This window comes from Salinicola sp. MH3R3-1, from assembly GCF_001937155.1.
GTDB classification, from domain to species: domain Bacteria; phylum Pseudomonadota; class Gammaproteobacteria; order Pseudomonadales; family Halomonadaceae; genus Salinicola; species Salinicola halophyticus.
Map to the genome: position 1 here is coordinate 113,929 of NZ_MSDP01000011.1, position 57,671 is coordinate 171,599.

General features: G+C 61.4%; 49 protein-coding genes and 4 tRNA genes (1 of these 53 running past the window's edge). 37 read left to right on the plus strand and 16 right to left on the minus strand.

Annotation, left to right across the window (positions count from 1 at the left end):
- Positions 1–1,623 carry the 5' portion of a bifunctional aconitate hydratase 2/2-methylisocitrate dehydratase gene (gene acnB, locus BTW08_RS08245; protein WP_075562039.1) on the minus strand. Its footprint begins 981 nt before the window's first position, so the window shows 1,623 of its 2,604 coding nt (coding positions 1–1,623); it begins with the start codon at positions 1,621–1,623; its stop codon lies off the left edge, out of view.
- Between the two features lie 505 nt (positions 1,624–2,128).
- Between acnB and BTW08_RS08250 the strand changes: the two genes are divergently transcribed.
- Complete coding sequence (locus BTW08_RS08250) at positions 2,129–2,773, plus strand: tRNA-(ms[2]io[6]A)-hydroxylase (RefSeq protein WP_075562040.1); 645 nt, start codon at positions 2,129–2,131, stop codon at positions 2,771–2,773.
- Positions 2,774–2,899: 126 nt separating this feature from the next.
- Positions 2,900–6,799, plus strand: a complete 3,900-nt coding sequence (locus tag BTW08_RS08255; protein ID WP_075562041.1) for an AAA family ATPase — start codon at positions 2,900–2,902, stop codon at positions 6,797–6,799.
- 115 nt (positions 6,800–6,914) lie between these two features.
- Here the strand turns inward: BTW08_RS08255 and BTW08_RS08260 are convergent, their stop codons facing one another.
- The gene (locus BTW08_RS08260; protein WP_075562042.1) at positions 6,915–7,637 is read right to left on the minus strand and encodes a UDP-2,3-diacylglucosamine diphosphatase; all 723 of its coding nucleotides are present in this window, start codon (positions 7,635–7,637) and stop codon (positions 6,915–6,917) included.
- Between the two features lie 46 nt (positions 7,638–7,683).
- Positions 7,684–8,178: a peptidylprolyl isomerase gene (locus BTW08_RS08265; protein WP_075562043.1), complete on the minus strand. Its 495-nt coding sequence runs from the start codon at positions 8,176–8,178 to the stop codon at positions 7,684–7,686.
- A 196-nt stretch (positions 8,179–8,374) separates the two neighbouring features.
- Here BTW08_RS08265 and BTW08_RS08270 point away from each other — a divergent pair, with 196 nt between their 5' ends.
- Together BTW08_RS08270 and cysS are read left to right on the plus strand one after the other, a co-directional pair.
- Positions 8,375–10,117, plus strand: a complete 1,743-nt coding sequence (locus BTW08_RS08270; RefSeq protein ID WP_083627761.1) for a glutamine--tRNA ligase/YqeY domain fusion protein — start codon at positions 8,375–8,377, stop codon at positions 10,115–10,117.
- 21 nt (positions 10,118–10,138) lie between these two features.
- Positions 10,139–11,530: a cysteine--tRNA ligase gene (gene cysS / locus BTW08_RS08275; protein ID WP_210403224.1), complete on the plus strand. Its 1,392-nt coding sequence runs from the start codon at positions 10,139–10,141 to the stop codon at positions 11,528–11,530.
- Positions 11,531–11,607: 77 nt separating this feature from the next.
- Here the strand turns inward: cysS and mtnN are convergent, their stop codons facing one another.
- Positions 11,608–12,312: a 5'-methylthioadenosine/S-adenosylhomocysteine nucleosidase gene (gene mtnN, locus BTW08_RS08280; RefSeq protein WP_075562045.1), complete on the minus strand. Its 705-nt coding sequence runs from the start codon at positions 12,310–12,312 to the stop codon at positions 11,608–11,610.
- Positions 12,313–12,468: 156 nt separating this feature from the next.
- The gene (gene folD, locus BTW08_RS08285) at positions 12,469–13,326 is read right to left on the minus strand and encodes a bifunctional methylenetetrahydrofolate dehydrogenase/methenyltetrahydrofolate cyclohydrolase FolD (protein ID WP_075562046.1); all 858 of its coding nucleotides are present in this window, start codon (positions 13,324–13,326) and stop codon (positions 12,469–12,471) included.
- Positions 13,327–13,571: 245 nt separating this feature from the next.
- On the opposite strand from folD, the gene BTW08_RS08290 reads away from it, so the two are divergent.
- From BTW08_RS08290 to BTW08_RS08340, 11 genes are all read left to right on the plus strand, one after another.
- Positions 13,572–13,648: transfer RNA gene (locus BTW08_RS08290), tRNA-Pro, on the plus strand.
- A gap of 47 nt (positions 13,649–13,695) precedes the next feature.
- Positions 13,696–13,772 (plus strand) — tRNA-Arg (locus BTW08_RS08295).
- A gap of 44 nt (positions 13,773–13,816) precedes the next feature.
- Positions 13,817–13,891 (plus strand) — tRNA-His (locus tag BTW08_RS08300).
- Between the two features lie 24 nt (positions 13,892–13,915).
- Positions 13,916–13,990: transfer RNA gene (locus tag BTW08_RS08305), tRNA-His, on the plus strand.
- Positions 13,991–14,360: 370 nt separating this feature from the next.
- Entirely contained in the window at positions 14,361–15,716 is a 1,356-nt protein-coding gene (tig, locus tag BTW08_RS08310; protein ID WP_075562047.1) for a trigger factor, read from the plus strand.
- A gap of 85 nt (positions 15,717–15,801) precedes the next feature.
- Positions 15,802–16,422 carry an ATP-dependent Clp endopeptidase proteolytic subunit ClpP gene (gene clpP, locus BTW08_RS08315; RefSeq protein WP_075562048.1) on the plus strand — a complete coding sequence of 207 codons (621 nt, stop codon included), beginning with the start codon at positions 15,802–15,804 and terminating at the stop codon, positions 16,420–16,422.
- A gap of 63 nt (positions 16,423–16,485) precedes the next feature.
- A complete protein-coding gene (gene clpX / locus BTW08_RS08320; RefSeq protein ID WP_075562049.1) occupies positions 16,486–17,781 on the plus strand; it encodes an ATP-dependent Clp protease ATP-binding subunit ClpX in 1,296 nt (431 codons plus the stop codon).
- 244 nt (positions 17,782–18,025) lie between these two features.
- On the plus strand, positions 18,026–20,428 hold the full coding sequence (gene lon / locus BTW08_RS08325; RefSeq protein ID WP_075562050.1) for an endopeptidase La: 2,403 nt from the start codon (positions 18,026–18,028) through the stop codon (positions 20,426–20,428).
- A 188-nt stretch (positions 20,429–20,616) separates the two neighbouring features.
- A complete protein-coding gene (gene hupB / locus BTW08_RS08330) occupies positions 20,617–20,889 on the plus strand; it encodes a nucleoid-associated protein HU-beta (RefSeq protein ID WP_075562051.1) in 273 nt (90 codons plus the stop codon).
- 236 nt (positions 20,890–21,125) lie between these two features.
- The gene (locus tag BTW08_RS08335) at positions 21,126–22,949 is read left to right on the plus strand and encodes a SurA N-terminal domain-containing protein (RefSeq protein WP_075562052.1); all 1,824 of its coding nucleotides are present in this window, start codon (positions 21,126–21,128) and stop codon (positions 22,947–22,949) included.
- Positions 22,950–23,049: 100 nt separating this feature from the next.
- Positions 23,050–24,060, plus strand: coding sequence for an NADP-dependent oxidoreductase (locus BTW08_RS08340; protein WP_075562053.1), 1,011 nt, complete (start codon positions 23,050–23,052; stop codon positions 24,058–24,060).
- Between the two features lie 38 nt (positions 24,061–24,098).
- Here the strand turns inward: BTW08_RS08340 and BTW08_RS08345 are convergent, their stop codons facing one another.
- The 7 genes from BTW08_RS08345 to BTW08_RS08375 all read right to left on the minus strand — a co-directional run bounded on the left by BTW08_RS08345 (position 24,099) and on the right by BTW08_RS08375 (position 29,275).
- Positions 24,099–24,350 (minus strand): YkgJ family cysteine cluster protein, encoded by a 252-nt coding sequence (locus BTW08_RS08345; protein WP_075562054.1) that lies wholly within the window; start codon positions 24,348–24,350, stop codon positions 24,099–24,101.
- Between the two features lie 157 nt (positions 24,351–24,507).
- The gene (locus BTW08_RS08350; RefSeq protein WP_075562055.1) at positions 24,508–25,362 is read right to left on the minus strand and encodes a 6-carboxytetrahydropterin synthase; all 855 of its coding nucleotides are present in this window, start codon (positions 25,360–25,362) and stop codon (positions 24,508–24,510) included.
- On the minus strand, positions 25,362–26,015 hold the full coding sequence (gene queE / locus BTW08_RS08355) for a 7-carboxy-7-deazaguanine synthase (RefSeq protein ID WP_075562056.1): 654 nt from the start codon (positions 26,013–26,015) through the stop codon (positions 25,362–25,364). The genes BTW08_RS08350 and queE overlap by 1 nt, the downstream gene beginning before the upstream one ends.
- A gap of 230 nt (positions 26,016–26,245) precedes the next feature.
- Positions 26,246–26,935 carry a 7-cyano-7-deazaguanine synthase QueC gene (gene queC / locus BTW08_RS08360; protein ID WP_075562057.1) on the minus strand — a complete coding sequence of 230 codons (690 nt, stop codon included), beginning with the start codon at positions 26,933–26,935 and terminating at the stop codon, positions 26,246–26,248.
- Between the two features lie 74 nt (positions 26,936–27,009).
- Positions 27,010–28,065, minus strand: coding sequence for an asparaginase (locus tag BTW08_RS08365; protein WP_075562058.1), 1,056 nt, complete (start codon positions 28,063–28,065; stop codon positions 27,010–27,012).
- Between the two features lie 7 nt (positions 28,066–28,072).
- Complete coding sequence (locus BTW08_RS08370; RefSeq protein ID WP_075562059.1) at positions 28,073–28,696, minus strand: CBS domain-containing protein; 624 nt, start codon at positions 28,694–28,696, stop codon at positions 28,073–28,075.
- A 78-nt stretch (positions 28,697–28,774) separates the two neighbouring features.
- Positions 28,775–29,275 carry a hypothetical protein gene (locus tag BTW08_RS08375; RefSeq protein ID WP_075562060.1) on the minus strand — a complete coding sequence of 167 codons (501 nt, stop codon included), beginning with the start codon at positions 29,273–29,275 and terminating at the stop codon, positions 28,775–28,777.
- A 235-nt stretch (positions 29,276–29,510) separates the two neighbouring features.
- Here BTW08_RS08375 and fliD point away from each other — a divergent pair, with 235 nt between their 5' ends.
- From fliD to BTW08_RS08480, 21 genes are all read left to right on the plus strand, one after another.
- Positions 29,511–30,845 carry a flagellar filament capping protein FliD gene (fliD, locus tag BTW08_RS08380; protein WP_075562061.1) on the plus strand — a complete coding sequence of 445 codons (1,335 nt, stop codon included), beginning with the start codon at positions 29,511–29,513 and terminating at the stop codon, positions 30,843–30,845.
- A 15-nt stretch (positions 30,846–30,860) separates the two neighbouring features.
- Positions 30,861–31,271, plus strand: coding sequence for a flagellar export chaperone FliS (gene fliS, locus BTW08_RS08385; protein ID WP_110691706.1), 411 nt, complete (start codon positions 30,861–30,863; stop codon positions 31,269–31,271).
- 4 nt (positions 31,272–31,275) lie between these two features.
- A complete protein-coding gene (locus BTW08_RS08390) occupies positions 31,276–31,656 on the plus strand; it encodes a flagellar protein FliT (RefSeq protein ID WP_075562063.1) in 381 nt (126 codons plus the stop codon).
- A complete protein-coding gene (locus BTW08_RS08395; RefSeq protein ID WP_075562064.1) occupies positions 31,653–32,936 on the plus strand; it encodes a flagellar hook-length control protein FliK in 1,284 nt (427 codons plus the stop codon). The genes BTW08_RS08390 and BTW08_RS08395 overlap by 4 nt, the downstream gene beginning before the upstream one ends.
- Positions 32,926–33,219 (plus strand): EscU/YscU/HrcU family type III secretion system export apparatus switch protein, encoded by a 294-nt coding sequence (locus BTW08_RS08400; RefSeq protein WP_075562065.1) that lies wholly within the window; start codon positions 32,926–32,928, stop codon positions 33,217–33,219. Before BTW08_RS08395 ends, BTW08_RS08400 begins: the two co-directional genes overlap by 11 nt.
- A gap of 325 nt (positions 33,220–33,544) precedes the next feature.
- Positions 33,545–33,877, plus strand: a complete 333-nt coding sequence (gene flhD, locus BTW08_RS08405; protein ID WP_075562066.1) for a flagellar transcriptional regulator FlhD — start codon at positions 33,545–33,547, stop codon at positions 33,875–33,877.
- Between the two features lie 3 nt (positions 33,878–33,880).
- Entirely contained in the window at positions 33,881–34,471 is a 591-nt protein-coding gene (gene flhC / locus BTW08_RS08410) for a flagellar transcriptional regulator FlhC (RefSeq protein WP_075562067.1), read from the plus strand.
- Between the two features lie 188 nt (positions 34,472–34,659).
- Positions 34,660–35,547, plus strand: coding sequence for a flagellar motor stator protein MotA (gene motA / locus BTW08_RS08415; protein WP_075562068.1), 888 nt, complete (start codon positions 34,660–34,662; stop codon positions 35,545–35,547).
- Entirely contained in the window at positions 35,544–36,479 is a 936-nt protein-coding gene (gene motB, locus BTW08_RS08420; RefSeq protein WP_075562069.1) for a flagellar motor protein MotB, read from the plus strand. Before motA ends, motB begins: the two co-directional genes overlap by 4 nt.
- A gap of 48 nt (positions 36,480–36,527) precedes the next feature.
- A complete protein-coding gene (gene cheA, locus BTW08_RS08425; RefSeq protein ID WP_075562070.1) occupies positions 36,528–38,702 on the plus strand; it encodes a chemotaxis protein CheA in 2,175 nt (724 codons plus the stop codon).
- Positions 38,699–39,199 carry a chemotaxis protein CheW gene (locus BTW08_RS08430; RefSeq protein WP_075562071.1) on the plus strand — a complete coding sequence of 167 codons (501 nt, stop codon included), beginning with the start codon at positions 38,699–38,701 and terminating at the stop codon, positions 39,197–39,199. Before cheA ends, BTW08_RS08430 begins: the two co-directional genes overlap by 4 nt.
- Before the next feature lie 238 nt (positions 39,200–39,437).
- Positions 39,438–41,069 (plus strand): methyl-accepting chemotaxis protein, encoded by a 1,632-nt coding sequence (locus BTW08_RS08435; protein WP_246837674.1) that lies wholly within the window; start codon positions 39,438–39,440, stop codon positions 41,067–41,069.
- Between the two features lie 120 nt (positions 41,070–41,189).
- The gene (locus BTW08_RS08440) at positions 41,190–43,358 is read left to right on the plus strand and encodes a PAS domain-containing methyl-accepting chemotaxis protein (protein ID WP_075562072.1); all 2,169 of its coding nucleotides are present in this window, start codon (positions 41,190–41,192) and stop codon (positions 43,356–43,358) included.
- Between the two features lie 59 nt (positions 43,359–43,417).
- A complete protein-coding gene (locus BTW08_RS08445) occupies positions 43,418–44,269 on the plus strand; it encodes a CheR family methyltransferase (RefSeq protein ID WP_246837675.1) in 852 nt (283 codons plus the stop codon).
- Between the two features lie 10 nt (positions 44,270–44,279).
- Positions 44,280–45,350: a chemotaxis response regulator protein-glutamate methylesterase gene (locus BTW08_RS08450; protein WP_075562074.1), complete on the plus strand. Its 1,071-nt coding sequence runs from the start codon at positions 44,280–44,282 to the stop codon at positions 45,348–45,350.
- A gap of 77 nt (positions 45,351–45,427) precedes the next feature.
- Positions 45,428–45,817 (plus strand): chemotaxis response regulator CheY, encoded by a 390-nt coding sequence (cheY, locus tag BTW08_RS08455; protein WP_075562075.1) that lies wholly within the window; start codon positions 45,428–45,430, stop codon positions 45,815–45,817.
- Positions 45,818–45,836: 19 nt separating this feature from the next.
- Complete coding sequence (cheZ, locus tag BTW08_RS08460; protein WP_075562076.1) at positions 45,837–46,505, plus strand: protein phosphatase CheZ; 669 nt, start codon at positions 45,837–45,839, stop codon at positions 46,503–46,505.
- A gap of 175 nt (positions 46,506–46,680) precedes the next feature.
- Positions 46,681–47,844 (plus strand): flagellar biosynthesis protein FlhB, encoded by a 1,164-nt coding sequence (gene flhB, locus BTW08_RS08465; RefSeq protein ID WP_075562077.1) that lies wholly within the window; start codon positions 46,681–46,683, stop codon positions 47,842–47,844.
- Positions 47,841–49,925 carry a flagellar biosynthesis protein FlhA gene (gene flhA, locus BTW08_RS08470; protein ID WP_075562078.1) on the plus strand — a complete coding sequence of 695 codons (2,085 nt, stop codon included), beginning with the start codon at positions 47,841–47,843 and terminating at the stop codon, positions 49,923–49,925. Before flhB ends, flhA begins: the two co-directional genes overlap by 4 nt.
- A 41-nt stretch (positions 49,926–49,966) precedes the next feature.
- A complete protein-coding gene (locus tag BTW08_RS08475) occupies positions 49,967–50,362 on the plus strand; it encodes a flagellar protein FlhE (RefSeq protein WP_075562079.1) in 396 nt (131 codons plus the stop codon).
- A gap of 169 nt (positions 50,363–50,531) precedes the next feature.
- On the plus strand, positions 50,532–51,230 hold the full coding sequence (locus BTW08_RS08480; protein ID WP_075562080.1) for an RNA polymerase sigma factor FliA: 699 nt from the start codon (positions 50,532–50,534) through the stop codon (positions 51,228–51,230).
- 84 nt (positions 51,231–51,314) lie between these two features.
- Here the strand turns inward: BTW08_RS08480 and BTW08_RS08485 are convergent, their stop codons facing one another.
- From BTW08_RS08485 to BTW08_RS08495, 3 genes are read right to left on the minus strand one after another with little or no spacing between them, the layout of a single operon-like run.
- The gene (locus BTW08_RS08485) at positions 51,315–51,983 is read right to left on the minus strand and encodes an ABC-type transport auxiliary lipoprotein family protein (RefSeq protein WP_083627762.1); all 669 of its coding nucleotides are present in this window, start codon (positions 51,981–51,983) and stop codon (positions 51,315–51,317) included.
- Complete coding sequence (gene pqiB / locus BTW08_RS08490) at positions 51,980–53,632, minus strand: intermembrane transport protein PqiB (protein WP_075562081.1); 1,653 nt, start codon at positions 53,630–53,632, stop codon at positions 51,980–51,982. Before pqiB ends, BTW08_RS08485 begins: the two co-directional genes overlap by 4 nt.
- Positions 53,625–54,992, minus strand: a complete 1,368-nt coding sequence (locus BTW08_RS08495; RefSeq protein ID WP_083627763.1) for a paraquat-inducible protein A — start codon at positions 54,990–54,992, stop codon at positions 53,625–53,627. Before BTW08_RS08495 ends, pqiB begins: the two co-directional genes overlap by 8 nt.
- A gap of 373 nt (positions 54,993–55,365) precedes the next feature.
- Here BTW08_RS08495 and BTW08_RS08500 point away from each other — a divergent pair, with 373 nt between their 5' ends.
- Positions 55,366–56,328 (plus strand): calcium/sodium antiporter, encoded by a 963-nt coding sequence (locus BTW08_RS08500; RefSeq protein ID WP_083627764.1) that lies wholly within the window; start codon positions 55,366–55,368, stop codon positions 56,326–56,328.
- Positions 56,329–56,351: 23 nt separating this feature from the next.
- Here the strand turns inward: BTW08_RS08500 and BTW08_RS08505 are convergent, their stop codons facing one another.
- Positions 56,352–57,650, minus strand: a complete 1,299-nt coding sequence (locus tag BTW08_RS08505) for a multidrug effflux MFS transporter (RefSeq protein WP_210403218.1) — start codon at positions 57,648–57,650, stop codon at positions 56,352–56,354.
- Positions 57,651–57,671: the final 21 nt, after the last annotated feature.

Here is a 57,671-nt window from a genome sequence, read left to right on the forward strand (position 1 = left end):
CTGGCGCTCGCCCTTGAAGCGGACCAGCACGGATTCCGGCATGTCCAGCGGCATGACGCCGGTGGCTGCTGCGAAGGCGACCAGACCCGAACCCGCCGGAAACGAGATGCCCATGGGGAAGCGGGTATGGGAGTCACCGCCGGTGCCGACCGTGTCCGGCAGCAGCATGCGGTTGAGCCAGGAGTGGATGATGCCGTCGCCTGGGCGCAGCGAGACGCCACCTCGATTCATGATGAAGTCGGGCAGCGTGTGGTGGGTCTCGACGTCGACCGGCTTGGGGTAGGCGGCGGTGTGGCAGAACGACTGCATCACCAGGTCGGCCTGGAAGCCGAGACACGCCAGATCCTTGAGCTCGTCGCGGGTCATCGGCCCGGTGGTGTCCTGGGAGCCGACCGTGGTCATCTTCGGCTCGCAGTACATGCCGGGGCGCACGCCATTCATGCCGCAGGCCTTACCGACCATCTTCTGAGCCAGAGTAAAGCCTTTGCCGGTATCGACCGGCTGTTCCGGCAGACGGAAGATAGCCGATGCCGGTAGACCGAGTTCGTTGCGCGCTTTTTCGGTGAGACCGCGACCGATGATCAGCGGGATACGGCCGCCGGCGCGCACTTCATCGAGGATGACCTGAGTCTTGAGTTCGAAGGTGGAGACCACTTCGGCACTGTCGTGGCGAGTCACCTTGCCTTCATAGGGGTAAACGTCGATGACGTCGCCCATGTCCAGCTGCTCGACGTCCATCTCGATCGGCAGGGCGCCGGCGTCTTCCATGGTGTTGAAGAAGATCGGGGCGATCTTGCCGCCGAAGCAGAAGCCGCCGGCACGCTTGTTGGGCACGTAGGGAATGTCGTCACCGAAGAACCACAGCACCGAGTTGGTGGCGGACTTGCGCGACGAGCCCGTGCCGACCACGTCACCGACGTAGGCGACCGGAAAGCCCTTGGCCTTGACCGCGTCGATCTGCGTCATGGGGCCCTTGGCGCCGGCGACTTCGGGCTCGATGCCGTCGCGCGGATTCTTGAGCATGGCGTTGGCGTGCAGCGGAATGTCGGGGCGCGACCAGGCATCCGGTGCCGGCGAGAGATCGTCGGTATTGGTTTCGCCCGGCACCTTGAACACCGCGATGCTGATCTTCTCCGGCAGGGCCGGCTTGGCCAGGAACCACTCGGCCTCGGCCCAGGATTCCAGCACGCTCTGCGCCACGGCGTTGCCATTTTTGGCGCGCTCCGCGACATCGTGAAAGGCATCGAACATCAACAGGGTGTGCTTGAGCTGCTCCCCGGCTTCCTGGGCCAACTCATTGTCATCGAGCAGTTCGACCAGCGTGGCGATGTTGTAGCCACCCTGCATGGTGCCCAGCAGCTTGACCGCGTGAATCTTGTCGATCAGCGGGGAATTCGCCTCGCCCTTGACGATGGCGGTAAGGAACCCGGCCTTGACGTAGGCGGCCTCGTCGACGCCCGGCGGCACGCGGTCGGTAATCAGTTCAAGCAGAAATGCTTCTTCGCCGGCCGGGGGCTGCTTCAACAGCTCGATCAGTTGGGCGGCCATTTCGGCATTCAACGGTTTCGGTGGCACGCCTTCCAGGGCGCGCTCCTCGACATGTTGGCGGTAAGCTTCAAGCACGGGGAGATCCTCATCGAGTGTTGGAGCCCGCATGAGCGATACGGTACAGGCGCCGCTACATGGTCACCTGCTGGTCGGCCATCAGTCGGCGGAGACAGTTCGGTTGCCATGAGCGGGTTCGGCTGCCATGGATCGGCTGCGGTGGGCGCCGCGGAGTCTACGACAAACTGTCGACAATGTTAAGAAGCGGCGACTTGGAGCGCTTTATTCCTCCGAGTAAATGACACCAATGTCTTAAAATTGGGTATCGCAGTCTGTCAGGGCAGGCGCTACCATGACGGTGATTCGTCGAGTCCACTGTGATTCAACGCATTGGGCCAGGCATCGGAGCGGCCGAGTCGGCTGCCGTCATGACGCCAGTGGCAGTGTCCTTCTTCACGGTATTTCGCGTTCTCGACGGATCGCTTCCTCGGCGTCAGTCGTAATGACTCTCGACGTCTCTCGTACCCACTTTCCAGTCGATCGACTGCCCGTCGACCGCTGAACGTCAATGACTATCGGACGAATGACTGCCAATACCGAAACCGTGACCGACGACCTGTTGCCTGCCGAACTGCTGGCGTTTTTGCCGTGCGATACACCGCAGCGCTGGATAGAGGCGGCGCTGGAGAATCCTGCGCTGCTGCTGATCGATCACGCGCAGTGTGAGAAGAAGGCCGCGTCGACGGCGATGAGTCTGATGTTTCGTTACGTCGACCGCCCCGAGCTGCTGACCAAGATGTCGCAGCTGGCGCGGGAGGAGCTGCTTCATTTCGAACAGGTGGTCGGGTTGATGCAGGAGCGCGGGATCGACTATTCGCATATTCAGGCCTCGCGTTACGCCGAAGGGCTGCGAGAGCACGTGGCGCGCGAAGAGCCGCAACGCCTGATCGACATCCTGATCGTCGGTGCCTTCATCGAAGCCCGCTCGTGTGAACGTTTCGCCCGTCTGATTCCCCATCTCGACGAGTCGCTGGCCAGATTCTATCGCTCCCTGGTGCGTTCGGAAGGTCGGCACTTCGAAGATTATCTCGGTCTGGCCGAGCGCTATGCCGGCAAAGCCTTCGTGGCGGAACGCGTTGCCCGGTTCGCCGCCCATGAACAGGCGCTGATCCAGGGCGAAGACGCCATGTTTCGCTTCCATAGCGGTGTACCCGCCCTGACGGAATGAGCGTTCGACGCCGATCACTCTGGCCGTTGTGATCGATAGCTGCCGTGATCGAAAAAAGCCGTCGAAACGGGGCGCTTCGTCGATAAGCCACTGGCGATTCCAACTTCCATCGGATAACGGATCACAATGAACCCAAGTCGAGCCACAACAACAATCGCGCTCTTCGGACATTTCAGTTATCAGCGCAACGCGCAGAGCCTGACGCAATTCAGTTACGACAAGGTCAAGGCCTTGCTGGTCTATCTGCTGCTGCAGGAAACCCCTGTCAGTCGTGCCGCGCTGGCGGAAATGCTGTGGCCGGACCAGGGCGTCAAATCGGGACGGACCAATCTTCGCCACGCCTTGCACTGTCTGCGTCACAGTCTCGGTGATCTCGCCGAGGCTTCGTTGTCCGTTACCCGTCAGACGATTACCTTCGAGCTGCCGCTCGCGGTCTCCTGGGATCTGCGGGAGGCCGAGCGGCTATTGCAACGACCGCCCACCGTCGAGACGTTGGAGCAACTGCTCGACCACTACCGCGGCGATCTGCTGGCGGAGCTGCATCTGGGGCAGTGCGTCGCCTTCCAGCAATGGCTGGTACGCACTCGGGGCGAATGGCGTCAGCGCCTGATCGAATACGCCGAGCGTGTGCTCGAGACATCGGCAGCACTGCCGGAGGCGCTGCTGCGCACACTCATTCATCGAATCCCCGACTACGGTCCCTTTCACGAGCGGCTAGTACGACAACTGGCCGAACACGGCCAGTTCGCTGCGGCACGCGAGCAGTTCAACGCCTTTCTTCAGCACCTGGCACTATCCGGGCAGCAGCCCGAGCCCGGCTTTCTGCAACTGGCGCGGTTCTGGTCCGAGGTACCCGCTCGGGGGTTGGGCGGCGACTGGCCGAATCCGGCGAGCGGGTCCACCTCCACAGGTAGCCAGCAGGGCGTCTACGGCTATGCGGCGGATGACATCGACTACCGTCAGGTCACCGTCATGGCGATCGCGCTACGCCCCGAAGAAGCCGGCAACGATCTCGGCCGGGCGCTGGCTTGCCTGAAAGCACAACAGCAGCTGTTTGCCTGGCTGGAAACCCAGTGTCGCCATCTTGGCGGTTTCTGGCAGGCCGCCGTGGGCAGCGGCATTGGGCTCGCCTGCTTTGGCACCCACGGCCCGACCCACCAACTGGCGGAGCTGGTCGCGCTGTTCGAGCACTGTCGTCAAGGGTTGTCGCATGAGCTCGAGAACGTGTGGGACGGTGGCGAACCGCCGCCGCGTTTCACGTTGACGGCCGGGTTGGATAGCGGGCGGGTGATCTGGCTGCCCGAGCGCCAGTCGATCGATCCCTTCGGTGACGTCACGCAGGTGGCGCTGGCGATGATGGCCGCCGCTCAGCGCAGCGAGCTGGTCATCTCGCTCAACGCCAGCCAGCATCTGCCGCCGGCGTTCGATCTTCAGTCCCGGCTGACGCCTCGCCTGATCAGTAGCGACGGCCGGGTTCAGCGTCGCGGACTGGTGCTCACCGCGGGCGGCGCTGGGCGCGACACGCTGCCGCCCAATCTGCTGGGCCGCGAGGGAGAGCTACGCCAGCTGCGCGATGCCCTGGCTCGGGTGTCGCTGGGGCTTCGTCAGAGTGTGCTGGTACTGGGCGATACGGGGATCGGCAAGTCCGCGCTGATGATCCATTTTCGCGAGTACCTGCAGCACGAAGATGCGGCGGTGTTCTGGCGGCCCACCACCCGGCTTTCCAGCCAGACTTCCTACGGACTGATTCAGTCATTGCTGAGGTGGCATCTCGAGCAGGAGCCGAGTCGTGAAGTCCTGGAAACCCTGATCGACCGCACCCGAACGCTCGACAAGATCGGCGGCGAGCGCCGCCAGCTCTTGATCGACGTGCTGGGGCGCGAGCCGCTGGCTCGCGAGGACGCCGACGAGGCGGTGGAGCTGGTCACGCAGCTGATCCAGGCGGTGATTCTCGAGATGACCGCCTCCCGGCGCCCGCTGGTGATCATCGTCGACGATCTGCAGTGGCTCGATGAGCCATCGCTCAAGGTGATACAGAACCTCCAGGCCAGGCTGCCGATTCATACCGCGTCGCTGCTGGTCGCCTCGCATCAGAACCGGGAGGTGCCTTCGGTCAGGTTGAACTGGGATCAACAGGTAGTGCTGGGACGCCTCGATACACGCCAGTCCTCGGACATGCTGGATTACCTGGGCCGAAAACATCGTCTCAAGCTGAATCCTCGCTTACGCCAGCAGCTGATCGAGCGCTGCGAAGGCGTTCCGCTCTACCTGCAGGAGCTCTGCCGGCGACTCGAGATCGATCGGCGCGAAGGACGCCGACTGGACGTCGCCAGTTTGCCCAGCGGCCTGCTGGGGTTGCTGGCGAGCCGGATCGATCAGTTGCAGGGCAGTCGCCAAGTGGCCCACATGGCGGCGACGTTCGGGCGACAGTTCGAGGCCGGCATGCTGCGCGAGTGCCTCGAAACCGATGACACCGCGCTCAAGGTGGCAATCGAGCAGATGCGACGATTGGAGATCATCGAGCCCTGCGAGACCTATCCCTACGATTTCCAGTTCACCCATCCCTTGCTGCAGGAAGCCGCCTATCTCTCCTGTCCGCAGGATGTGCGTATCGTGCTGCATCAGAGGGTCGTCGAGCTGATCGAGTCCCGCTACCCCGCCTGGATCAGCCGTCATCCCGGTGATTTCGCCGAACATCTGCGGCGCAGCGGGGATGCGCCCCGAGCCGCGCGCTACTTCGAGATGGCGGCGAGAGGCGCGCTCAAGGTCAGTGCCAATCGCACCGCCCTGAAGATGGCGGAATCGGGTCTCGACTGTCTGGGAACTGCCGACGGCGCCGAGCGTCAGGTCAGCTTGCTGACGGTGAAAGGGCAGGCCTGCTATGCGCTGGAGGGGCACGGTTCACCGACGGCGCACGAGAGCTTCCTGCAGGCGCAGAAGCTCTGGCAGGGTTCGCCCCTCGACGAAGAGGAGGCAAACGATCAGGCATTTCTGGTGACCTGGGGGCTATGGGTCGGGGCCAGCCAGCGCCACGCCAACCAGGAAGCGGAGTCACTGGCGCTGCAGCTGCGCGACCTGGCGCAGCGCATCGACGACGCCCGGTATCACCGTCTGGCGCTTTACGCTCGCGCCCACGGGGAATACTGGAGCGGCCAGGTCGCGCTCGCCTACGAGCATCTCGATCAGATCGATCCGCTCAATCGGCCGATGGTGCTGGAATGGCTGCCGTACTCCGATCATCCGCAGGTGGCGGCGGCCTGCTATCAGAGCTGGGCCCTGTGTCTGCGCGGCGATTACCGTCGTGCCGAACAGCAGATGGAAGCCGCCATTCGACTCGCTGAATCCGTGCGTCATCCCGGCTCGCTGGCGATGGCGCTGATCTTCGCCGCCTCGCTCTATCGCCAACTGGGTCACGTCCATCTGGCGATAGAACGCGGGCGCCGCGCCCATGAAATGACCTGCACCGCCGATCTCCAGCGCTGGCACTGGGAGGCAGAATGCGTGCTGGGATGGGGTCAGTCGTTGGCAGGGGAGGCGCAGGGCTTTCGGCGAATCGAAGATAGCGTGCGTCAGCTCAGTGAGCTGACCGGTCGCGAGCCCTGTCAGCGCCCCTTCCTCTGGTACGGCGATGCCTGCCTGGCTCTCAACGATGTGGCGCGTGCGGTGGCCTATCTCGAGCCCTGTCTGCGTCAGGCGAGATCGCGGCGTTCCCTGATGATGCCGCAGATATCGCTGCAGATGGCTCGCGCCAAGCATCGCATGGGCGACGAGATTTCAGAGGTGGCCGCGCTGATCGAGGAAGCGAGGAGCTGGGCCATCGATGCCGGCAGCCCTCACATGGAACTGAAAAGTCTCGAGATGTGGCTTTCCCTGGTCGATCCGGCAGATACCGACAAGCGGCATGCGTTGCGCTACCGGCTGGGGGAAGTGGCGCTGTCCGATGCGCCGGTGCTGACCCGCTGGCGGACACTGCTGGACAATGTCAGTGCCGCGGCCCGTCAACCGGACTATCAATTCTCGTCCTGACGTTTGGCATGGCCCCGCTGCAGAAACCGCAGGCTACAGCGCCTGGACACAGGCCGCATTGACAAAAACGCCCGGCTTCGAGCCGGGCGCTTTTTTACCATCGATGTTGCCGCGATCAGATCGCGAACGACTCGAGCGTCAGCGTGTCGTCTTCCACTCTCAGCTGCCAGCCCTGGCCGGGGCGCCAGTCACCCAGCACATAGCGTGTGGCCGGCTCGCCGTCGACGCTGAGATCGTGCACTGCCGGGCGATGGGTGTGGCCGTGAATCATGATCTTCACGTCGTGACGCTGCATGAGCTCGACGACGGCCTCGGGGGTGACATCCATGATGTCTTCGGCCTTGTTGGTATTGGCCTCGCCGGACTGTTCCCGCAACTTGCCGGCCAGCGCCAGCCGCTCCTCGACCGGCATCGCCAGAATCTGTGCCTGCCAGGCCGGGTTGCGGGCCTGTTGGCGAAAGGCCATATAGGCTTCGTCGCGAGTGCACAGACTGTCGCCGTGCAGCAATACAACGCGTTGACCGGCCAATTCGACCACCGCGGGATCTTCCAGCAGAGCGCAGCCGCTGTCGGCGGCAAACGCTTCGCCGATCAGGAAATCCCGGTTGCCATGCATGAACGCCAGGCGGGTGCCCGACGCCGAGCAGGCTTTGAGTTCGGCGATGATCTGCTGCTCGAAATCGCCACGATAATCATCGCCGATCCAGGCCTCGAACAGGTCGCCGAGGATGGTTAGCGATGACGCCTCTCGCGCCGGACCGCGTAGATAGTCGATGAAACCCTTGGCGATATCCGGCTGCGAAGGATGAAGATGGAGATCGGCGATCAGCAGTTGCATACGGCGATTCATTCCTGTCGGTGGTCGGCTGGCGTCAGATGAGCGGTCAGGATTTGACTTCGGCGCGTTCGATGACGACGTCATCCGCAGGAACATCGCTGTGCATGCCGCGACGCCCGGTGGCGACCTGGCGGATATTGTCGACCACGTCCATGCCATCGACGACCCGACCGAAAACGCAGTAACCCCAACCTTGCACGCTCTTGTCGCGGTGGTTGAGGAAATCGTTGTCACCCACGTTGATGAAGAACTGGGCGCTGGCGGAGTGCGGATCCTGCGTCCGGGCCATGGCCACCGTGCCTTTCTGGTTGGTCAGGCCGTTATCGGCTTCGTTGTCGATCGTGGCCCGAGTGGGCTTCTGCTCGAAGTCCGTATCGAAGCCGCCACCCTGAACCATGAAGCCATCGATCACGCGATGGAACAGCGTGCCGTCGTAGTGGCCTTCCTTGACGTACTGTTCGAAGTTGGCAGCGGTCTTGGGAGCCTTGTCGAAATCGAGTTCGAGCGTGATGGCGCCGTGATTGGTATGCAAAACGATCATCGAAAATCCTGAGCGATTCGAGCGAGGGAAAGGTGGCGGCCGGCTTGCCGCCGGCTGCGCGCGTCACGCTATAATAGCGGTTTTGGGGCGGCGGGAGAAACCGCTGTCCGCGCGTGTTAACCTGCCGTTAAAAGGGTGGCGCCTAAAGGGCGCACCGTTGGCTGAACATTCGAATTAAAGAGGTTGCCTGCATTCCATGAGCGTCGAAAGCCACACGAACGCCAAGCGCGACGACGGCGGTGCCGAAAGCCATAACGCCGGTGCAGAGAACCAGCACGAGGCGCCGAACTTCCTGCGTAACCAGATTCGAAGCGAGATCGAATCGGGGCAGGCCACCACGATCGTGACTCGCTTTCCGCCGGAGCCCAACGGGTACCTGCACATTGGTCATGCCAAGTCGATCTGGGTCAATTTCGGTCTGGCGGAGCAATTCGGTGGCCGCTGCCACCTGCGTTTCGACGACACCAACCCGGCCAAGGAAGAGCAGGCGTATATCGATGCCATCCAGGAAGACATTCACTGGCTCGGCTACCAGTGGAGCGGGGCGGTGCGTTTCGCTTCCGACTACTTCGATCAGCTCTACGCTTGGGCTCAGCATCTGGTTCGTGAAGGCAAGGCCTACGTCGATGATCTGTCGCCGGACGAGATCCGCGAGTATCGCGGCACGCTGACCGAGCCGGGTCGGCCCAGCCCCTATCGCGATCGCGGCGTCGACGAGAACCTCGATCTGCTCGAACGCATGCGGCTGGGCGAATTTGGCGAAGGGACCAAGGTGCTGCGCGCCAGGATCGATATGGCGGCGCCCAACATCAATCTGCGCGACCCGATTCTCTATCGTATTCGTCATGCCGAGCACCATCAGACCGGTGACGCCTGGAAGATCTATCCTTCCTATGACTTCACCCACGGCCAGTCCGATGCCATCGAAGGCATCACGCATTCATTGTGCACACTTGAGTTCGAGGATCACCGTCCGCTGTACGAATGGTTCCTGGCCCAGCTGCCGGTGCCGGCCAAGCCTCGCCAGACCGAATTCGCGCGGATGAACGTCAACTATACGGTGACCTCCAAGCGCAAGCTCAAGCTGCTGGTCGATCAGAACGTGGTCGACGGATGGGACGATCCGCGCATGCCGACGATCTCCGGACTGCGTCGCCGGGGTTACACGCCGGCGTCGCTACGCAAGTTCTGCGACATGACCGGCGTCAGCCGGGCCGCGAACGTGGTCGATATCGCGATGCTGCATTTCGCCATCCGCTCGGATCTCGAGGACAACGCCCCGCGAGCGATGTGCGTGCTCAATCCGCTGAAAGTGGTGTTGACCAATGTGACGGCGGATCATCACGAAGTCTTTGAAGTGCCGGGGCATCCGGCGCGCGAGGACATGGGCACCCGCCGGATGCCGCTGACCCGGGAAATCTGGATCGATCGCGACGATTTCATGGAGGAGCCGCCGAAGAAGTTCTTCCGTCTGGCGCCGGGCAAGGAAGTTCGCCTGCGCAACGGTTATGTCATCCGCTGCGATGAGGTGGTCAAGGGCGAGGATGGGGACATCGAGACCCTCTACTGCAGCGTCGACTTCGATACGCTGGGCAAGAACCCGGAAGGGCGCAAGGTCAAGGGCGTCATTCACTGGGTCAGCGCCGAATACGGTGTGCCAGTGGAAGTGCGGCTCTATGACAACCTGTTCCTGGACGAAGCGCCGGATCGCGACAAGGACGCCGATTTCCTCGAGCACCTCAATCCCGAATCCCTGGTGACCGTGGAAGGCATCGCCGAACCCTCTTTGGCAGACGCCGAGCCCGAGGCACGCTACCAGTTCGAGCGCGTGGGCTACTTCTGTGCCGATCGCCACGCCTGTCGTGATGGCAGGCTGGTATTCAACCGCACGGTGGGGCTCAAGGATAGCTGGGCCAAGATTCAGAAGAAGCAGGGCTGAGGTAACGAGAGCATGAGCGCGCTGGAAATCTACAACACGCTGACGCGGCGCAAGTCGACGCTGGAACCGATCGAGCCCGGCAAGGTGCGGATGTACGTCTGCGGGATGACGGTCTACGACTACTGCCATCTGGGGCACGCCCGCGTCATGGTGGCGTTCGACGTGATCACACGCTGGCTGCGTCAGACGGGACTGGACGTGACCTATGTTCGCAATATCACCGATATCGACGACAAGATCCTCAAGCGCGCCGAGGATAATGGCGAATCGATCTCGGCGCTGACCGAGCGCATGATTGCGGCCATGCACGAAGACGAGGCGCGCCTGGGCGTGTTGCGCCCGGATGCGGAGCCACGGGCTACCGGGCATATCGAGGAGATCGTGGCGATGATCGAGCGCCTGATCGACAGCGGCTATGCCTACGCTGCGGCCAACGGCGACGTCTACTACCGTGTCCGCCGGTTTGCCGGCTACGGCAAGCTCAACAATCGTAACCTCGACGACATGCGAGCGGGCGCTCGTGTCGACGTCGACGAGCACAAGGAAGATCCGCTCGACTTTGTGCTATGGAAAGCCGCCAAGCCGGGGGAGGCCAGCTGGTCGTCACCCTGGGGCGAAGGGCGCCCCGGCTGGCACATCGAGTGCTCGGCGATGTCGACCTGCTGTCTCGGCGACACCTTCGACATTCATGGTGGCGGGCCGGATCTGACCTTTCCCCACCACGAAAACGAGATCGCCCAGAGCGAGGCGGCGACCGGCAAGCCCTACGTCAACGTCTGGATGCACGCCGGTGCGGTGCGCGTGAATCACGAGAAGATGTCCAAATCGCTGGGTAATTTCTTCACCATTCGTGAAGTGCTGGAGGTTCACGATCCGGAGGTGGTGCGCTACCTGCTGGTCGCGAGCCACTATCGCAGCCCGATCAACTATGCGCCGGAGTCGCTGAGCGAGGCGCGCAAGTCGCTGGAGCGCTTCTACCACGCACTCGACGGCGTCGAGCTGGTTCACGGTGATGTCGAGGGCATCTACGCCGAACGTTTCTCGGCGGCGATGAGCGATGATTTCAATACACCGGAAGCGCTGTCGGTGCTCTTCGATCTGGCGCGCGAGATCAATCGGCTACGCGATGTCGAACCCAGGCACGCCGGCGCGCTGGGGCAGGAGTTGAAGCGTCTGGCGAGCGTGCTGGGTCTTCTCGAACGCGAGCCGGCCGAATTTCTCAAGGCCGGTGCCGGCGCGCTTCCGTTGAGCGCGGACGAGATCGAAGCACAGATAGCGGCGAGAGCGGCTGCCAAGAGCGGCCGCGATTTCGCGGAAGCCGATCGGATTCGCGACGAGCTGGCGGCGCTGGGCATCGTGCTCAAGGATTCCCGCGAGGGGACTCGCTGGAGTTTCGAGTCTCCCCCGGCCTGAACGACACGGGAAGCTTGTGAACCGACGAACCCCGCCAATCGGCGGGGTTCGTCGTTTTGACACGTATTGGGCTGGAGTCACTTCCCGGCCAGGCGGGCGATGATGGCGTCGACCATTGCGGCAGAATGCGCGGCCGCCTTTTCCAGAAACGCCTCGAACGAGAGTTCGGAGTGCTTGCCGGCGATATCGGAAAGCGCGCGGATGACCACGAACGGGCAGTCGAAAATGTGGCAGGTCTGGGCGATAGCGGCCGCTTCCATCTCGACGGCAAGCATCTGCGGGAAGTGCGCGCGGGCGGCATCGACACGTGCCGGGTCCGCCATGAAGCTGTCGCCGGTGCAGATCAGCCCCTCGTGGACGCGTAGATCGCCAAGTCCTTCGATGCAGGCGCGGGCGGTCTCGATCAGGCCGGGATCGGCGGCAAAGCCTGCCGGCATGCCGGGGACCTGCCCCATGTCGTAGCCGAAAGCCGTAACGTCGACGTCGTGATGGCGGACTTCGCTGGAGATGACCACGTCGCCGACTTCCATGGCGGCGCCGAAGCCGCCGGCAGAACCGGTATTGATGATGGCGTCCGGGCGATAGTGGGTCATCAATTGCGTCGTGCCGACCGCGGCATTGACCTTGCCGATTCCCGATTGCAGCAGCACGATTCGAAGCCCATGGCGCTCCCCGCAGTGAAAGGTGCCGCCGGGATGATGCTCGACGCGGGCGTCGGTCAGCTGGGACGCCAGCTGGGTCACTTCCTGCTCCATGGCGCCGATGATACCGAGAGTCTGCATGCGATAGTCCGTTAAAGAAGTCCGTTGGAAAAGTCTGCCGAGAGAGCCGGTTGAAAGAGCCCGCTGAAAGCGCTATCTGAAAGGGGAGCAAGGGGAGGCGAACGCCAGCGAACCCGTTCGGGCCCGCGGCGCTGTCCGACCCCTCGCTGCCAGACGCTAATGGGCGTCGTGAAGTTCGGCCGCCTGCAGCGTGTTCTGGAGTAGCGTGGCCACGGTCATCGGGCCGACGCCACCGGGCACGGGCGTGATCCAGCTGGCGCGCTCGGCGGCAGTGGCGAAGTCGACATCGCCGACGAGGGTTCCATCCTGCTGGCGATTGATGCCCACGTCGATCACGATGGCGCCGGGCTTGATCCAATTGCCGTCGATCAATCCCGGCTTGCCGGTGGCGACGACCAGCAGATCCGCCTGACGCACTTTCTGCTCCAACCCTTGGGTGAAGCGGTGACAGATCGTTGTGGTGCAGCCGGCCAGCAGCAGCTCCAGTGCCATGGGGCGGCCAACGATGTTGGACGCGCCGACGATGGTGGCATCGAGACCGCGCAGCGGAATCTGGCTTTGCTCCAGCAGCGTGATGATGCCCTTGGGCGTACACGGGCGTAGCAGCGGCAGTCGCTGCGCCAGGCGCCCCAGGTTATAGGGATGGAAACCGTCGACGTCCTTGTCCGGGCGAATGCGCTCGAGCAACGGGTTGGCGTCGAGATGTTCGGGTAAGGGCAGTTGCAGCAGGATGCCATCGACATTCCGATCGTCGTTCAGGCTATCGATCAGCGCTTCCAGTTCCGCCTGGGTCGTAGTGGTCTCGAGCCGATGGCTGTACGAGAGGATGCCGGCATTCTCGCAGGCGCGATGCTTGTGGCTGACGTAGACCTCGGAGGCGGGATCGTGACCTACCAGAATGACGGCCAGCCCCGGCTGACGCAGCCCCTGTTGGGTTCGATGCTCCACGTCGGCTTTTACCTGACTGCGGATAGCGCCGGCAATGCCCCTGCCATCGATCAACTGAGCGGTCATCGACTTTCCTTTCTGAGTCTGAAGGTGCTGACGGTGGCCAGCGAAAGAGGGCGATTTTCTCATGCCCAGCGACGTAGTCAACGCGCCGTGAATGCCAACGACGATAGGGGCGGGTTTTCGGCACTCCAGTGGCGCCATGAATCCGTGTCGGGTTCACGTAAAGGCTTGACCTAGCAGAAATGATCCGTAGAATACGCAGCGCATCGAGGGGCTCGTAGAGTCATCGAGCGCGGTTTACGGCATGACGGGGTATAGCGCAGTCTGGTAGCGCGCCTGCTTTGGGAGCAGGATGTCGGGGGTTCGAATCCCTCTACCCCGACCACCATGTTCCGGTTACCGCGTCGATGGAAATGCAGCCGGTATTGGAATGCGCCTATAGCTCAATCGGATAGAGCAACGGCCTTCTAAGCCGTAGGTTGCAGGTTCGAGTCCTGCTGGGCGCGCCATTCCACCGGGATCGCGTGTTCCGGGTCGATGTCGCATCGGTATGGTGGGTGTAGCTCAGTGGTAGAGCCCCGGATTGTGGCTCCGGTGGTCGTGGGTTCGATCCCCATCATCCACCCCATTGCCGATCGCTGCTTCAGAAATGGTGGGTGTAGCTCAGTGGTAGAGCCCCGGATTGTGGCTCCGGTGGTCGTGGGTTCGATCCCCATCATCCACCCCATTTCTCGTTTGTCGCTGTTTTCACGCTTTCCGCTATTTTCACGTTCGTCGTCCACTGCTTAAGTCTCTTCGCCTTGGCTGTGACGTCCGTCGATAGTCATGCAGGTTGCCGAACGCCGGCGTCTGACGGCACTGAATGCTTGGTTCGGCATCGCCGATCGGGTGTTTTTCGTTTCCACATCGATTTTTACCGCCCCAGGCTTGTATTTCGCCCCCTTTAGCACCATTTATCCCGCTAGTCCGCTTGCCAGTGGGCATGGGGATTCATAAAATCCCTCCCTGTTTAAAAATGACAGCTTCGAAGTGACAGTCTTGAAGCGACAGTTTTTGAGTTGCAATCACAGAACGCCCCCGTCGGTAGAGGATCATCTATGCAAGTTTCCGTTGAGACGACATCCCAGATCGAACGTCGCATCACTGTTCAGGTTCCGGCAGCAGAGGTTGATGAAGCCGTTGCTACGCGCCTGCAAGACACCGCCAAGCGAGTTCGTCTGAATGGCTTTCGTCAAGGGAAGATCCCGATGGCGGTCGTGCGTCAGCGCTACGGTAAAGACGTGCGCAACGAAGTCGTCAGCGAGCTCATGCGCCAGCACTACGTACGGGCGATCACCGAGCAGAGCCTGAACCCGGCCGGCTACCCGTCGATCGAACCGACGGTCGATCAGACCGGCAAGGATCTGGAATTCGTCGCGACACTCGAGATCTACCCCGAGATCGAACTGAACAGCATCGAGGGTACGGCCATCGAGCGTCCGCAGGCGGACATTGCAGAAGCCGATATCGAAACCATGATCGAGACGCTGCGCGGCCAGCATGCGGCGTTTCAGCCGGTCGAGCGTGGCGCTGAAAATGGCGATCAGGTCAAGATCGACTTTCAGGGCTATCTCGGCGACGAGCCGTTCGAAGGCGGTTCGGCCGAGGGCCACGAGCTCGAGCTGGGTTCCAACCGGTTCATTCCGGGTTTCGAAGAGCAGCTGGTGGGTGCCAAGGCGGGTGAAGAAAAGCGCATCAGCGTGACTTTCCCCGACGACTACCAAGCCGAGCATCTGGCAGGGCAGGAAGCGACCTTCAAGGTGACCGTGCACGAAGTCTCCGCCAAGGCGCTACCGGAAGTCGATGCCGAGTTCATCAAGGAATTCGGTGTGGAAGACGGCGACCCCGACAAGTTCCGCGCCGAGGTCAAGAAGAACATGGAGCGCGAGGTCAAGCAGGCGGCCCAGAATCGCGTCAAGCAGCAGGCGCTGGACGCTCTGCAGCAGGCCAATGAGGTCACGGTGCCGCAGTCGCTGATCCAGCAGGAGACCGACGGGCTCAAGCGGCAGGCAGCGCAGCAGTTCGGCCTTGGCGAAGACTTCGATGTCAGCCAGCTGCCGAACGAGTTGTTTGCCGAGCAGGCCCAGACTCGCGTCAAGGTCGGGCTGCTGTTGGCCGAAGTCATCAAGCAGCACGAAATCGATGCCAGCGACGACGAGATCCGGGCGCGCGCCGAAGAGCTCGCGACTCAGTACCAGCAGCCCGAACAGGTCATCGAGCAGTACATGCAAAACGATGAGCTCAAGGGCCAGATCAAGTCAGCCGTGCTCGAAGACAAGGCCGTTGACAAGCTTCTCGAGCAAGCCCAGGTTAACGACGTCAGCATGAGCTACGAGCAAGTGCTGCAGGCCGCACAGCAATCCGAAGAAGCAGCCGAAGAAGACGAGGCTGAGGAAAGCGATTCCAAGGCATGATCGGTGCTTGGTAAGCGAAGCAACCCGGCGCAGGCCGGGTTGCGAGTCGATGGGCCTGACAATCACCAGATGTAAGGAAATCGCGATGCACAACGAGTTCGACATCCGTAATGCCGGTGGCCTGGTCCCGATGGTGGTGGAGCAGAGCGCGCGCGGTGAGCGGTCTTACGATATCTATTCGCGTCTGCTCAAAGAGCGCGTCATCTTTCTGGTCGGCCCAGTCGAAGACTACACGGCGAACCTGATCGTGGCGCAGCTGCTGTTCCTGGAGTCCGAAAATCCGGACAAGGATATTCATCTCTATATCAACTCGCCGGGTGGTTCGGTAACGGCGGGTATGTCCATCTATGACACGATGCAGTTCATCAAGCCGGATGTCTCCACCGTGTGTATCGGACAGGCGGCCAGCATGGGCGCGCTGTTGCTGACCGGTGGCGCCAAGGACAAGCGTTTCTGCCTGCCGAATTCGCGCATGATGATCCATCAGCCGCTTGGGGGTTATCAGGGACAGGCGACGGATATTGAAATTCATACCCGTGAGATCCTGACCATCCGCCACAAGCTGAATCGCATTCTGGCAGATCATACTGGACAGGATATCGACAAGATCGCTCAGGACACCGACCGTGACAACTTCATGGATGGAACTCAGGCCGTCGAATATGGCCTGATCGATGCCATGCTGGATAAGCGTCCGGTATCCTGATAGCGTTTGAGTCAAGGTTTCACACGACGGCGCGCGGCGCCGTCGTCCTGACGAGGTACACGAATGGCCGACGGTAAAGGCAAAGACGACAACGGCAAGCTGCTGTACTGCTCGTTCTGTGGCAAGAATCAGAACGAGGTTCGCAAGCTCATCGCGGGTCCGTCTGTCTACATCTGTGACGAGTGTGTCGATCTCTGCAACGACATCATTCGCGAGGAGGTCCTGGAAGCCGACGCCGAGAGCGATGAGGACCGTCTTCCCGTGCCGCGCGAGCTTCGCAACACGCTCGACGACTACGTCATTGGCCAGGATCGCGCCAAGATGGTGCTGTCGGTGGCGGTTTACAACCACTACAAGCGTCTGCGTGGCGGTGGCAAGAGCGACATCGAGCTGGGCAAATCCAACATTCTGCTGATCGGCCCGACGGGTAGCGGCAAGACCCTGTTGGCGGAGACCCTGGCACGCCTGTTGAATGTGCCGTTCACGATTGCCGATGCCACGACGCTGACGGAAGCCGGCTACGTGGGCGAGGATGTCGAGAACATCATTCAGAAGCTGCTGCAGAAATGCGACTACGACGTCGAAAAAGCACAGCGCGGAATCGTGTACATCGACGAGATCGACAAGATCTCACGCAAGTCGGACAACCCTTCCATCACGCGTGACGTTTCCGGTGAAGGTGTGCAGCAGGCGCTGCTCAAGTTGATCGAAGGCACCACGGCGTCCGTGCCCCCGCAGGGCGGACGCAAGCATCCGCAGCAGGAATTCCTGCAAGTGGATACGGGCAATATCCTGTTTATCGTCGGCGGCGCCTTTGCCGGACTGGACAAGGTGATTCGTGATCGTGCCGAGAAGGGTGGGATTGGCTTCAATGCGTCCGTCAAGAGCAAGGAAACCAACAAGGGCGTCGGCGATATTCTTGCCGGGGTCGAGCCCGAGGATCTGGTCAAGTTCGGTCTGATCCCCGAGTTCGTCGGTCGTCTTCCGGTGATCGCGACGTTGACCGAATTGACCGAGGACGCGCTGGTCGAGATTCTGACCGAGCCCAAGAACTCGCTGGTCAAGCAGTACGCGCACCTGTTCGAGATGGAAGGTGTCGATCTGGACTTCCGCGAGGAAGCCTTGCGGGCGGTTGCCCACAAGGCCATGGAGCGCAAGACCGGCGCGCGCGGGCTGCGTTCGATTCTGGAATCGGTGCTGCTCGAGACCATGTATGACGTGCCGTCGCTCGACGGCGTCAGTAAGGTCGTGATCGATGGCTCCGTGATTTCCGGTGACAGCAATCCTTTGCTGATCTATTCCAAGCAGGAAGAAGATTCCAAGCCGGAAGAGAGTCGAGTCGCCAACAAGGACGGATAAACGCGTTCGTCATGGCGTCTGCCTAGAAAGGGGGCCCGGTGGGCCCCCTTTCTTTGTCGCTCTTATGGATCCAGCTTTATGTGTCTTTCTTTTTTCTGGCTTGGATCCTCCATGATTTCGTTCTCTGGTGCATCCCACGGTTCGCCGTGCGCGACTTGCATCTGAATGATGGCGCCCCCACGTAGTCTCCATAATGCCGCTCTGGTGGCTCATCCATCCTATAGTTTGTCGAGGAATTGCTGTAATGGCGAAGAGCTCTGACCAGACAATGAAGCTTCCGCTCTTGCCGCTGCGTGACGTGGTTGTCTATCCGCAGATGGTCATCCCGTTGTTCGTAGGGCGCGAGAAGTCGATTCGCGCGTTGGAAACGGCGATGGAGCACGACAAGCGCGTGCTGCTGGTCGCTCAGCGTGAAGCGGCCCACGACGACCCAGGTGTCGATGATCTTTTCGGCATTGGTACGGTCGCCGACATCATGCAGTTGCTCAAACTGCCTGACGGTACCGTCAAGGTGCTGATCGAGGGTGGTTTTCGGGCGGACATTCAGCAGATCCTGCAGGATGAAGACGGCTTCATCAGCGCGCAGGCGGTCGCCCGTGACAGCGAGCCGCTCAGCGAGCGCGAGCAGGAGTCGCTGGTTCGTGTGCTGCTCAATCAGTTCGAGCAGTACGTGAAGCTGTCCAAGAAAGTGCCCAGCGAAGTGCTCTCCTCGTTGCAGGAGATCGAGGATCCGAGCCGGCTCGTCGATACCATCTGCGCGCATCTGTCGTTGAAGATCGATGACAAGCAGGAGCTGCTCGAGATGGATCGCGTTCGTGATCGCGTCGAGCACCTGATGACGCTGATCGAGTCCGAGATCGATCTGCTGCAGGTCGAGAAGCGAATCCGCTCGCGGGTCAAGGACCAGATGGAGAAGTCTCAGCGCGAGTACTATCTCAACGAGCAGATGAAGGCCATCCAGAAAGAGATGGGCGAGCTCGAGAACGTTCCCAACGAGGCGGAGAAGTACGAGCAGCGCATCCAGGAAGCCGGGATGCCCCAGGAAGCCATCGACAAGGCCAATCAGGAGCTCGGCAAGCTCAAGATGATGTCGCCGACTTCCGCCGAAGCGACCGTCGTGCGCTCCTATCTGGACTGGGTACTCTCCGTGCCCTGGAAAAAACGCACACGGGTCAAGCACGATCTTCCGCATGCCGCCAAGGTGCTGGACGAAGACCACCACGGTCTGGAAGAGGTCAAGGAGCGGATTCTCGAGTATCTGGCGGTGCAGAAGCGGGTCAAGAAGCTCAAGGGCCCGGTGCTCTGCCTCGTCGGTCCTCCCGGCGTCGGCAAGACCTCGCTCGGGCAGTCGATCGCCCGTGCGACGAACCGCCGTTATGTACGTCTGGCCCTGGGTGGCGTGCGCGATGAATCCGAAATCCGCGGCCATCGACGGACTTACATCGGTTCGCTGCCCGGCAAGCTGATCCAGCGCATGAGCAAGGCGGGCGTGCGTAACCCGCTATTCCTGCTCGATGAAGTCGATAAGATCGGCATGGATCATCGGGGCGATCCCTCGTCGGCGCTGCTCGAGGTGCTGGATCCCGAGCAGAACGACAAGTTCAACGATCATTATCTCGAGCTCGATTACGATCTGTCGGACGTGATGTTCATCTGTACCGCCAACTCGATGAACATTCCGGGGCCGTTGCTGGACCGTATGGAAGTGATTCGACTGCCCGGTTATACCGAAGACGAAAAGCTCGCCATCGCCAAGCGTTATCTGATCCCGAAGCAGCTCAAGGCCAATGGCCTAAAAGACGGCGAGCTGTCGTTCGGTGACGAGGCCGTGCTCGAACTGATTCGCTACTATTCCCGGGAAGCCGGGGTGCGCGAGCTCGAGCGTCAGATCGCGAAAGTCAGCCGCAAGGTACTTCGCGAACGTCTCGAGACGGAAAAGGGGCAGGGTGCCCTGGCGGGAGTGACGCTATCCGCGGACGATATCGAGCGTTACGCCGGCGTCCGCCGCTACAGTTATGGTCTGGCGGACCAGGAGCATCAGGTTGGGCGTGTTACTGGACTGGCTTGGACTTCAGTCGGCGGTGAGTTGCTGTACATCGAGTCCGTAGTGACGCCAGGCAAGGGGCGTGTCAACAAGACCGGCTCCCTGGGCGATGTCATGAAGGAGTCGGTCAGTGCCGCGCATACCGTCGTTCGGGCCCGTGCCCGCCAGTTCGGTATCGACCCCGAGCGCTTCGAAAAGGAAGACCTGCATATCCACGTTCCCGAGGGGGCGACTCCCAAGGACGGGCCTAGTGCCGGTGTCGGCATGGTCACCGCGATGGTTTCGGCCTATACCGGACGAGCGGTACGGTGTGACGTCGCGATGACGGGCGAAGTCAATCTGCGTGGCGAAGTCATGCCGATCGGCGGTCTCAAGGAGAAATTGCTGGCTGCACGGCGCGGTGGTATAAAGACCGTACTCATACCGGAAGAGAATCGTCGGGATCTCAAAGAGGTACCTGACAATATCAAGAATGCATTGGACATTCGTTCGGTTAAGTGGATTGATGATGTATTGTCAGTGGCATTGACGAATTCTGTCGACGACGATGACAAAGTTGTTGAAGATGTGGCTACCTCGCAAGCCAATGTCAGCACACATTGATTTTGTCGGTGTGCAAATTTCACGCGCCAGGCCTGATATGGCGCGGTTTTTCTGACGATCTTGATTGACAGTAGAATCGTGGCATTGCTATAAAATGCCCACCTGTTTTGATAGTGATCGGAACGTCATCGCGCTTCCGGTTGCGCATCGATGTCCTGCTAATTTCGTATATAGTCAAGGGGTGAAGCGTGAATAAATCCGAGCTGATTGAAGCCATTGCTGCGTCTGCCGACATTCCCAAGGCAGCTGCCACGCGTGCACTCGACGCGATGATTGAGTCCGTGTCCGACAGCCTGAAGAAAGGCGATTCCGTAGCTTTGGTAGGGTTCGGGACCTTTGCGGTCAAAGAGCGTGCAGCACGTACCGGCCGTAACCCGCAGACAGGCAAGCCGATCGATATCAGCGCTGCCAAGGTGCCGAGCTTCAAGGCAGGCAAGGCGCTCAAAGACGCGGTGAACTGAGTTTCGCTCCGTCGCGCGGGTCGACATTCCGGTCGCCGTGAGAGGTTCAAGCCTTCCGGCTAGTGGAAGCCCGCAACATAAGCGCATCGCCCAAGCGATGCGCTTTTTTATTGTCGTACTGCAAGGGCGGGGCCTTTGCAGCATGGATCACCAATACCATGCGCGTGGATGCGCCATCATAGAAAGACGGTGTACGATACGCGCGCAATATTGGGTAATCGACATGCGAGGACAGCATGCTGCAACGAATTCGTGAAGGCTCCCAAGGGTGGGTGGCAAAAGTCATCGTCGGGGCCATCATCGTGACCTTCGCGCTTTTCGGCGCGGAGTCTCTGGTTAGTTACTTCTCTTCCGGAAGCAATGACGTGGCGACCGTCAATGGCGAGTCCATCAGTCGTCAGGCCGTGGAAACGCAGGTTCAGCGCGGCATCCGTTCCGGGCAGGTCCCGCCGGAGCAGGAGCGGCAGTTCCGCGGCCAGGTGCTCGATCAGTTGATCCGTCAGCGTACGCTGGATCAATATGCCGATGAAGGTGGGCTCCATATTTCGGACAGTCAGCTGGACCAGTTGATCGTGTCGCTGCCTGAGTTCCAGGATCAGGATGGTCGCTTCTCCGATGAGCTGTTCACCAATCGCTTGGCTCAGGCCGGCTACACTCCCTCGTCGTTCCGGCGTGAGTTGCGCGCAGACACCTTGCGGCGTCAGGTGCAGCAAGGTCTGGCCGGTTCCACATTCCTGCTGCCGGCGGAGAAACAGCGCCTGGCCGCGTTGCAGCAGCAACAGCGGACCTTTCGTTACGCCCAGTTGACGCCAGCGGACCTCGCCCAGCCCGTGACGCCGAGCGATGCCGATCTGCAGCAGTACTATGATCAGCATCAGCAGGATTACCGTCGGCCCGAGCAGGTCAAGGTCAACTACCTCGTACTGAACCAGGAAGACGTTGCCAAGGATGTCGAGGTCACCGATGACCAGCTGCAGCAGGCCTATGACAAGGCGCGCGCGGAAGCGCCCCGTGACGTCTCTCATATTCTGGTGACTTTCGGTGATGATCGTACCGAGCAGGAGGCGCGTGACCGCCTCGCTGAGGTTAAGGCGAAGCTCGAGAAGGGCGGGGATTTTGCCGCCTTGGCACGCGAGTACTCCGACGACCAGTCGTCTGCCGACAAAGGCGGCGATCTGGGTGCCATTCAGAAAGGCTTTTTCGGGGACGAGTTCGACGATGCCGCGTTTTCGCTCGATCCGGGCCAAGTATCGAAAGTCGTTCAGACCCAGTACGGTCTCCATCTGATCAAGGTCACGGGCCTCGATATTCCGTCGTTCGAAGAGGATCGTGAGGCGCTGACGCAGCAGGTCAAGCTAGAACAGTCCCAATCGTTGTTCAACGAGCGAGTCCAGAAGCTCACCGACGATGCTTATGAAGCGGATGACCTGTCGACAGTCGCCGACGATCTGGGCTTGTCGGTCCAGTCCAGCGACTGGTTTTCCCAGGAGGCCGGGGGAGAGGGCGTACTTGCCAACCCGGATGCCGCCGCAGCAGCCTTCTCTTCCGACGTGAAGGACGACGGTTATAACAGTGATGTGATCGAGACGGATGATCAGCAGCGTGTCGTGTTGCATGTCGTCGATCATCGCGACGCCAGTACGCTACCGCTCGATGCGGTTCGTGACCAGGTCATGGCTGCGGTCAAGGCCGAGCAGACGCAGCAGGCGCTCGAGGCGCGCGCGGCTGAGGCGGTCAAGGCGCTGCGTGATGGCAAGAGCGTATCGGACCTCAACTGGCAGCAGGCCGACGCCGTGACCCGGGATGCCGACAGCGTTCCGGACGCCATTCGCCAGCAGGCTTTCCGGCTGCCGCATCCGCAGGCCGATAGCGTGGTCTGGGGCCAGGTCGATAGCCAGAACGGGGTTGCCATCGTCGGTGTCGAGTCGGTGCAGGCTGGTGATACCAGCGCGGACGATGCTGACTTTTCGACGCGACTGGCCCAGCGCCTTCAAGCGCAGATCGTCATCCAGGGCTTGAGCCAGACGTTGGAAGACGACGCCGATATCGAGCGTAATTAATCTGGTCGAAGTGAGGTCTTGGTAACGCGAGTCTTGCTTCATTCCCGCCGACCCTCCTAGGCTGAACGGTATGCCAACCGTCAGCCAGGAGGGTTTTTTAATGACCGTTACTCGTTACTTTGCACTCACATCCATTCCGCAGGGACTGCCGCAACCGCAGCATTTCGCATTGCGCGAAACGTCGCTACCGGATCTTGCGCCCGACGAGGTCAGAATTCGCAACCGGTGGCTGTCGGTGGATCCCTACATGCGGGGGCGGATGAGTGGTGTTACGACCTACGTCGAGCCCTATGCACTGGACGCGCCGATGGAAGGTGGCGCAGTCGGGGAAGTCATTGCTTCGCGTCACCCGCATTTTCAACAAGGTGATCGGGTTCGCCATATGGCGGGATGGCGTGACGTGGCCCAGCTCCCCGGCAAGGAGGTCGAGCCGCTGCCGAGATTTGATGTGCCGGAGCAGGCCTATCTCGGTGTTCTCGGAATGCCGGGGATGACCGCATGGACCGGCTTGAATCTCATCGCCGAGCTCAAGCCAGGTCATCGCGTGCTCGTCAGCGCCGCTTCCGGCGCGGTGGGTTCTTTGGCAGTGCAGCTTGCCAAGGCTGCGGGTTGTCATGTCGTCGGGGTCGCCGGCAGTCAGGCCAAGTGCGAGTGGCTCGAGTCATTGGGGGTCACGGCGGTCAATTACCGGGACAAGGATGCCGCGGCGCTGACGAGCGCGTTGTCCGAGGCGTCGCCCGACGGCTTCGATATCTACTACGAGAACGTCGGTGGTCCGCTAATGGAGGCGGCGCTGGCCAATCTCAGGGACCATGCACGAATCGCGATCTGTGGTCTGATCGATCGCTACAATGCGACAGAGCCGGGCGGCGGCCCCAGCAATCTCAATCAACTCCTCTTCCGCAAGGCGCGAATGGAAGGATTTATCGTCGTCGAGCACTGGGATCACTACCAGGCGTTTCTCGATCAGGTCGCGCCGCGGGTAGAAGGCGGAGCGATCCAATATCGGGAGACCGTCGTCGATGGGCTGGAGCGTATGCCCGAGGCTTTCCTGAAGCTCTTCTCGGGAGAAAATGAAGGCAAGATGCTGGTTCGGCTTGCCTCGGACTGACGACCCTCGAGAATGGCGACGACCGCCGTGAGGCGCCTCTATCGAGTGGCGTGCTCCCATTCCGCGAGCACAGTCAGCGCCTGCTCGCGGCTATCGAGGCATAGCTCGGGATCATAATCGAAGCGCCGGCAGACTTCCGGTCGGCGTGGATCGCCGAACAGCCGGCACAGATTGCCGTCGTCCAGCTGCACGCAGCGAACCCCGGCGGGCTTTCCCTGCGTCATGCCGGGGATCGGCGAGGTGATCGAGGGCGCGATACAGCAGGCGCCGCAGCCAGCGCGGCAGCTCATTGGGGTTCTCCTTTTATCGTCATGCGATTTGATTCAGCGGGATCTGATCGAGTCTTTTCGGCAGCCATTTCATTGAAGTAGCCGGGCTCCGGCAGCCCGGCCTCCGCTCGCTGATATTCCCGCAATCAGGTCGCTGGTGATCGAGCAGGGTCATCAACTAGCCCCCGGCAGGCGTTCCTCTGCTCTCCGCCAGCGCACCCTTGTCGATTCCCTCGAATGCCTGGACCCGGATATGCGCGCCGGTAGACAGTGCGATCTGGTGAGCGAGCCAAGCCGCAATATTCTCGACAGTGGTGGGGGCGGATAGCGTATGGCATCGCTCCTTCGGCAGGTGGAGCTGGAACTGGCCCTGGGCGGAGCGATAGCGCACACGCATGATATCGTCGTTGCGCCGAGGGTTGACGATGTCGGCCTCGTCGACGAGATACGCATTGTCCAGGCGTTGGGCCCATAGCCGTTCGAGTTCCGAATCGCGCTGGCCGTCCCGCCAGATCCTGAGATGCGAGCGATGACCATGAGCGATCCGCTGGCAGTTGCCCTTATGATGCTTGAGACCATGGCTGTAGCTGTAAATGGCGCCATCGACGAGTTCTTCGCGAAGACGGATGCGGATTGCCTCGACGCGCGGTGGCGGTCGTTTGCTGAGTTCGCTGCTGAGATGCGCGCCCAGGCGTTCCGCCGTCACTTCGCCCCAGGGAAACAGCGTGAAGCCCTGGCGCGGGGCACGCAGCTCGAAGGGGAAAGGAAGCTCGGCGGCCATGTGCAGGCCTTCGCTGCACTCCTCGATCTTGACGCCCGCGGCCTGCGTGGGCACGAGCAGGGTATGATCCAGTCCGCCATCGAGGCGTGACTTGATCCACGGCTTGACCTCGCCGAAGTCGAACAGCATGCCGTCCTCGCCCAGCTCGCCGTCGAGTTCGACGTCGACGTGCCAGCTGGCGCCGCTCAGGCCTCGTTGAGGCGACCAGATCGATGCGTCGATATTGGTCAGATTGTTGACGAAAAGGGTCATCAATCGATCCCCGCGATCTTGTGAGTCTGCAGCGACAGGCGCCACTGCGGATGACGCATGCAGTAATCGACGGTCGCCTCCATCGGGCTGGCATCGCTCACGATGGCGCCGGGCGCGAGGTCCATCGGCTGCAGAAAGAAGTGAGTGAAATCCAGCTCGGCGAAGGTCTCGGGATCGATGCCCGCCTGCGGGTGGACCAGCTTCAGCTCGTCTCCGCGCGTCTGACGTAGCGCATTGTCGCTTTTAGGGCTGACGCAGATCCAGTCGATCCCCAGCGGGGCCGGCAGTGTGCCATTGGTCTCGACGGCAATCTCGAAGCCTCGGGCATGCATCGTCTCGATCAGCGCCGTATCCAGTTGCAGCAGCGGCTCACCGCCGGTGAATACCACATAGCGCCGATGTCTGCCCGAAACGGACGTCGGCCAGAGACATTCGAGATGCGAGGCCAGCGCCGCGGCATCGGCGAATTGGCCGCCGTTTTGACCGTCGGTGCCGACGAAGTCGGTATCGCAGAACGTGCACTGGCTAGTGGCGCGATCTCGTTCTCGACCAGACCACAGATTGCAGCCCGTGAATCGGCAGAAGACGCTGGCCCGACCGGCCTGGGCGCCTTCTCCTTGCAGGGTGTAGAAGGCTTCTTTGACGCTGTACATGCATGATTCCGTGCTGAGTCGATTCAGGGTTCGGTTTGCCGGGTTGGGTTTCCCGGAGCCTGGCGCGCCAGAGCTTGGAGAGTCTGGACTTGGAGAGCCAGGACTTAGCGAGTCAGGGCTTGAGCGCCAGGGCTGATGCGTCAAGGCTGGATTCGAAGGCCATATCCAATTCGTCGGCGCGATCGATCCGGCCTCGCATCATCGACGTCCGGCCAGGAGGCGTCCGCCCATCAGCGCGTAGCGTAGGGAATCGGGTCCTTCATTCCCAGCTCGGCAAAGGCGTTGAGTCTTTCTCGACAGCTACCGCATTCACCGCAAGCCACTTCCTGGCCCAGATAGCAGGTCCAGGTATCGGCGTAGTCGAGCCCCATTTCGATGCCGTCGGCGAGAATCTGCGCTTTGTCGCTGTGCAGATAGGGCGCTTCGATACTGACCGCCTCGAAATTGGCGATCGCGGAGACATCGTTCATGCGTTCGACGAACGCCGGGCGACAGTCGGGGTACAGGACATGATCGCCCCCGTGAGCGCCGTAGAAGCAGATCGGTGCCTTGATATTGACTGCGTAGCCGATCGCCAACGACAGCAGAATCATGTTGCGATTGGGTACGACGGTGTCGGCGAGGTTGTCCTCGGCATAGTCAGCTTTCGGCATGGCCCGTCCACTGTCGGTCAACGCGGAATTGCCGATCAGCTCATGAATCGCCCGAATGTCGACGACGCGGTGCGAAAGACCAAGGTCGGCACAGACGCGGCTTGCGACATCGAGCTCCCGGGCATGACGCTGACCGTAATGGAACGACAGGGCGTGGACGTCGTAGCCTTCGCGTATGGCGCGATGGAGTACCGTGTAGGAGTCCATGCCGCCGGAGTAGATCACGACGACCGGTGTGGAATCGCTGGAAGAAGTCGAGGATGTCATGCGGTTAACCTGTGGCGTGCAAACTGTCTGGACCCGGCAAGGGCCCACGGTGATCGCTGATTCGGGTGGCTCGCTTACGCCGTGAAGGCCCCGCTCTCGCCGACGAGAGAGGTCAGCAGGCGCTGCCGCAGATCGCCTCGGGAAAGATCCTGGGCGAGCAGGTGAGCGAGCTTGCTGTGAGCGGCTTCGGGCGTCATGTCATCGCCGGACAGGATGCCGATCTCGTTGAGCGTCTGTCCGCTGGCATAGGTGCCGGGACTGACGCCGCCGACGGGACATTGACTGACGGCAACCATGACTTTGCCTTCGGCACAGGCGCGAGCCAGGACACCGAGCAATGCCTCGTCTTCCGGTAGATTGCCGCTTCCCCAGCACTCGATGACGACACCGCGCAGGGAGTGGTCATCCAGCCAGCGAGCCACGTCTTTGGCACGAATGCCGGGCCACAGCACCAGACGAATGACGACTGCTGCATCGTCGCCGGCAAGTTCGAAGCGTGGCGCCCCACGTGCGGGCCAGCAGCGGGGCGTGTAGACGATCGGACTGTGATCCACCATCTCACCCAGCAGTGGCCAGTTAGGACTCTCGAATCCTAGCGCGTCCGCAGTGTACCATTTTCTGGCACGGCATCCTCTCAGCAGACGGCCCCCGAAGCTCACGCACACTTCCCGCAGCGCGGTCTGCGCGGCAAAAGCCAGCGCGGCTTCGAGGTTGAAGAGCGCATCGCTGCCTTCCGACTCCAGTGGCTTTTGGGCGCCCGTCACGATGACCGGCTTGGACAGCCCTTGCAGCTGAAAGGCGAGGCTGGAAGCGCACCATACCAACGTGTCGGTACCGTGAAGCACCACGAATCCGGCGTAGTCCTGATAGCGATCGGCAATCAGCGCTGCCAGCACTGCCCAGTCGTCCGGCGTGGCGCTGCTGGAATCGATCGGGTCGGGCGACTCCCAGACGACGTATTCGGGAAGTCGGCGTCGGCGATCTGGCGGCAGCGACGCCAGCGCTGCCGTCATTCGGGAATCGAAATCGCCAGCGGCGACCAGACCTCGGTCGCTGTCACGCATTCCGATGGTGCCGCCGGTGTAGATCACCAGAATGGAAGACGATGTGTCCTGGTTCGCTGCACTCATGACAGCTTCAGAGATCGTGGCCGAGAATGACATGGCAGATCGACGAGAACGTGCGGGCCGACGGTGGCTGGTGAAGATCGACGCCCAGCGCGCGGCTGATGTTGGAGGCCGAAATGATGCCGCGAATCCGCGAAGCACCGCTGCCGTCGGGTTCGGTAATCAGCACGTGCTGGTCACCCGAGGTCTTGAGCGTCTCGACCAGATCGCCCACGCTGGCATGGGAGATCTTGGCGTAGGACAGCGAGTGCAATTCGCTACGCGGTGTCTGGATCATCTCGACGGTAACCTCGTCGCGGCCGAGTTGATGCTGCTGCATCGCCAGCGTGATGCGACGGCCCCCGATCAGCTCGCGGGCGTTGATCACACCGGTGAACTTGCCACTGGTGTCGATCAGCATCAGTAGGCCGACGCCAGCCTGCTTCATGGTCTCGTGAGCCTGCCCAATCGAGCTGCCGGTGGGCAGGGTGTGGGGATGGCTGACATTGAAATCGGTGACCAGCATCGTGGCTGGGCTTTCCAGTGTCACGGATTGCGTCTTGGCTACCGGCTGCACGATGCCGCTGACACCGTCCAGGTTTTCCAGTGACAGCGCCGAAAAATGGACTTTGGAAGGATGGGGGGTATTGACCATCGATGAATCTCCCTGGATCGAATCAAAAGCGTTTTCCGGTCGGAATCCACAGGCCGAAGCCGGCTTCCGAGCGGGTCGTTATAGATACTGGTGAAGATCGCCGCGGACGCTATCCAGAAAGGTAATGAAGCGCGTATCCCGCTCATCGTCGTGACGATCGGTGCGACAGCCCAGTGTCATGCTCTTATGGACCAGCAGTTCGTCGTAAATATCCAGCGTGACCTTCTTGGGTATTTCCGGCGAGGGTTTGATCTCCCCCTCCTCCAGCGTGAAGGACTCGAACAGCGTGGCGCGAATTCTGGTGGTGCCGCCTTCCGCGAGGACACGGCGCACGAACAGCCAGCCTTCGCAGGCCAGGTTGTCGCCATTCTCGCGCTGGCGTTGAAACAGCGTACGGTAACTGGCGCCTTCCTTGGCGCCGCGATCCGCCATGCTACGGTAAGCTTCGGTGACACGAGACGCCATCGCCCCGGTTTGTGCCAGTTTATGCAGCGCAGCCTGATGTTCGCGCCCCAACTGTTCCTGGCGCTGAAAACGCTGCCACAAGCGATAATTGTCCTGCAGGGCGGTTGCGTCCATGTCTTCTCCAGAGAGTGGCGAAATTATCGGCCGCCTATGATCGCCTATCCGGTGGCTCCCTGACCACCCAAGGTTGACGTTTCCCCTGGGGCGGCAAGCGTAAAAAGAAGATCAGCCAACGCTAAAGTTCCCCGGGGATCGGCCGATCAGGAAACTGAAGCATTAAAGTGCGCTTAATCGGCGTCTGCTGTCGTGATCGGCGTGTTACAAAGTGCGCCAGGCATAGAGAGGTTACATGGCTACCATATCGTCACTGGGAATCGGTTCCGGGCTGGACTTGAGCGGACTGCTCGACGACCTGGAAGATGCGGAAAAACAGAAGCTCACGCCGATCGTCGCCCAGCAGCAGAGCTACAAGACCAAACTGTCCGCCTTCGGTTCGTTGGAGAGTTCACTGACCGCGTTGCGTGATGCCGCGACCAAGTTGAGCGATCCCGAAACCTTCTCGGCCGTCACCAGCTCGATGACCGGCGACGCTGTCACCGCCACGACCACTGGGGATGCCGTCGCCGGTCGCTATCAAGTCTCCGTTTCGAGCCTTGCGCAGGCGCAGTCACTGGCTTCGGCAGCACAGGGAGCAGATAAAACCGAAGCGCTGGGGAAATCCGGCACTTTGGGAATTAGCGTTGGCGAGAACGCCAGTATCGATATCGCCATCGCTAGTGACGACTCTCTGGAAGATATCAGGGATTCGATCAATAAGGCGGATACCGGCGCGACTGCCTCGATTGTCTTCAATGGGTCTGATTACCAACTGACGCTGACGTCCGAGGAGACTGGAACTCAGTCCGCGATCAACGTGACGGATGGTGGCAGCCTCTTCGGATTCAGTGAAACCGTTCCCGCCCAGGACGCTGAACTGGAAGTCAATGGCATCTCGATCACCAGCCAGTCCAATACGGTCGAAGATGCGCTCGAGGGCGTGACGTTCAACCTGACGTCGACCACGACAGGCGCGGAAACGCTTAGCGTGTCGAAAGACACGGAGTCGATGACCAAGGCGGTCAAGGCTTTCGTCACCGCCTATAACAGCTTTCAGAGTACGTCCGACGCCCTCACTTCCTACGACTCTGAGTCAGACTCGGCCGGAGCGCTGCTGGGCAACTCGACCATGCGCACTATCGAGTCCCGCCTGCGTAGTGTGCTCGGCTATAGCGATGGCGACGGCACGTTTTCGATGCTGTCGGACCTGGGTATCGAGCGCCAGCTGGACGGCACGCTGGAGGTCGATGATGACAAGCTGAGCGAAGCCATCTCCAGTGACAGTGACGCGGTAAGCCAATTTTTCGCCGGTGTCGACGGGAAGGGCGGGCTGTCTGCCAGCATCGACGACACCATGGGAACCATTCTCGATGACGGCGGCCTGCTGCAGATTGCCACCGACGGTATCGATTCCACGCTGGACCGCCTGGGCGACCGTTACACGCGGATGCAGGAATCCATCGACTCCACGGTCGAGCGTTATCGCACCCAGTTCGCCAGTCTGGACTCTCTGGTCTCGCAGATGAATTCGACCAGTAGTTACCTGACTCAGCAGTTCGATGCCTTGAGTGCGCAAACCAACCAGTAATAGGTCTCAACGATGATGAATTCACGACGGGGCGCGGGCGCCTACGCGCGGGTTGGGGTCGAGTCGGCAGTCATGTCCGCCGACCCCCATCAGCTGATCGTCATGCTGTTCGATGGTGTCCAGGCGGCGATCGCCAGTGCTCGCCTGCATATGCAGGACGGCAACCGGGCAGCCAAGGGCGCGTCGATCTCCAAGGCGATCGACATCGTCAATAACGGTTTGGCGGCTGCGCTGGACCATGAAAAGGGTGGCGATATCGCCGCCAACCTGGGGCAGCTTTACGATTACGTCGCCAGACTGTTGCTGCAGGCCAATCTGCGTGACGATATGGCCGCGCTGGATCAAGCCGCGTCACTTCTCGATAACATCGGCTCCGGTTGGCGTGAGCTTCGGCAGGCGCCGGTCGAGATGGTCGGGGGAGTATAATCGAATGACACCAGGCCCTTCGGTCATCGAGCAGTACCGTCAGTTGCTAGAGGTGTCGAGCCGGATGCTGGGTTTGGCGCGAGAGCAGGAGTGGGAAGCCCTGGTGCAGTGCGAGGCCGGCTACGTGGTATCGCTTCAGCGCGTGAGGTCTCTCGATGAAGTGCAGTCGTTGACCGATTCGGAGCGTGAACAGAAATTCAGCTTGCTCGAGCAGATCCTGACCCAGGACGCCGAGACTCGCCGTGTGCTGGAGTCCCGTCGCGAGGAGCTTAGCCATCTCATTGGCAGTTCCCGGCGACAGCAGGCACTGGGGCAGGCTTACCAGGCGGGGCGCGGCAGCATCGCCTCACGACTGCGCGCGGTGCCGACCGACGAGCGCCCGTGAGCGGCATCACGCCGATACTCGACACCCTGTTGCATCAGGTTCTCGGCAAGCGTGTCGACACGCCGGTCATCAAGGACCAGCCGCTACCAGTGTCGGCGGCGACGTCTTCGGACGCCATTCAGCCGGCTCGCAGCGACTCTCGTCTACATCAGCAGGGCGGGGAGCGCGTCATGGGCCCATCCCCGGCGACGGTCCGGGAAGGCGCCTCTGCGCCCGCTCCACCGTCGGGTCAGGCCGGGCTCTCGTCCTCGCAGTTACACTTGAGTCCGACCGCGATAAAGATCGCTGATCTGCTCTCGCATTTCCCTGCCACTCAGACCGCTTCGGTCCGGCCGCTTGCCGCGCTTCTGCTCCAGCCTGCGGACAGTGCCGATTCCCTCGCCACCGCACTGTCGCAAAGCGTTCGTGAGAGCGGTGCCTTTTATGAATCTCATCTGCAGCGATGGATGGCCGGTCAGTATCCCCGATCGGCGCTGATGCGCGAACCTCAGGCCTGGTTGAGCCTGACCTTTCGTCCGTTCACGCCGACCTCGATGCTGTCCACGCCAATGCCATTTCTGGCCACGCCGACGCCACTGAATTCGGGACTCCTGACCGGCGGTGGGCGCCAGGCATTGTCTCAGCATGTTTCTCCGAGCTCGGCGCCCATGCCAGCGAAGGCGAGTACCTTCGCCGGCATGACCGCGGCGACAGCCAACCTCGACGAGACCGTGAGTTCAAGAGCCATTGGCAGCGGGGAAGCGCGTCTCTCACAGTCTGTCACGGCGGCAGGTTTCGGCGGTGAGCGTTCGTCTTCAATGGCCGGCGTATCGGATACGGCATCGTCACTCGCCATGTCCCGTGCGCACCAGCTCTCGCAGCAACCCACGGAGGCATTGCAGGCGATCGTTCGGCATCAGCTGGAGCTGATCGTGGCACCCAATCTACGTTGGGAAGGGCAGCTGTGGCCCGGGGTGCCGATGACACTGATGTTTTCCGAGTTGCCACGCGATCCGGCTTTCGACGATAACGATGACGACGTCGATGATCGTTCACCGCGGTACGATGACGAAACCCGCGACGAGTGGCGCGCCGAGGTGCAGGTTCGGCTGCCCACTCTGGGCGTTGTCGACATCACCTTCCAGGCGCGCCAGGCGACTGCACTACGAGTGGAGATCGATCCTTCCGAGGCGCCCACCCGGGATCGCGTCCGGCGGGAGCTCGAACCATTGCGCCAGCGCCTGACTGCGTTGGGTATACAAGCAGAGATCGCATTGGGAGCGAGCCATCATGAGCGATAGAAATGCGGATGCCCGCCGACGCGCGATCGCCATGGCTTACAGCGGTGAACGAACGGACGCGCCCAGGGTCGTTGCCAAGGGCTACGGCAATGTGGCGGATCGCATCATCGAGCTCGGACAGCAGGAGGGCGTTTTCGTACATGACTCTCCGGAACTGGTTGCGCTATTGATGCAGGTCGACCTGGATGCCCGTATCCCGGAGTCGCTCTATCAGGTGGTAGCAGAATTGCTGGTATGGATCGGCCAGATCGACAGTGCGGCGACGTCAGGTCATCAGCATTAGCGTTGACTGTCAGGTTTAATTTTAAACGGTATTGTTATCCAATGTGTCTTTTGAGGCCGTTTGTCTTCACGAGCTCGCATCTGCCCGTAAAGGCAGTAATCACAATATTTCACGTAGGATCAGTTATTTAAATCAATCGATAGCAAACTCAATAGCGACGAGTTCGTTACGTGACTATAAATTTGGTAACAAAACTTGCTTTTGTTCATCAAAAAGTCGCAAACTAGGTCCATCATAAAGAACTGATGTAGTCGCCTCGATGGCTATGTCGGCTGGAGCTTTCAATCAATGGAAGCCAATAAAACCATACGCAGGGAATCGGACAATGGCCCCGAACAGTCTTCTGGACGACATTCAAGATCTCAATCTCTCCTATCTGCTTCTGGTTCAGCGCCTGCTGAACGAGGATCGTGAGTCGGCAATGTTTCGACTCGACATGAATGCCGATCTTGCGGATACCATTATTCGCTTATCGATCAAGCAGTTGACTCAACTGTCTCGAACAAATCAGTTGCTATGTAATCTGCGATTCACGGATGCCGAACAGCTCAATATGCTGGTCCGTAACCCGCGAGCCCAGGGGCTCGAGCAGACGCATGCCTCACTGTTAATGGCCGGTGCGGGTCGCGTTCAATTCTCGTCCCGGCAGGGGAGCTGATCCATGGCGGACAAGAGCCTCGTTGCGGAAATGCTTCAGGTGCAGCTGGCCATCGAGTTGATCGAGCTGGGGGCGCGGTTGCAGGTTCTCGAAACCGAGACGGATCTGAGTCGCGGGCGTTTGATCAAGCTTTACAAAGAAGTCAAAGGCATGTCTCCGCCCAAAGGCATGCTGCCGTTTTCGGCCGACTGGTTCATCACCTGGCTACCCAATATTCATTCATCGTTGTTCTACAACGTCTATCGTCGCCTCACTAGAGAGCTGGGTTGCGAGCGGATGCCTGCGTTCGTCAAGGCTTATCGGCTGTATCTCGAACAGGTCGAACTCGATGGTGCGGAGCCCACGCTCGGCTTGACGCGGGCGTGGACGCTGGTGCGATTCTTCGAGAGCGATCTGCTGCAGTTGTCGCGCTGCAAGACCTGCAAGGGCGATTTCGTGGCGCATGCTCATAGCCCGATGCAGGACTACGTCTGCGGTATCTGCCAGCCCCCTTCCCGGGCTGGCAAGACTCGCAAGGCCAAGGCGATGTCGAAACCGGCCGCACCGACGTTTGTTCCTCTGGAGATGTCGCTGGCGGACCGCCTGGCCGTCTAGACTGATTTCGTCATCGAGAAGCGGGCCAACGGGCCCGCTTTTTTGTATCCGTTCGGCGACGAGATGCCTGCCTGGCACCGTCGTTTTTCGAACAATCACGCTTTTCTGATATTTCTACCCTCAAGCGCGACGCCTCGGCTGCCGATACAGTCAGCAAGTTTGCCATGCACTGTTTCGGGAGCCTCACCGTGCTGATCCTATTAGGCTACATCATCGTCTTGGGTAGTGTATTCGGTGGCTACGTCGCAATTGGCGGGCATCTGGGTGCGCTGGTGCAGCCCGCCGAGTTCGTGATGATCGTCGGAGCCGCCCTCGGCGCCTTCGTCTGCGCCAACAACGGCAAGGCGATCAAGGCGACGTTGCGGTCGTTCTCGAAGCTAAAGCGCACCAAGCGCTACAACAAGATGATGTACATGGAGCTGATGGCGCTTCAATACCGGCTTCTGACCAAGGCGAGACGCGACGGCATGCTGGCGATCGAGCGTGATATCGATGCGCCGCAGGACAGCGCGATCTTCGCGGACTATCCGAAGATCCTCTCGGATCCGATGATCATGGGGTTCCTGACCGATTATCTACGTCTAATGGTCAGCGGCAACATGGATCCCTTCGAGATCGATGCGCTGATGGAGCACGAGATCGAGACCTTCCAGCACGAAGCGGAGCTGCCCGCGCACTCGCTGTCGGCCGTCGGTGACGGACTTCCGGCTTTCGGCATCGTGGCCGCGGTCATGGGCGTGGTTCACGCTCTGGGATCGGCGGATCAGGGCGCCGGTGTCATGGGACAGATGATCGCACAGGCGCTGGTGGGTACTTTTGTCGGGATCCTGCTGGCCTATGGCTTCGTGACGCCCGTAGCTCACCGCATCAACCTGCAGGCGGGTGAAGCGACCAAGATGCTGCAGTGCATTCGAGTAACTCTGATGGCCAGTCTCAATGGTCTGGCGCCGCAGTTGGCGGTGGAGTTCGGCCGCAAGGCGCTGTTTACCGCTATCAGGCCGTCATTCAGCGAGCTTGAAGAACACGTTCGTTCCAGCGGGCAGACCCTGCGCAGCACGGGAACGGAGGGGCCATGAGTAGCGGTGATGAACGGCGGCCGCTGATCGTCAAGCGCAAGCGGGTTCAGTCGGCGAAGCATCACGGTGGGTCGTGGAAGATCGCCTACGCCGATTTCATGACGGCATTGATGGCGCTGTTCCTGGTGCTGTGGATTCTTTCCACGGCCAGTCCGAGCCAATTGGAACATATCGCCGAATATTTCCGTACTCCACTAGCCGTCGCCTTGACGGGCGGCGACAAGACGACGGCGAGCACCAGCGCCATACCCGGTGGGGGCGACAATCCGACCAAGGTCGATGGCGAGGAACGCCGCGTGAACATCCGCGAGCAGACCCGCTCGAGTGACGAGCAGCGCAACCTGCGCTATCTGCGCGATCGTCTGCAGAGCGTGATTCAGAGCGACCCGCAGCTCAAGGAACTGAGCTCGCAGCTGCGTATGGATTTCTCGCCCGAAGGGTTGCGCGTGCAGATCGTCGACAGCGACAAGCGGCCGATGTTCGAACTCGGTAGCGATCGCCTCGAGCCGTACATGCAGAAGATCCTGGGTCGCATCGCTCCCGTGCTCAACGAGATGCCCAATCCCATCAGCATCAGCGGCCACACCGATGACATTCCTTACGTCGGCGGCGAGAAGGGATACAGCAACTGGGAGCTGTCCGCCGATCGTGCCAACGCTTCACGCCGGGAACTGATCGCCGCCGGCCTCGCCCCAGACAAACTCTTGAGAGTCGCCGGGATGGGCTCTCGCATCACCTTGCCGAACACGCTTCCCAGCGATGACGTCAATCGCCGGATCAGCATCGTGGTGCTGGATAATCGGGCGGCTCAGGCAATCGAACAGCAGGAAAAGACGCCGCTGCCCTCATCTATGGCAACGCCTCTGGCAGGCAACGGTGGTGAGGCGAGTGGCAGTGGTGGCGGGATGACCGAGCCGAATTCAGCGGGTTGATGCAAACGTGTTCACGCCCTGTTGGTGGGGCTTCTATGGCAGGTGCTCATGGATATTTCTGATTTTTACGACACTTTCTTCGAAGAAGCCGAAGAGCTGCTGGCGGATATGGAGCGTCTGCTGCTGGATCTCGATGTCGACGATCCCGATGTCGAAGAGCTCAATGCGATCTTCCGTGCCGCGCACTCCATCAAGGGGGGGGCTGGCACCTTTGGATTTACCGTCCTGCAGGAGACGACGCACCTGCTCGAGAACTTGCTGGACCATACCCGGCGTGGCGAGCTCACTCTACGGCGGGATATCGTCGACACGTTTCTGGAAACCAAAGATATGCTTCATGACCAGTTGAATGCCTACCGCAACGGCAGTGAGCCGGATGCCGAAGCGTTCGAACGGATTTCCCGCGTCCTGCAGCAGATGGCGCTGGATGAGCTGGGCCAGGGCGGTGCGGCAGCGAATGTGCCGGCGGTCGTGACTCCGGAACCCGCGGCGACGACCCCCGCACCTTCAGTGGAGAGTCCGGAAAGCGCCGAGGCCGGCAAGGGCGCTAGCCAGCGCTTGTCGATTACGCTGACGAACGTGAACGACAAGGACCGTAATCTGCTGGTCGACGAGCTCGAGCATTTCGGTGTGATCGCCTCGCAGTCGGGCGATGCGGCGCGGTATCAGGTGGTTCTGGATAGCGCTGAATCCCAGGATGATATCGAAGCGGTGCTCTGTTTCATCATCGAGCCGGAGCAGCTGTCGATCCAGGCCGAAGCGGTTGCCCCGGCCGAAGCGGTTGCCCCGGCCGAAGCGGTTGCCCCGGCCGAAGCGGTTGCCCCGGCCAAGACCAGCGCAGACACGACCGGCCGGGAACCGATGGCGGAGACGCCGATGCCGTCCAGCGAGCCGGCGCCGGCCAGCGCCGAAACGTCGGTGGCTGAGGCGCCCGCTGTACCGAGCGACAAGGCCAGTAGCAAACCGAGTGGCAAGTCCGGCGGCAAGAACGCCAAGGGTAGCGAGTCCAGCACCATCCGGGTGCCGGTCGACAAGGTGGACCAGATCATCAATCTGGTCGGTGAATTGATCATCACTCAGTCGATGCTCGAGCAGACGGCCAGCGATCTGGATATCGTCTCTCATGGGCCGCTGGTCAACGGCATGAATTTGTTGCAGCGCAACGCCCGCGATCTGCAGGAATCGGTGATGTCGATTCGCATGATGCCGATGGATTACGTCTTCAGTCGTTTTCCGCGGCTGGTGCGCGATCTGGCGGCCAAGCTTGGCAAGGACGTCGAACTGATCACCGAGGGGAAGTCTACCGAGCTCGACAAGAGCCTGATCGAGCGCATCATCGATCCCTTGACCCACCTGGTTCGCAACAGCCTCGATCACGGCCTGGAGTCTCCGGAACGCCGCGAAGCTGCCGGCAAGTCGCCGACCGGCCATCTCACGCTGTCCGCCCAGCATCAGGGCGGCAATATCCTGATCGAAGTGATCGACGATGGTGCGGGGCTCAATCGAGACAGGATTCTGGCCAAGGCTCGGTCCAACGGTCTCGCCGTCACCGACACCATGAGCGATGACGACGTCTGGCAGCTGATCTTTGCCCCCGGTTTCTCGACCGCGGAGCAGGTCAGCGACGTCTCCGGGCGTGGCGTCGGCATGGATGTCGTCAAGCGTAATATTCAGGCCATGGGCGGGCACGTCGAGATCCTGAGCAAACCCAACCAGGGTACGACGACACGGATCGTGCTGCCGCTCACGCTGGCAATCCTGGACGGCATGTCGATCCGCTGTGGTGGGGAGACCTTCCTGCTGCCGCTCAATGCGGTGCTCGAATCGCTGCAGCCCCAGCCCGACGACATCTATTCGATGGCGGGCGACGATCAGCTGCTCAAGGTGCGCGACGAGTATCTGCCGATCATCGCGCTGCACCATGCTCTGGACGTGGCCAACGCCAGGACCGAATTGACCGAGGCTATCGCCGTCATCGTCCAGGGCGAGGGGCGGCGCTACGCTCTGCTGGTCGATGACCTGATCGGCCAGCAGCAGGTCGTGGTCAAGAACCTCGAAACCAATTATCGCAAGGTCCCGGGAATCTCCGCGGCCACTATCCTTGGCGATGGCAGCGTTGCCCTGATTCTCGATATCGCCGACCTTCATCGTCTCGACCGGCGCAAATCACAGCAGCGCCACGAGGCGAAACACCAACATCTACAAGAGGTATCGCTAGTATGAGTTCGCAAGCGAGCATGAATGCCATCGTCAACGACGCCGCGAGCCGCGAGTATCTGGTCTTCTCGCTGGGTGAAGAGGAGTATGCGGTCGATATTCTCAAGGTGCAGGAAATTCGCGGTTACGAGAACGTCACCCGCATTGCCAATGTGCCGGACTTCATCAAGGGGGTCACCAATCTGCGCGGCGTGATCGTGCCGATCATCGACCTGCGGCTCAAGTTCCATCTCGACAAGGTCGAATACGACGGTCAGACGGTGGTGATCGTGGTCAACGTCGATGACCGTATCGTGGGTATCGTCGTCGACGGCGTCTCGGACGTGATGAGCCTGGCGCCGGATCAGATCAAGCCGGCGCCGGAATTCGGCGTCACGCTGTCGTCGGATTACCTGAGCGGTATCGGCAGCCTCGAAGATCGCATGCTGGTACTGGTCGACATCGAAAAGCTGCTGACCCACGAAGAGATGCAGCTCGTCGAGCGTACTGCCGAAAGCGCCTGATCCGGGCAGCATGGAATGAATTATCGACCGCAGCCTCGGCTGCGGTTTTTTTGGGCCGGCACGGCGCGAATGGATCACGAACCGAGCCGTTCATGGCGCGATCCGATTTTTCGACTTTGGTCTAATAAAGATAAAGCTGATCCGCGCCAAGCCGATAACGTTGCTATCGCGCTTATACCATCAGCTTCGCCATACGGGCAGGCGAGGCGCCGATCAAGTTATCCAGGTGAGAAACGCCATGCTGAATTTTCGAGAGTGGACGATGCGTCGCAAGCTTTGGGCCACGTTGGGGTTGATGTGGGTCGGTTTGATCATGGTGGCGGGCTGGTCGCTCTACTCCATGCGGGAAAACCTGGTGGAACAGCGTGTCCAGAGCCTCCAGTACTTCATCGGCAGCGCCAAGCAACTGGTCGACAATTATGTCAGCCAATCGGAAAGCGGCGAATTGAGCGAAGCGGATGCCAAGCAGCAGGCGCGCAACGCTTTGGCCCATCTCGGTTTCGGCGCCGACGGCTATATCTTCGTGTTCGACTCCAATCTCGAGATCGTCGAGCATCCGCGTCGCGCCGTAGGTGACAGCATGCGCGACTATCAGGATCCCAACGGGGTCTATCTCTATCGCGAAATGTTCGCTGCTGCCCAGCAGCCCGACGGCGGGCTCGTTCCCTACGCCTCGCGTCGCAGTGATGGCGACGAGACGTACGACAAGCTCAGCTATGTCATGCGCGTACCGCAGTGGGACTGGCAGATCGCCACCGGCGTCTATGTCGACGACATCGACGCCGTGCTGGCGGACGGTGCCGTGGTCTACCTGGCGCTGATCGCCGCGATCGGCGGCCTGCTCTCGCTGATCGTCGCCTGGGTCATCCGTAATGTTCTGGGTCGGCTGGGCGGCGATCCCGGCCATGCGCGTAACAGTATCCGGAAGATTGCCGAGGGTGATTTTTCCCAGGCTCTGGTTCTCAAGTCGAAGGACACCGACAGTCTGCTGTTCGCGATAGAAAGTATGCGTCAGCGGCTCTCCCGAACATTTGCCGACGTTCGCGCCAGCGCCGAATGGGTCAATGTCGGCGCCGGCCAGATCGCCAGCGGCAATCAGGATCTGGCGGTGCGCACCGATCAGCAGTCCGCTGCCATCGTCGAAACGGCCTCCAGCATGGAGCAGCTGACCCAGACCGTCCGCCACAATGCCGATAACGCGGAAACGGCCACGCGGGCGGCATCCCAGACGCGTCAGCGCGCGCAGCAGGGCGGCGAGATGATGCGCGAGATCGAGACCACGATGTCACAGATCCAGGACGGCTCGCGGCAGATGGCGGAAATCGTCGACATGATCGACAACATCGCGTTCCAGACCAACATTCTGGCGTTGAATGCCTCCGTCGAAGCGGCTCGTGCCGGCTCCGCCGGGCGCGGATTCGCGGTCGTCGCGGAAGAAGTGCGCAACCTGGCGAGCCGTAGCGCCGAAGCGTCCCGGGATATTCGTCGGCTGATCACCGGATCGGGCGAGCAGGTGAACAGCGGCGCCACGCTGATCGAGCAGGCGGGCCGCGCCATGGAGGAGATCGTCTCCTCGGTGACCAGCGTCAGCGGCCTGATGGAAGAGATAGCCAACGCGTCGCGAGAACAGCGCAGCGGCATCGAGCAGGTCAATCAGGCGATCACGGAGCTCGACCAGGTCACCAGCCAGAACGCCGCGCTGGTACAGCAGACGGCCAATGCCTCCCAGTCGCTGGTGAGTCAGGCGCAGAAGCTAGAGTCGACGCTGGAGCATTATCGGGTAGCGGAGGCGGAAGTCAGCGATTCCGGTCTGACCCAGTGGCAGCCCAACGTCGAAAAGACAACATCGCGCCGGGAACAGCCGGCGTGATCGGAGGCCTCTCCGGGCGCTCAAGAGAGCGGGTGATCGGCCGATAACCAGTCACGACAATGATCTCTGATCTGCCTCACGCAGATCGCGAGTGTGCATGACAACACCAGGGATGCTGCGATGCGAAACAATCAACCCGTGCTCGACCAGGAGTTCGCGATAAGCGACTCGGATTATCTTATTTCGCGAACCGATCTGACAGGCAGGATCACCTATGCCAACCCGGCTTTCGTCAGGGTCAGCGGTTTTAGCCGGGAAGAGCTGATCGGCGCCCCGCATAACCTGGTCCGACATCCGGATATGCCGCCGGCGGCTTTCGCGGATCTCTGGAAGACGTTGGAGAAAGGCGAGAACTGGACCGGGGTGATCAAGAACCGGCGCAAGGATGGATCGCATTACTGGGTCCAGTCGACTGTTACCCCCATCATCGAAGACGGCAAGATCGCCGGTTACACCTCGGTGCGAGTCAAGGTCGCCGATAAGCCACGCCAACTGGCGGAAAAGCACTATCCGCAGCTGCTGGCCGGTCGCAGGCGTGGCGTCAAGCTCGACCATGGCGAGTTGAAGCCGCGAGGGCTTGTCCCGGCGATTCGACGTCTCAGCCTGCGCTCGCTGAAAGGGCGGCTGATTTCGATGATGGTGCTGGCGTTGATCGTGCTGGCCGGTAGCGGCGGCGTAGCGATGTATGCGATGCATGCGGATGGTCAGCGTCTGCAGCAGCTGACCACCAATGGATTGGAAGACCTGGCGCGACTCCAGAAAATCGATCAACTGATGTCGAAGGGGCGAGATCTGGTCGACAAGCCGGTCAGCAACCCGATGGCTGCCGACCTGGCACCGGTCAACGAGCAGGTCGATGCGCTCATCGCCGAACTGAACGGGACCTGGGATGCCTTCTACCAGGATCGTCCCGTCAACCAGACGCCGGCCGCGGAGACCTTCGCCGCCGATCTTCAGCAGTACCGTGACGAAGGCCTGAAAGGGGTGATGGAGGCGTTGAACGGGGGCGACTTCTACCAGTCCTACGTCGCCTACAACGACGTGCTGGCGGCCAACAGCGACAAGATCAGCACCGACCTGAATGCGCTGGTCGAAGCGAAGCGTGAGAGTGGGGCTACCATGGCGGCGAGTGCTGCCGAATCCCAGCGTATCACGATGATCTTCCTGATCTCGCTGCTCGGAGCCGGCGCCATCCTGTTGATCATCGTGGGGCTGACGACCATACGCGCAACGCTCAAGCCGGTTCGTGAAGCCTTGGACTTCGCGCTGCAGATCGCCTCGGGCAATCTCGGCGCGACGCTGAAACAGCGCGGCAATGACGAAGTGGGGCGGCTGATCGGGGCGCTCAACAGCATGCGCCAGAGCCTCGGCACGATCGTCGGCGACGTCAATTCGAACGTCGCGGTGGTGGCCCCGGCGACCCGGGATATCGCCAGCGGCAACGAGGATCTCTCCTCGCGGACCGAGCAGCAGGCTGCCTCGCTGGCCGAGACCGCCAGCAGCATGGAGCAGATGACGGCGACCGTGAAGCAGAACGCCGACAACGCCCGTCAGGCCAGTCAACTGGCCGATGGCGCTACCGATACGGTGCGTCGCAGCGGCGAGGTGATGGGACAGGTCGTAGGTACGATGGGTCGCATCACCGACAGCTCGCGCAAGGTGGCGGATATTGTCGGCGTGATCGATTCGATCGCGTTCCAGACCAATATCCTGGCGCTGAACGCTTCCGTCGAGGCCGCGAGAGCCGGCGAACAGGGCCGCGGATTTGCCGTGGTGGCCGGAGAAGTGCGCAATCTTGCCAGTCGCAGCGCCGACGCAGCCAAGGAGATTCGCAATCTGATCGACAGCTCGACTCAGGAAGTCGGTCACGGCGCCGATCTGGTCCGTCAGGCCGAAGGGTCGATCGAGGAAGTCGTCAACGCGGTGACTCGCGTCAACGATATCATCAGCGAAATTTCCGCCGCCTCCGAAGAGCAGACCAGCGGTATCCAGCAGATCAGCCAGGCCGTCGCGCAGATGGATGAAGTGACCCAGCAGAACGCCGAACGCGTGCAGACGACGGCTTCCTCCGCGGCCGAACTGCGCGCCAGTGTCGACCATCTTGCAACGTCCATCGCCGTCTTCCGGTTGGCGGGCAGCGGAGAAGAACGGGTGGTCGTCGGCGAGCATCGGGCACCGCGCGAGCCCGTTGTCACCCCTCGGCATCGTCCGACGAACAAGCCGGTCGAGTTTATCGAGAGCCCTCGTCGTGCGGTGACGGATGACAACCAGGAGTGGGAATCATTTTGAAATCCGAGCCAGCCAGGTTCTCAGCCCCAGATCCCACTGGGAGCGTCGATGGGAATGCCGTGCGCTTTACCCGGGATCTCGATTTTACCTCGCGGGACTTCGAGCGGGTCCGGGATTTGATTTACCGCCGTGCCGGTATCGTCATGGCGGAGAACAAGCGGGAGATGGTGTACAGCCGGCTGGCCAAGCGCCTGCGACTGCATGGCATGACGCGTTTTGGTGACTATCTGGACCGGCTGGAGGGACGAGCCGAGTCCGAGGAGTGGGAGGCTTTCACCAACGCTCTCACCACCAATCTCACGGCGTTCTTTCGCGAATCCCATCACTTCCCGGTGCTGGCCGAGGAAGTACGCCGACGCGGTACCGGTATCAAGATCTGGTGCGCCGGGGCCTCGACCGGGGAAGAGCCTTACTCCCTGGCAATGACGGTGAGAGAAACGCTGGGCCCGGCGGCCTCGCAGGTGAAGATCCTGGCGACCGATATCGATACCGAGGCATTGAATACCGCGCGCGCCGGCGTCTATGCGTTGGAAACAGTGGAAAAGCTCGGTGAGGTTCGCTGTCGGCAATTCTTTCAGCGTGGCAGTGGCAGTCGTGCCGGCAAGGCTCGAGTGCGACCTGAACTGGCGGCGATGATCGATTTTCGTCCGTTCAATCTGGTCACCGGATCATGGTCGATCAACGGTCCTTTCGACATCATCTTCTGTCGCAACGTCATGATCTACTTCGACAGAGAGACGCAGACGAACATCCTGCGGCGATTTTCCGCCCAGATGAAGCCGGATGGTCTGCTGTTCGCCGGTCACTCCGAGAACTTCTCCTTTCTGAGTCAGGCTTTTCGTTTGAGAGGTCAGACCGTTTACACATTGGCATCACCCCCGTCGCGGGCGATGCCGGACGCCTCACGCTAGGGAGTGAGCGGTGAAACCGACGATCAAAGTGCTCTGTGTCGATGACTCGGCGCTCATTCGTGACCTGATGACCAAGATCATCGACGCCCAGCCCGACATGACCGTGGTGGCCACGGCGCCGGATCCGCTGGTCGCCCGTGACCTGATCAAGCAGCACAACCCCGACGTGTTGACGCTGGACGTCGAGATGCCGCGCATGGACGGTCTGGATTTTCTCGAGCGGTTGATGCGACTGCGCCCCATGCCGGTGCTGATGATTTCGTCGCTGACCCGGCGCGGCTCCGAGATTACGCTGAGGGCGCTGGAGCTGGGCGCGGTGGACTTCGTGGCCAAGCCGGAAGTCGGCATTCGTGAAGGCATGCTGGAGTATGCCGACTTGATCGCCGACAAGATCCGCGCCGCCGCGCAGTCTCGACCGCAACCGCTTCAGCAACATCGAGCAGCGACACCAGCGGCGCCACCGCGGGTACTCAAGGCGCCAATTCTCTCCAGCGAGAAGATCATCATTATTGGTGCCTCCACCGGGGGTACCGAAGCGATCCGTCAGGTCATCGAGCCATTGCCGGCCAACAGTCCTGCGGTGTTGATCACCCAGCACATGCCGGGCGGCTTCACCCGCTCCTTCGCCGAGCGTCTCGACCGACTCTGCCGTGTCACGGTCAAGGAGGCGGAAGCGGGAGAGCGCGTGTTGCCCGGACACGTTTACATCGCGCCGGGCGACTGGCACATGCGGCTGGCGCGTTCGGGCGCCAACTACGTGATCGCGCTCGACGAGAGCCCACCGGTGAACCGTCACCGGCCCTCGGTCGATGTGCTGTTCGAGTCCGCGGCAACCTGTGCGGGGCGCAACGCTCTGGGTGTCATCCTCACCGGCATGGGCCGTGACGGTGCGGTCGGCCTGCTGAAAATGCGCGAGGCCGGCGCGCATACCGTGGCGCAGGACGAAGCAAGCTGTGTGGTCTTCGGCATGCCCAAGGAGGCGATCGCGCTCGGCGGAGCGGCGGAGGTCATTGCGCTGACCGATATTGCCGGCCATCTGGTTCAGCAGATGCACCTGGCGGGACGCGCGCAGCGCGTATAGACAGCACCTGTAAAGCGAACGGTCATGCTGCCGATAATTCACGGCATGCCCGCCTAACGAATCGAAGAGGAAAGACGATGGCTGACAAGAACATGAGCATTCTGGTGGTGGACGATTTCCCGACCATGCGTCGGATCGTCCGCAGCCTGCTCAAGGAGCTCGGATTCGAGAACGTAGAAGAGGCCGAGGACGGTCAGGAAGCGTTGATCAAGCTACGAACCGGCGCGTTCGAGTTCGTGGTCTCCGACTGGAACATGCCCAATCTCGACGGTCTGGAGATGCTCAAGGAGATCCGGCAGGACCCCCAGCTCTCTTCGCTGCCCGTGCTGATGGTGACGGCCGAAGCCAAGAAAGAGAACATCATCGCAGCCGCCCAGGCAGGCGCCAACGGCTATGTGGTCAAGCCTTTCACCGCCGCCACGCTCGAAGAAAAGCTCAACAAAATTTTCGAAAAACTGGGCAAGTGACGCCTACGGAGGGTAGATCATGAGTGGTGCCAACCCTCAGACCAGCGTGGCGGAAAGTGCGGCTCCCGACGACCTGATTCGCCGTATCGGCCATTTGACGCGCATGCTGCGCGAGAACATGCGTGAGCTGGGCCTCGACAAGGAGGTGGAGAAGGCTGCCCAGGCGATTCCCGATGCCCGCGACCGGCTCAGCTACGTTGCGTCGATGACCGAGCAGGCGGCGGAACGCTCGTTGAACGCCATCGACAACGCCCAGCCGCTGCAGAACGGGCTCGAGCGCGAGGCGATCGCTCTCGACGAGCGGTGGGATTCGTGGTTCGCCGAACCCAAAGCGCTGAACGAGGCCAAGGCGCTGGTGAAGGACACTCGTGCCTATCTTCAGGATGTGCCCAAGAAGACCAGTGCCACCAACGCGCAGCTGCTCGAGATCATGATGGCCCAGGATTTTCAGGATCTCACCGGGCAGGTCATCAAGAAGATGATGGAAGTGATCCACGAGATCGAGCAGCAACTGGTGCAGGTGCTGATCGACAACGCCCCAGAGGGTGCCGAACGTCGGGACTCGGCGAATCCGACGGCTGCGAAACCCAACTCGCTGCTCAATGGACCGCAGGTCAATCCCCAGGCTGCCGATGTCGTCAGTAGCCAGGACCAGGTCGACGATCTGCTCGATAGCCTGGGATTCTGAGCGCGCCAGTCGCAACTGACAGACCCCGTTGTACATCCTACCTTCCGAAATAGCAGGGTCTTACTCCTGCTATTTCTCCCTTTGCCATGTCGTCACTCCCAGCAGAATAGCGCCCACGGATTCATGTCGCCGATAGTGGCGGCGACGGTGGCGATGACTGTGGTGGAGTGCGCCCTTGGCCGAGCAGAACGACAGTGATCAGGAAAAGACCGAACCGGCCACACCCAGGCGAATCGAAAAAGCGCGTGAGGAAGGACAGGTGGCGCGTTCGCGCGAGCTCGCCACCTTTCTGTTGCTGGTCAGCGGCGTCATGGGTCTGTGGTTCCTGGGCAACCATCTCTACGGCGAGCTCTCCATCGTCATGGAGCAGGCGTTCATGTTCGATCACGGGCTGGCGTTCGACACCTCCCGCATGCTCAGCCATGTCTGGCTGCTGGGCCAGAATACCCTGATCGCGTTATTGCCGTTGTTCCTGCTGTTCACGGTCGCCGCGATTCTGGGACCGACGATGCTGGGCGGCTGGCTGCTGTCGGCAAAATCGCTTCAGCCTCAGTTGAGCAAGCTCAATCCGCTCAAGGGGCTGAAGCGGATGTTCTCGAGTCAGGCGCTGGCGGAACTGGGCAAGGCCATTGCCAAATCGGTGCTGGTGGGGGGCGTTGCCGTGGCCTATCTCTGGGCTCAGCGCGGCACGCTGCTCGGCCTGATGGAGATGCCGATTCAGCAGGCTCTGGCCACGGCGATGCGTCTGGCGGCCATCGGCTGTGCGCTGATCGTCACCTCGATGATCTTCGTCATTCTGATCGATGTGCCGTACCAGCTCTGGAGCCACAACAAGAAGCTTCGCATGAGCCGCGAAGACATCCGCCAGGAGCACAAAGAGTCGGAAGGCGACCCGCACGTGAAAGGGCGCATCCGCTCCCAGCAGCAGGCGATGGCGAGACGACGCATGATGAGCAAGGTGCCGACCGCCGACGTGATCGTGACCAACCCGACCCACTACGCGGTGGCATTGAGCTACCAGCAGGACTCGATGGCGGCGCCGAGGGTCATTGCCAAGGGGGCCGAGCAAGTGGCGGCCAGAATCCGCGAGCTCGGCGACGATAACCGGGTGCCACGGCTGGAAGCACCGCCACTGGCTCGCGCGCTCTACCATCACGTCGATCTGGAGCAGGAAATTCCGGGCGATCTCTATACCGCGGTGGCCGAGGTATTGGCCTGGGCGTTCCGGCTCAAGCAAGTAGAAACCGAAGGCGGCGACATGCCGCCGGCGCCACGGGATCTGACCGTGCCACCGGCGTTCGATGATGCCGTACCCGATTCATCCAAGGAGAGTGAATGAACGCGCTCACCCAGTGGTTCGGTCAGCGCAAATGGCCGGGCGAAACGCAGTACAAGGTGCTCGCTGGCCCAGTCCTGATCATCATGATTCTGTCGATGATGATCCTGCCGCTGCCGCCATTCGCGCTCGATCTGTTCTTCACTTTCAATATCGCGCTGTCGATCATGGTGCTTCTGGTCAGCATGTTCACCCAGAAGCCGCTGGATTTCGCGGCCTTTCCGGCGGTCCTGCTGTTCTCGACGCTACTACGCCTGTCGTTGAACGTGGCATCGACCCGTGTCGTGCTGATGGACGGGCATGAGGGCGGTGATGCCGCGGGTAAGGTGATCGAGGCGTTCGGCGAGTTCCTGATCGGCGGTAACTTCGCCGTGGGTCTGGTGGTGTTCCTGATCCTCGTCGTGATCAACTTCATGGTCATCACCAAGGGTGCCGGACGTATCGCCGAAGTCGGTGCGCGTTTCACCCTGGATTCCATGCCCGGCAAACAGATGGCGATCGACGCCGATCTCAATGCCGGGCTGATCGGTGAGGAAGACGCCCGGCGGCGCCGCACCGAGATCAATCAGGAATCGGAGTTCTTTGGCTCCATGGATGGCGCCAGCAAGTTCGTCCGCGGCGATGCCATGGCCGGCTTGCTGATCATGGTGATCAACCTCATCGGCGGGTTGATGATCGGGGTAGCGCAGCACGGGTTGCCATTCGGGGAAGCGGTCAAGACCTATACCTTGCTGACGGTCGGCGATGGTCTCGTCGCCCAGATTCCCGCACTGGTGATCTCGACGGCAGCCGGTGTCACGGTATCCCGGGTCAACACCGACCAGGACGTGGGTCAGCAGCTGTTGAGTCAGCTCTTCAACAACCCGCGAGTGATGTATCTCGCCGCCGGCGTGATGGGGCTGCTGGGGATGATCCCGGGCATGCCGAACGTGGTGTTTCTGTTGTTTGCCGCCCTTCTCGCGGGGCTTGGCTGGTGGATTTCGCGGCGCGAAGAGGAACTGGCGGTTCGCGCGGTGGACGAGAAGGCGCCACCGACCGTCCAGGAGACTCCGGAGGCCAGTTGGGACGATGTGCAACTGGTCGATACGCTGGGGCTGGAGGTTGGGCATCGGCTGATTCCGCTGGTGGATCAGCGTCAGAAAGGCGAGCTGCTGGGCCGCATCAAGAGCGTGCGCAAGAAATTCGCTCAGGATGTCGGCTTTCTGCCCTCGGTGGTACACATCCGCGACAATCTCGAACTGAGTCCCAACGCTTACGTGATTACCCTCAAAGGCGTCGAAGTCGGTCGCGCCGAGGCGTTTCCGGGCAAGTGGCTGGCGATCGATCCGGGCCAGGTTTCCGGCGCGATCGACGGTACCAGAACCCAGGACCCGGCGTTTGGCCTGACCGCCTACTGGATCGACACGGCGCAGCGCGAGCGGGCACAGATCTATGGCTACACCGTGGTCGACGCCAGCACCGTGGTCGCCACTCATCTCAATCATCTGCTGCACGAGAATGCCGGCGACATGCTGGGGCGGGCCGAGGTCCAGCAGTTGCTGGACAAGGTCGGTGAACAGCAGAAGTCGCTGGTGGATGACGTGGTGCCCAAGCTGCTGGCACTGACCTCGCTGCAGCGCATTCTGCAGAATCTGCTGGCCGAAGACGTGCCGATTCGCGATATGCACACGATTCTCGATGTGCTGGCGGAATATGCGCCGCAGCAATCGGATGCCAACGATCTCACCGCGCTGGTGCGGGTGGCGTTGGGTCGAGCGATCACCCAACAGTGGTTCCCGGGTCGCGAGCCGATGCACGTGATGAGCCTCGAACCCAGGCTGGAGCAGGTGCTCACCCAGGCGCTCAATAACGGCGGTGCGCTGGAGCCTGGCTTGGCTGACACGCTGATGCAGCAGACCGCGGCGGCGGTCGAACGTCAACAGAGTCGCGACGAACCCACCGTGCTGGTCGTGCAGCACGGGTTGCGGGCGCTGCTGGCCCGTTTTCTGCGCCGCCAAATCAAGTCGTTGGTGGTGCTTTCCCAGGCCGAGATTCCCGACGATCGCAACCTGCGGGTCACCACGACCATCGGCACGGCGCCGTGATCCGGGGTAAACCGTCTTTCAGGGTTTGGCCTTTGAGTGCCATGGCGCTGATGGCGATCCTCATGGTGGGGTGGGACGTGCCAGTCTGGGCGGCCGACGGCTCGTGGGTCGTGAAGATCCCGCGTCAGACGGTGTTTGTCTCCGATCGGCCGATGGAGAGCGAGCCAATCCAGCCGCTGACGGCGATGAACGGTGCCGAAATTGCGGGGGTTCGCTGGACGTTTCGGACCAGCGTGTCGGCACCGGGGCTCAAGCTATGGCTGTGTCAGGCCGATCGGTGTCAGCGGCTGACCCGGAATCGCGGCGAAACCCAGCACTTTTCGGGTCGCTCCGCGGCGGCCCCATTCCGGTTGCGATTTCAATGGTCCCCCGATTCGCACCATGGCACCAGACTGGTGATATCCGACGCGCAGCTGATCGTCGACTATCGGCAGTGACAATACGACGAGCTGACGGCAGTGGAAATGGCGGTAACGCCACGGCCAAACAGTCGAAATAGCCACCTGAAGGCGGGCAGTTTGCGCGCTCGGGGTGACGATCACACGGCATAATGAAAGCCTGGGTCAGGCATTCCATGACCGTAGGTGTTTTGCACGAGGCCATTCGATGTATACCGCACAGGGCAAAATCGATCAGACGGCACTGATTGAGCAGTACATGCCGATGGTAAGGCGCCATGCGCTCTCCCTTCAGGTACGCCTACCGGCCAGCGTCGAACTCGATGATCTCATCCAGGCCGGTATGCTGGGCCTGCTGGACGCCCTGGGGCGCTACGACGACTCGCATGGGGCCAGCTTCTCGACTTACGCCAATCAGCGGATCCGCGGAGCGATGATCGACGAGCTGCGCAGCCGGGACTGGATGCCACGTAGCGTGCGGCGCAGTGCACGGGCGCTGGATCAGGCCGTGCGCCGGTTGGAGCAGCAGCTGGGCCGGGCGCCGGACGAGCGGGAAATCGCCCGGGAAATGGGCGTTTCGAGTGACGATTATCATCGGCTGCTGGCGGATGCCAACAACGGCTTTCTGCTGGCTTACGACGAGAGCGACAACGAGAACGGCATTGCCACGGTCGCCGAATCAAGCTCGCCGTCGCCGCTTGCGGCACTTCTCGATTCGGATAATCGCGCCAGCGTGATGGCGGCAATCGATGCCTTGCCGGAGCGGGAAAAGCTGCTGTTGGGGCTCTACTATCAGGAAGAGCTCAACCTCAAGGAAATCGGTGCGGTGCTCGGCGTCAGTGAATCCCGCGTCTGCCAGCTGCACAGTCAGGCAGTGGCCCGTCTGCGAAGCCGTCTGAATCCCTGATCATCACCTGATACGAAAACGCCGCTCGAACCGGCCGCCTGACGCGGACCTGGCCGGATCGAGCGGCGTTTTTGCGTACCGGGATCACTCGGTGATCGACGCCGTCGTCGACGCCGTCGTCGAGGCCGTGCGGATCTCATCGGCTACCTGCTGGCCCACCTGATCCCAGACGGCGCCTAACGTGCGCACCAACGCCGGATAACCGTCGTCGCTCAAGGGTTGCGTGACGTCGAAGTGGTGCTGTGCCACCAGCCGATTGCCGTTATGCAGCTGCCACTCTCCCGAGGCCACGGCCTGGCCATCGTAGCGCCCCTGGAACTGGTCGACGCTCAGCGTCAGGCGCTGTGCATCGGAACCACTCTGCGCCGCGCTCAGCACGGTCATGCCGGGTAGATTGGCCGTCAACGACTGGCGCAGGCGCCGCGTCAACTGGTGGCTCAGTTCTTCTGCCCACAGGTTCTGGTTGGCCGCGGCGAGCTCGATATCGCTGATCTGCATCACGATGCCCTCCTGATCGAGGTAGCTTGCCACCTCGACCGGGCTTACCGCCAACTGTCGAATGTCTGCTGTCGTTCTCGCCTCTGTCGTCGACGATGACTGCGCGCCATCGGCCTCCGGCAGGGTAAAACGATTGGTCGGCGTGGATTGCACGGCGCAGCCCGTCAGCACGACGGTGGATAGGGCTACGGCGGACAGCGCCAGCAGGGTGGTGGCGCCGAAACGGCGCCAGCGAGGCAGAGTGGTCGTCATCATTGGGGAGCCCTCGGCACGGGATCGGTTTTGACTTCGCGGTCGAAAATCAGCGCGTTGGGTTTCTCGCTCAAGGTCTTGGCGACCGGCTGGAGATCTCGCATCAGGACCTCCAGCTGTTTGAGCGTGTCGTTCAACTGACGATAACCGGAAGAACCGGAAGAGAAGCCGTCGAGCGTACCCTGCAGTTCCTTCAGCGTGTCGTTGATATTGCTCGGCAGCTGCTGGGTGGCCGGATCGGAAACGATGCCGTTGACCGACTCCGCAATCTGGCGCACCTGCTCGAGCGTCTGCTGTGAGGTCTGCATGGTCTGATCCAGACGAGTGAGAATCGGCTCGACCTGCAAGTTGTTGAGCTTGTCGAGCAGACTCGAAACCTTCTGTTCGATCTGCGCGAATCCGCCGGAGACGGTCGGGAAGACCGGTTTGCCGTCGAACTTCAGCGCTTTATAGGCCGAGGCGTCGTCGTCGAAGTTGAGATCGACGAACAGCGCGCCCGTCAGCAGGTTGCCCGCCTTGAGCGTAGCGCGGAGTCCGTATTCCGAGAACATGGTCTCGAAGCGATCGCGCACTTCCTGATCGTCGACGTCCTTATTGACATCCTGATTGCTGTCCAGGCGCTGCGGCTCGATCCGGATCAGTATCGGTATCGCGAACTGGGTCAACGAGTCGGGCTGCGGCGCGGTGAAATGCCACGGCACGCTGACCACGGTGCCGACACGGACGCCGCGATATTCCACCGGCGCACCTCGGCTGAGACCGCGGACCGTGTCATCGACCAGCATCACGTACTCGATGTACTGATCGTAAGTGCCTTCGCGGGCGCTCTCTTCGTTGTTGTAGAGGGTATAGGTCGCATCCTGCTTGGCGGCGTCGCCGCGATTGACGTCTTCCGGGACGCCGAAGGTCACGCCGCCGCTGATTAGCGTCTCGAACGAATCGAGGTTGACGTTGACGCCTTCGGAATCGAGCTGTACGTCGATGCCCGAAGAGCTCCAGAAGCGGGTGGTATCGGTGACCAGGCTGTCGTAGGGCGACTGGATGAAGATGCGGTGGCGCATTTCACGCTTCTCGGGATCGAAATCGGTGCTCTCGACACGGCCGACGGTATAACCCTGATAGGTGATCGGGTCCCCTGCGCTGAGCGAATTGCCCACCTGACTGACCAGGTTGATACGCAGTCCCGGAGCGTCGGGCGGGGCGACAGGTGGCTGCTCCAGGACATCGAAGCTGTCCTGAGCCTCGTCGCTCTTGCCGGGAGCGAGTTGAATATACGCGCCGGACAGCACGGTGTTCAGGCCGCTGATACCTTCGCGTCCGATGCGGGGCTTGACCACCCAGAAACGCGTATCGGCGTTGAGCATACGTGACGCGTCGTTGGACATGCGCGCCGTGACCACGGTATGTGACAGATCGTCCGACAGGCGCACGGCTTCGACGTGGCCGACCTGGACGTTGCGAGTCTTGATCAGCGTCTTGCCGGCCTCGATGCCTTCCGCATTGTCCATGTTCAGGGAAATCAACGGCCCGCGACTGGAGAAGTTGTCCCAGACCATCCAGGCGCCGATCAGCGCAGCCAGCAGGGGCACTATCCAGATCGGGGAGAGCCGCGATTGCGACACTCGTTTGGCGCGTTGCATCGAATCAGGCATCGTCGACTTCCTTGACAGGCGAATAGGGGGATTGTCGCTTGAGCGAGGCCGGCATGTGCGGCTGCATGTTGCGCGCATCCCAGATCAGGCGAGGATCGAAGCTGTTGGCGGCCAGCATGGTGATGACCACGACCGCAGAAAAAGCCAGTGCCGCCGGCCCCGGCGTGATCGACAGCAGCGACCCGGCGTGCACCAGCGAGATCAGAATGGCGACCACGAAGACGTCGATCATCGACCAGCGACCGATCAGCTCGGTGATCCGGTAAAGTGTCTGGCGCTTGTGCTTGAATCGGGACTCGCCCCGGCGGCGTACCGTGATGCAGAGCCAGGCCAAGGCAAATACCTTGCCGATCGGCACCACGACACTGGCGGTGAAGATGATCAGGGCAATGGGCCAATCGCCGTGACCTAGAAAGATCAATACGCCACCGACGATGGTCGAGGGCGTCGAGTCGCCCAGTGAGGTCGTGGTCATGATCGGGTAGAGATTGGCCGGAATATAGCAAAGCGTTGCCGCGATCAGCAGCGCCCAGGTCTTTTGCAGGCTATGCGGACTGCGAAAGCGTAGCGGCTCCCCACAGCGCTGGCAGCGCCCGCGCCCGAAGTGGTTGAGCCGACTCACGAGCCCGCAGGTCGGGCAACCGGTGAGCGCCTGTTCGGCGGCCGGCTGCCCCGGGCGGCAGCCCTCCGGTGCCAGCGGTTCCCCCGCCAGCGAGAACCACATCCAGTCCGAATCGATCGAACGTGTGGTCAGCAGCAGCAGCAGGGCGTAGACACAGAAGGACCAGAACGATGGCCCCAGATCGACCGAGGCCATGCCGGCGATCTTGATCAGACTGACGAGTGCGCCGACCACGAAGACATCGGCCATCATCCAAGGCCCCAGATGCGAAAGCGCGCGTGCGATCCGGTAGCTTCGAGGCAGCGGCCGGCGTTGCAGCAGACCGAGATGTAGCCAGATGACCGCCAGCAGATAGAAGGCGGGCAGCACGATGATGGTCAGCAGCACCAGAATACCCACGAAGGGTTCGTGCTGTGTGACCAGACTGGCCGAGGTATCGGTCAAGCGAATGGCATTACTGACGCCACGTGCCTCGAAACTGATGAACGGAAAGCCTATCGCCGCCAGCAGTGCGATCAGCGCGCTGATCGCGAAAGCGAGGCTGCGTTCCGCCGGCCGAAAGTGGCGATGGCTCAGCGTGTGGTCGCAGCGCGGGCAACTGGCGCGCTGGCCGGGCCGCAAGGGTGGCAGTGCTACCAGAAGGTCACATTCATGGCAGGCACGAAGACGCCGCCGCGTGCGCGTAGGCGTCAGAAAGGTCGCCTTCTTGGTGCCGTTGTCATTCGAGGCTGTTGCCAAATCGATACCTAGTGCAGGACAGAATCGTAAGGGGTGACGCAGTCTGTATCGGTCAGGTTACACTCTAACATACACTCATGCATGTTTAGTTTTGGAACTACTCGGAGCGAATGCGTGACACACTTGCAAAGTCGCGGAAATGCTCGTTAGTTCAGCCGCTTGCGTACTATAGTAGGTAAAAACATCATTATAATAGTCGGTGAAGGGAGATTTGCCGAAAGAAGTGCAATGGTGGCCTTTAACGACTTTCGGGCCGGATGGCGTGTGCAATCGGCCTTACAATTCCCCGCATCCGACGCTTGGTTCGTAATATCGGGTAGCCGAGCCCTCAAGTAAACCTTGGTAATGCGTAACAGGAGATCCTAACGTGTGGATGGCGCTAGCAGCTATTGTGCTCGGTCTTGGCGTGCTCGTCTGGAGTGCGGATCGTTTCGTGGACGGCGCTTCCGCGACCGCTCGCCATCTGGGGCTGTCGCCGCTGTTGATCGGCATGCTGGTGATCGGTTTCGGCACATCGGCACCGGAGCTGATGGTCTCGGCGCTGGCGGCCGTCCAGGGTAATCCGGGCCTGGCATTGGGTAACGCCTACGGCTCGAACATCACCAACATTGCGCTGATCGTAGGTCTGGTGGCATTGCTCAGCCCGCTGGCAGTTCACTCCCAGATCATTCGCCAGGAGCTGCCGGTGCTCGGTGTAATGACGTTGATCTCGCTGTGGTGCTTGCACGACGGCGTCATCTCGCGAATCGATGCGATCGTGCTGCTGGCGTTGCTGTTCGGGTTTCTGGGCTACAGCATCTGGCGTTCTCAGCGGCCGGGAAAGGATGCCCTGCAGACCGATATGGAAGCCGATGCCACAGGGCAGGACATGTCGCTCAAGCAGGGCGTGATCTGGACGCTGATCGGGCTGGCACTATTGATCGTCAGCTCCCGGTTTTTGGTCTGGGGCGCGGTGACTATCGCCGAAGCCTTCGGCGTCAGCGATCTGGTGATCGGGCTGACCGTGGTCGCCATCGGCACTTCGCTGCCGGAGCTGGCCTCTTCCATCAGCGCGGTACGCAAGGGCCAGCACGATCTGGTGCTGGGCAACGTGGTCGGCTCCAACCTGTTCAATACGCTGGCGGTGGTCGGTCTGGCGGGTGTCATTCGTCCCATTGATGTCGATCCGGCCGTGGTGGTGCGGGATTGGCCGGTAATGGCCGCGCTGACCGTGGCGTTGCTGGTGTTCGGTATCGGGCTCAAAGGACAAGGGCGCATCAATCGCCTCGAAGGAGGAGCGCTATTGGCCAGTTTTATCGGCTACACGTCCTGGTTGGTGATGAGCGTCATCCCATGAGCGTCGTCGCCTGTTGTCGATCATCATCGGACATTGCGTCCCGCCTGGCTGTCGCCCCGCTGAACGTCGGAACCCTGAACGTCGAAACGATGAACGTCGAAGCGTAGTGCGGTGCGCAACGCGATCTGACCGATGACGGCGGCCGTCGCCAGCACGATAGCCGTCGACAGGGCCGGGTTGTCCCCCAGCCCGGCCAGTGCGGTGCACAGTGCGCCGATTCCCATCTGGGCAAACCCGTAGAGCCCGGCAGCGGAGCCCACGACCTTGGGATTGATGCCCACGGCCAGCGTCAGCGCCGTTGGCCCGGTCATGCCCACGCCAAAGGTAAACAGCAGTACCGACGCCTCGAACGTGACTACGGAAGTCCAGCCGGACAGCACGATGACCAGCATCGAGATCCCTCCGGCCAGACTCAGAAGGCTTGCCGACAGCATCAGCCGAACCAGACCGATGCGGTGGATGGTGCGATTGGTGACCAGGTTGCCCAATGAGATGCTCAGGATCAGGGCCGAGAGATAAAACGCGACGTGGCTGACCGGTTTGCCCAGCTGCTCGACGAAGATGAACGGGGCGGAGGCAACGAAGGCGAACATCGCCGTGGTCACGCAGCCGCCGCCGATGGCGTAGCCGATAAAGGCTGGCGAACGCACCAGCGTGCGATATTCCCGTGCCAGCCGAGGGGCATCGACGCGACCGCTGGCCTTGGCGGTTTCCGGCATCAGGCGCCACACGAACAGCAGATTGCCGATGCCCATCATGCAGAGGGCCAGCAACACGGTGCGCCAGCCCAGCGTTGCCGTCAGCAGCGTTCCGACCAGCGGCGCCAGCGCGGGGCCGATGGCAACCACCAGATTGAGGACGGCGAGACGCTGTACGGCGCGATCCGGCGCCGCGGTGTCACGGATCATGGCGCGTCCCAGCGCCAGCCCCGCGCAGCCTCCGAACGCCTGGAAGAAGCGTGCCGCGATCAGCACCTCGACGCTCTGCGCCTGCCACGCGACGACCCCCGCCACGCTGTAGATCAGCATCCCCAGCATCAACGCTGGCCGTCGCCCCAGCGCATCGGAAAGCGGGCCGTAGAACAGCTGGCCGATCGCCAGACCGAGAATGTAGACGCTGATCGTCAACTGCATCTGAGCGTTATCGGCATCCAGCGCTTGGCCGGCGATGGGCAGCGCCGGCACGAAGATATGCATGGCCAGCGTGCCCGCCAAGGTAATCATCACCAGCATCCACAGAGCGGGCACGGCGCGTGAAGGCGTTGCCGGTGTGGCGGGCGACGTCGAACCGGGTTTGGACGTCGAATCGGCGGGATCGGTCACGAGGTTCCTTATCCTGGGTTA

Coding starts and splice junctions, on each gene's coding strand:
- tig (WP_075562047.1), top strand. CDS start 14,361: ATGCAAGTTTCCGTTGAGACGACATCCCAGATCGAACGTCGCATCACT.
- BTW08_RS08340 (WP_075562053.1), top strand. CDS start 23,050: ATGACCGTTACTCGTTACTTTGCACTCACATCCATTCCGCAGGGACTG.
- BTW08_RS08475 (WP_075562079.1), top strand. CDS start 49,967: ATGGCGCTGATGGCGATCCTCATGGTGGGGTGGGACGTGCCAGTCTGG.
- flhD (WP_075562066.1), top strand. CDS start 33,545: ATGGCCCCGAACAGTCTTCTGGACGACATTCAAGATCTCAATCTCTCC.
- BTW08_RS08350 (WP_075562055.1), bottom strand. CDS start 25,362: ATGACCCTTTTCGTCAACAATCTGACCAATATCGACGCATCGATCTGG.
- BTW08_RS08335 (WP_075562052.1), top strand. CDS start 21,126: ATGCTGCAACGAATTCGTGAAGGCTCCCAAGGGTGGGTGGCAAAAGTC.
- flhA (WP_075562078.1), top strand. CDS start 47,841: ATGAACGCGCTCACCCAGTGGTTCGGTCAGCGCAAATGGCCGGGCGAA.
- fliS (WP_110691706.1), top strand. CDS start 30,861: ATGAATTCACGACGGGGCGCGGGCGCCTACGCGCGGGTTGGGGTCGAG.
- BTW08_RS08435 (WP_246837674.1), top strand. CDS start 39,438: ATGCTGAATTTTCGAGAGTGGACGATGCGTCGCAAGCTTTGGGCCACG.
- BTW08_RS08250 (WP_075562040.1), top strand. CDS start 2,129: ATGACTGCCAATACCGAAACCGTGACCGACGACCTGTTGCCTGCCGAA.
- cheY (WP_075562075.1), top strand. CDS start 45,428: ATGGCTGACAAGAACATGAGCATTCTGGTGGTGGACGATTTCCCGACC.
- folD (WP_075562046.1), bottom strand. CDS start 13,326: ATGACCGCTCAGTTGATCGATGGCAGGGGCATTGCCGGCGCTATCCGC.
- BTW08_RS08370 (WP_075562059.1), bottom strand. CDS start 28,696: ATGGTCAATACCCCCCATCCTTCCAAAGTCCATTTTTCGGCGCTGTCA.
- BTW08_RS08480 (WP_075562080.1), top strand. CDS start 50,532: ATGTATACCGCACAGGGCAAAATCGATCAGACGGCACTGATTGAGCAG.
- BTW08_RS08500 (WP_083627764.1), top strand. CDS start 55,366: ATGGCGCTAGCAGCTATTGTGCTCGGTCTTGGCGTGCTCGTCTGGAGT.
- BTW08_RS08440 (WP_075562072.1), top strand. CDS start 41,190: ATGCGAAACAATCAACCCGTGCTCGACCAGGAGTTCGCGATAAGCGAC.
- BTW08_RS08260 (WP_075562042.1), bottom strand. CDS start 7,637: ATGCAACTGCTGATCGCCGATCTCCATCTTCATCCTTCGCAGCCGGAT.
- BTW08_RS08270 (WP_083627761.1), top strand. CDS start 8,375: ATGAGCGTCGAAAGCCACACGAACGCCAAGCGCGACGACGGCGGTGCC.
- BTW08_RS08485 (WP_083627762.1), bottom strand. CDS start 51,983: ATGATGACGACCACTCTGCCTCGCTGGCGCCGTTTCGGCGCCACCACC.
- BTW08_RS08400 (WP_075562065.1), top strand. CDS start 32,926: ATGAGCGATAGAAATGCGGATGCCCGCCGACGCGCGATCGCCATGGCT.
- queC (WP_075562057.1), bottom strand. CDS start 26,935: ATGACATCCTCGACTTCTTCCAGCGATTCCACACCGGTCGTCGTGATC.
- pqiB (WP_075562081.1), bottom strand. CDS start 53,632: ATGCCTGATTCGATGCAACGCGCCAAACGAGTGTCGCAATCGCGGCTC.
- BTW08_RS08375 (WP_075562060.1), bottom strand. CDS start 29,275: ATGGACGCAACCGCCCTGCAGGACAATTATCGCTTGTGGCAGCGTTTT.
- BTW08_RS08390 (WP_075562063.1), top strand. CDS start 31,276: ATGACACCAGGCCCTTCGGTCATCGAGCAGTACCGTCAGTTGCTAGAG.
- clpX (WP_075562049.1), top strand. CDS start 16,486: ATGGCCGACGGTAAAGGCAAAGACGACAACGGCAAGCTGCTGTACTGC.
- BTW08_RS08345 (WP_075562054.1), bottom strand. CDS start 24,350: ATGAGCTGCCGCGCTGGCTGCGGCGCCTGCTGTATCGCGCCCTCGATC.
- lon (WP_075562050.1), top strand. CDS start 18,026: ATGGCGAAGAGCTCTGACCAGACAATGAAGCTTCCGCTCTTGCCGCTG.
- flhC (WP_075562067.1), top strand. CDS start 33,881: ATGGCGGACAAGAGCCTCGTTGCGGAAATGCTTCAGGTGCAGCTGGCC.
- BTW08_RS08430 (WP_075562071.1), top strand. CDS start 38,699: ATGAGTTCGCAAGCGAGCATGAATGCCATCGTCAACGACGCCGCGAGC.
- cheZ (WP_075562076.1), top strand. CDS start 45,837: ATGAGTGGTGCCAACCCTCAGACCAGCGTGGCGGAAAGTGCGGCTCCC.
- BTW08_RS08255 (WP_075562041.1), top strand. CDS start 2,900: ATGAACCCAAGTCGAGCCACAACAACAATCGCGCTCTTCGGACATTTC.
- motB (WP_075562069.1), top strand. CDS start 35,544: ATGAGTAGCGGTGATGAACGGCGGCCGCTGATCGTCAAGCGCAAGCGG.
- cheA (WP_075562070.1), top strand. CDS start 36,528: ATGGATATTTCTGATTTTTACGACACTTTCTTCGAAGAAGCCGAAGAG.
- BTW08_RS08365 (WP_075562058.1), bottom strand. CDS start 28,065: ATGAGTGCAGCGAACCAGGACACATCGTCTTCCATTCTGGTGATCTAC.
- clpP (WP_075562048.1), top strand. CDS start 15,802: ATGCACAACGAGTTCGACATCCGTAATGCCGGTGGCCTGGTCCCGATG.
- queE (WP_075562056.1), bottom strand. CDS start 26,015: ATGTACAGCGTCAAAGAAGCCTTCTACACCCTGCAAGGAGAAGGCGCC.
- fliD (WP_075562061.1), top strand. CDS start 29,511: ATGGCTACCATATCGTCACTGGGAATCGGTTCCGGGCTGGACTTGAGC.
- BTW08_RS08265 (WP_075562043.1), bottom strand. CDS start 8,178: ATGATCGTTTTGCATACCAATCACGGCGCCATCACGCTCGAACTCGAT.
- mtnN (WP_075562045.1), bottom strand. CDS start 12,312: ATGCAGACTCTCGGTATCATCGGCGCCATGGAGCAGGAAGTGACCCAG.